We start from the raw sequence: 53,790 nt of genomic DNA on the forward strand, positions 1-53,790 counted from the left end.
AAGTCGCCCTGGGCTTCTGGGCCCCAGAGCAGAAGAAGAGAGTGGCCCATGGCATCAGCCGGGCTGCTCACCGCAGCGGTGAGGAAGTTGCAGCCCTCCAGATAGGAGCTGGCAATGCCGTGGGTGTACCAGGAGGTGACAAAGGTGGTGCCGGTCAGCCAGCCACCCAGTGCCAGATAGGCAGTGGGAAACAGGAGCAGACCCGACCACCCGACAAAAACGAAGCGGTCGCGCTTGAGCCAGTCATCGAGGACGTCGAACCATCCCCGCTGCGGCGCGCGCCCTACAGCGATCGTCATGAGAGCGGCTTCATGAAGCGTTACACGCGCACTGTACGGGTAACGCGCGGCTGGCGGCGAGCACTGGGGCAATTTCCAGCGCGACCAACGAACGAATGAGTAGATGTACTCAGGCAGGCAGCAGCCGGTGCGCCGGTTCGCCAGAGTGGGGCCTGCTTGAAACCCTGCTCCTGTGTTTGTAATTGAGCTCTCGTTGAAGCTGAGCCCGATGCCCGTCGCGGTCCAGCGCAAGGAGCAAAGCGCCGCGCAGGATCTCTACAAGCAGATCAAGCAGGCCATGGAGTCCGGTCAGCCCCTCCTGCTGGAGCTGACCTGCGAAAAAGAAGAGAGCAAGCGCATCAGCCTGCTGACCAGCGAGGTCGTGGCCGTTCAGACCTACGAAAAATCCAGCCTCGGTGGCGGCAGCAAGCGCCCTGGCTTCAGCTTCGATGGCTGAGGCAGGCGGAGGGCAGCCCGCTCTCCTGGCCGATCGACTGGGTTTCACCTGGCCGACCGGCCATCGCGCCCTCAACCACTGCAGCTTCTCCATTCCTCGCCCCGGCCTCTGGATGCTGGTGGGCGGCAATGGCTGCGGCAAAAGCACGCTGCTGCGCTTGATCGCCGGCCTGCTGGAGCCAAGCGAGGGCCAACTGCAGCGCCCCCTCAAGCCGGCCTTGGTGTTCCAAAACCCCGATCACCAGCTGCTGCTGCCCAGCTGCGGCAGCGATATCGAGCTCTCGCTCCCCAGCCATCTGCCGAGCAGCGAACGGCTGGAGCGCGTCACCCATGCCCTCCAGCAGGTGGGCCTTGGCGGCTTTCGCCAACGCCCCATCCACAGCCTCAGTGGGGGCCAGAAGCAACGCCTGGCGATCGCCGGAGCGCTGGCGAGCGATGCCCAGCTGCTGCTGCTCGACGAGCCCACCGCCCTACTCGACGAGACCAGCCAACAGGAAGTCATCAACCTGATCCATCAGCTCTGCCACCGCGCCGAGCAACCCATCACGGCCCTGTGGATCACCCACCGACTGGAGGAACTGAACTGGTGCGACGGTGCCGCGCTGATGGAACGGGGCAGCATCGGCCCCTGGCAAGCCGGCACAACCCTCCAGAACCAGCTCAGGCCCCTTGCGACGAGGAAGGGCTGAAAGGTATGTTCTTCGGGTCCCGACAGGGATCATTCCTCGGTAGCTCAGCGGTAGAGCGGTCGACTGTTAATCGATTGGTCGCAGGTTCGAATCCCGCCCGGGGAGTTTCTGAAAGCCCCAGCCCCATGGCTGGGGCTTTTTGCTGGTCATTGATCTCAAGCCAGCAATCGCTTCACAACAAACGACCCGGAATCGCAACCCGGAAGACGAAAGAAAAGCTGAAGATTCAAGCCCGGGCGATCCGAGGCGATTCGCCCAGATCCATCTCCAGCACTGAATCCAGCTGGCCGAGAGGCCAAAGCCAAGGCGAAGCAATGTTGTGCAGAAGCACAAAAAGCCGCGGAGAATACCGACGGTGAACTTCGGCCCTTCACTGCAACCGCGACCCCGTTTACCGAGGAGCCAGTCATGAAGCCCTGCATCCTGCTGATCGAAGACGACGGCGACATGCGCGAGCTTGTGGCCGGACACCTGGAGCACAGCGGCTTCGACGTGCAGCGGGCCGAGGACGGCATCAAAGGCCAAGCACTGGCCCTGCAATACACCCCCGATCTGGTCCTGCTGGATCTGATGCTGCCCAAGGTCGACGGGCTGACCCTCTGCCAGCGACTCCGGCGCGATGAGCGCACCTCCCGCATCCCGGTGCTGATGCTCACCGCCCTAGGGAGCACCAAAGACAAGGTCAGCGGCTTCAACTCCGGTGCAGACGACTACCTCGCGAAGCCGTTTGACCTCGAAGAGCTCCTGGTGCGGATCAAAGCGCTCCTGCGCCGCTCCGATCGCGCGCCGCTCTCGACCAAGCACAACGAAATCCTCAACTACGGCTGCCTGACACTCGTCCCCGAGCGCTTTGAGGCGATCTGGTTTGACGAGCCCGTGCGGCTGACGCACCTGGAGTTCGAACTGCTCCACTGCCTGCTGCAGCGCCATGGCCAGACCGTGGCCCCCTCACTGATTCTCAAAGAGGTCTGGGGCTACGAGCCCGACGACGACATCGAAACGATCCGCGTCCACGTGCGTCACCTGCGCACCAAGCTCGAGCCCGATCCCCGCAAACCTCGCTTCATCAAGACCGTCTACGGCGCGGGCTACTGCCTAGAGCTCCCCAGCGGAGACCATCAAGAGGAGCTGGCCCAACTGGTGCAGCAGGCCCGCGACAACCGGCGCACGGCTGCTTAAAGCGACAGCAACGCCACCTCCCAGGCCAAGCGCGGTTGCACGTAACTGCGCAGCTGCCCCCTGAGCTGCTCCAGGCGCTTCAGGGCGACTGAATCCTGGCGTTGACGCCAGAGACGCAGCTGCCACCAGTTCAACAACCAGAGCTGCTGCTCCACATCCAGAGCCTCACACAGGTCCCGGGCCAAGGAGAGGGCCACCAGCGGGGTCTGCGCTGCATCGCCGCCTGAAAAAGCGCTGCAACGCTCGGCCAAGCCCTCCGGCAAGGCCTGCCATTGGGCCCGTTGCTCCAGCAGGGCACCTGGGGAGCCGGCCGCGAGTTCCAGCAGCTCCGGCGGGTCACCGGCCTGGGCCATTCCCCCGTGGCCCAATTGCTGCAGCACCGCCTCCAGCAATTGGGGTTCAAGCCGCGCGAAGGAGATCGACTGGCAGCGGGAGCGAATCGTGCTGAGCAGCCGATCCGGAGAGGCCGTCAGCAGGATCAACATCCCGTCGCCGGGCTCCTCCAGGGTCTTCAGCAGGGCATTGGCCGCGCCCTCGGCCATCGCCTCCACGGTCTCCATCACCACCAGGCAACGGGGGGACTCCACCGGCCGGCGGGCCAAAAACTGCGACACGGCCCGGACCTGCTCCAGGCGCAACTGGGGGGGCGCCTTGCGGCTCACGCCGGCGGCCTCCGCCTGGGATGCCGGCACCAGCTGCCCCTTGTCGGAGTAGGTGGGCTCAACCCACAGCAAATCGGGATGGTTGCCGTCCTGCAGCCGACGCCTCACCGAGGGGGAGCCATCCAGCCCAGCGATCACTCCCTCCAGGAATCGCAATGCCGCCAGACGACGACCCACTCCGTCGGGACCGCAAAAGAGATAGGCCGGAGCCAGGCGCTGGTGCTGCAGTCCCGCAGTCAGTAGGGCCACCGCCTGGGGCTGCCCCAGCAGATCCTCAAACAGCTCAGCCATCGCTGGCGCAGGCGGCGTGGATGGCGGCCTGCAGGGCTGCGCTAACCGCCTCTGGCGATTGGCTGGCCTCAATGCGACACCAACCGTATTGCTGGGCCAAGGCCGTGAAGCCAGCACAGACGCGGGCCAGGAAGGCCTCGCCGCTGGCTTCGATGCGATCGGCCGGGCGATGGCCTCGGCGGCGCAGGGACTCCGCCAAGGGGATCTCCAGAAGGACCGTGAGATCGGGTTCCAGCCCGGCGGTCGCGATTCCAGCCAGCTGCTCAATCAACGCCAAAGAGAGGCCGCGGCCGTAGCCCTGATAGGCCGCCGTCGACCCCACAAAGCGATCGCTCAGCACCCAGTGGCCGGCCTCCAGAGCAGGAGCGATGCGCTGCTGAACGTGCTGGGCGCGATCGGCCGCATACAGGAGCAACTCCGCCGTGGACTCGGGGGCGGCGTCCCCAGGCGGATGCAGCAGCAGTTGGCGCAGGGCCTGGCCCAAGGCCGTTCCACCTGGCTCCCGGGTCACCAGCAACTGCGCCCCCTCGGGCATCAAGCCGCTGCTGGGCAACCACTGCTTCAGGGCTTCGATCTGGGTGGTCTTGCCACAGCCGTCGATGCCCTCCAGGACCAGAAAACGACCCCGCCTAGTCATGACGCCCCAACAACAGTGCGTTCACGACAACAGTGATTGAGCTCATCGCCATCAACAGAGCTGCCAGCGGTGGTGACAGCACGACGCCAAAGCCTGGCAGGAGCACCCCGGCGGCGATGGGCAACACCACCAGGTTGTAGCCAAAGGCCCAAATCAGGTTCTGCCGCACCTTGGCCATGGTCTGACGCGCGAGCCGTAGCGCCATCGGGATGGCCTCTAGGCGTTCGCCGAGCACCACCAAATCAGCGGTATCGATGGCGATCTGAGTTCCCGTTCCAACGGCAATACCCAGGTCCGCCGCGGCCAAGGCCGGTGCGTCATTAATGCCATCGCCCACCATCCCCACCGGTCCGCTCGAGGCCCCGCGCGCCTGATCGATCCGCTCCAGCTTCTGCTGCGGCAGCAGTTCCCAGGCCAACTCCTCTTGCGGCAAGCCCAACTGGCTGGCCAGGTGCCGCACAGGCGCCTGGCGGTCGCCGCTCAACAACCCCAACCGCAGTCCCATGGAGCGCAGCTGGGCCAGGGCCTCTGGAGCATCCCCACGCGGCTGGTCATCAATGGCGATCAGGCCCTGCAACTGGCTCGTGGCGACCGCCACGACCGTCGCGCCCTGCTCTTCCTGCGCGCTCCACCACTGCCGGTGCTCCTCGGCCATCTCCACTCCCTCCTGGAGCAACCAAGCCGGTCGTCCCACCCGAGCCAGGCCATGGCCCGTGACCTGGGCTTGCACGCCATTGCCAGCCAGGGTGCTGGCTTCACTCACCTCGAGCAGCGCGAGCTCCAGCTGCTGCGCCCGCTGCAACAGGGCATGGGCCAGAGGGTGACGGGTCTGTGCCTCCAGGCTGGCCGCCAGCTGAATCAGGGTCGATTCACTGCCGCCAGGGTCAGCCAGCATCACGGCCCGCACCGTGGGGCGACCAACCGTCAGGGTTCCCGTCTTGTCAAAGAAGAGCGTGCCCAGACGGGAGGCCGCCTCGATCACATCACCACCGCGAAACAGCACCCCGGAACGGGCGGCCCGGCCACTCCCCACGGTGATGGCCGTTGGCGTCGCCAGTCCCAAGGCGCAAGGGCAGGCCACCACCAGGACCGCGATGCTGAGCTGAAGTCCCAGGACAAACGGTGTTTCAGCCGCCAAGCCCAGGCTGCGGTGCCCGCCGTGCTGGTGGAGTGCCGGTGCAGCGCTCAAGACCTGGGGCCAGAGCTGGGCGCCAATCAACCACCAGAACAGAAACGTGCCCAGGGCCAACAGCATCACCACGACGCTGAAGCGCCCCGCCACCCGATCGGTGAGGGTTTGAATCGGCGCCTTGCGGGCCTGGGCGCTTTCCACCAAAGCAATGATTCGCGCCACGGCGCTCTCGCGGCCGGGGCGCAGCACCTCAAGCTCCAGGGTCGCCTGCAGATTCAAGGAACCGGCCGCGAGCTCCTGACCGACACCCGCCAGCAACGGCAGGGGTTCGCCGGTCAGGCTGGAGACATCCAAGCTCGACTGGCCCTCGAGCACGCGACTGTCCACCGGGACCCGATCCCCCGGCAGCAGCCGCAGGCGATCCCCAGGGCGCAGGGCGCCGACGCGCACCGGCTCGAGCCGCACCTGAGCGCCACTGCCCAAAACCAGCAGCGCCTGATCCGGTTGCAAACGGGCCAACTCCTGCAGCGCCCGTCCGGTGCGAAAGCGTGCCCGCTCCTCGAGGAAACGCCCCATCAAAACGAAGCCCAGCAGCATCACCGGCTCGTTGAAAAAGCACTGCCAGCCAACCGCCGGCCAGAGCAAGGCCACCAGGCTCGCGAGGTAGGCACTGCCCATCCCCAGACCCACCAGGGTGTCCATTCCCGGGGCACCGGCCCAGGCGGAACGCCAACCCTGAACCAAGATCGGGCGCCCCGGGAGCAGCAGAGCCGCGGTCGCCACCAACGCATGCAGGCGAATGTCCGCCAGGGGGGCAAGGGGCAGCTGACCGGCTTCCGCCAGGTGCCCGGAGACCGAGAACACGAGCAGCAGAAGCGCCACCATCAGCTGGCGCCAGCGCTGCCACCAACTGAACTGTTGCTGCCGCTGCGCCAGGCTCAAGGGGCGGTCCTCGTCATCGAGGCTCCGCAACGCGGCGGAGTAGCCCATCGCCGCCAGGGCCTCAATTAAGGGCTGGGCTGGTTCCTGGACGTCGGGGTCCAGTCCCACCCAGGCCGTCCGGTTGAGCAAATTCACGCTGGCCTGCCGCACTCCGGGTTGGGCCAGCAAGCGCTGTTCCACCGCGCGGACACAACCGCCGCACTTCATGCCCTCCACATCCAGCAAGAGCGGCGCCACCGGCTGGGCTGCTGGCTCGAGCTCTGGAGACACGAAGACACAGAGAGGAGCCCCAGGCTAGGGAGTTCTCACGGTTCTCCCCTGATCCGCAGGGCACAAGTCAGGATGGGGCGACGAAGCTCAGGTGCAAGCCGTGCCCCGCTCCCAGCGCAACGACAACTTCATCGACAAGAGCTTCACGGTGATGGCGGACCTGATCCTCAAGGTGCTGCCCACCAACCAACGGGCCAAAGAAGCGTTTGCGTACTACCGCGATGGCATGAGCGCCCAGGCGGACGGTGAATACGCCGAAGCGCTCGACAACTACGCCGAAGCGCTCAAGCTTGAGGAGGACCCCAACGACAAGGCCTTCATCCTCTACAACATGGCCCTGGTGTTTGCCAGCAATGGCGAGCACGAAAAGGCTCTCGAGCACTACGGCCAGGCCCTGGATCTCAACGGCAAGATGCCCCAGGCGCTGAACAACATGGCGGTGATTCACCACCACCTGGGCTCCATCGCCGAAGAGCAGGGCGAGAGGGATGAAGCCGATCGCCGCTTTGATCTGGCGGCGGACTTCTGGGGCAAAGCCATCCGCCTGGCGCCCAACAACTACATCGAAGCCCAGAACTGGCTCAAGACCAGCGGCCGCGGCAGCGTTGACGTCTACTTCTGAGTCGACGTTGGGGAATTAAGCCCTGTCATCGGCGGGGTTCACCCCCAGGGCCGCCACCAGGGCTTCAGCGACGCTCCCCGCCTCGTGAAGCTGCAGGTCCAAGCCGGCCGCCAGCCGGCCCAAGCCGGAGCCCTTGGGGACCACAGCCCGGTTAAAGCCCAAGCGAGCCGCCTCCTGCAGGCGCTGCTCCAGCTGCCCCACGGGACGCAACTGGCCGCCTAGACCCAGCTCGCCCACCAGGACCGTGCCCGGCGGCAGGGTCAGATCGCGGTAGCTCGCCACCACGGCGGCCGCCACGCCCAGATCAGCCGCGGGCTCCTCCACGTCCAAGCCCCCGGCCACGGCCAAGTAGCAGTCGAAGCGGGAGAGGGGGAGCCCCAGGTGCTTCTCCAGGACCGCCAGGATCTGGTGGAGCCGGTTGGTGCCGATGCCTGTGGCGGTGCGGCGGGGGCTGGCGTAACTGGTGGTGCTGACCAGGGACTGCAGTTCCACCACCAGTGGCCGGGTGCCCTCGCAGGCCACGATCGTCGCCGTTCCTGCGCTGGGTTCATCACTGCCCAAAAACAGCTCGCTGGGGTTGAGCACCTGGGCCAGGCCCTGGCCGCGCATCTCAAAGACCCCCAATTCATGGGTCGCGCCAAAGCGGTTTTTCACGGCCCGCAGCAAGCGATGGCTGGCGAAACGATCCCCTTCAAAGGTCAGGACCGCGTCCACCAGGTGCTCCAGCACCTTCGGCCCCGCCAACATGCCTTCTTTAGTGACATGGCCCACCAGCAACAGCGCCGTGTTCTGGCGCTTGGCGATCCGCGCTAGGGCGGCGGCACATTCCCGCACCTGGGCCACGGAGCCCGGGGCACTGCCCAGTTCGCCGTCGTGCAGGGCCTGGATGCTGTCGATCACCGCCACGGCCGGCCGCAGCGCCTCCAGCTCCTGCAGCACCAACTCCAGGTCTGTCTCCGCCAGGAGCTGCAGACCACCAGGCCCCTCCTGCGGGGGCGGGAGCTCCCCTTGCTCCTCCGCCAGCCGGCGCCAGCGGAGCTTTACCTGCTGGGCCGACTCCTCCGCACTCACATACAGAACGGAATGGCGGGCCGCCATCGCCTGGGCGCTCTGCAGCAGCAGCGTGCTCTTGCCGATGCCGGGGTCACCGCCCAACAGCACCAGGGAACCCGGCACCAACCCGCCACCGAGAACGCGGTCAAACTCGCTGTAGCCACTGGCCAGGCGCTGCAAGGGACGATCGCCAACGGCCGCGATGGGCTCGGAGCGGCGCGGCGCGGCGGGGATTGGAGCATCGGCCTCACTGGCCACCACCGGCCGGCGGCGACGGTTGTCGCTGGCGGGGGCGGACTGCTCCACCAGGCTGTTCCAGCTGCCGCAACTGGAGCAGCGGCCAAAAAACTGCCGGGTCTGGGCTCCGCAGCTCTGGCAGACGTAGGTGCTGGTGGTGCGTGCCAAAGGGCTGAATCGGGCAGAGGGATGAAGACGGTGTATGACGAATGTGGGGTTTCGTCGATCACGAACCCCGCCAGACCTCTTCAGTAGGTCTAATCACTTAGTAATGGCCACCCAGACTGGCGCAATGACGGCCTCCTCCGCTCCAGCCAAGGAAACGATTCTGGTCGTGGATGACGAGCCGAGCATCCGCCGCATCCTGGAAACACGCCTCTCGATGATTGGCTACCAGGTGGTCACCGCCTGCGACGGCCAAGAGGCACTGGAGGCCTTCCGCAACACCAACCCGGACCTAGTGGTGCTGGACGTGATGATGCCCAAGCTGGACGGCTACGGCGTCTGCCAGGAACTGCGCAAGGAATCCGACGTTCCGATCGTGATGTTGACGGCCCTCGGGGACGTGGCCGACCGCATCACCGGCCTCGAGCTCGGTGCCGACGACTACGTCGTCAAACCCTTCAGCCCCAAGGAGCTCGAAGCCCGCATCCGCTGCGTGCTGCGCCGAATCGGCAAGGAGGGGGCTGCCGGGATCCCCAATTCAGGCGTCATCCAGATCAACGAAATCCGGATTGACACCAATAAGCGTCAGGTGTTCCGCGGCGATGAGCGCATTCGCCTGACCGGCATGGAATTCAGCCTGCTGGAGCTGCTGGTGGGCCGCAGCGGCGAACCCTTCAGCCGCGGCGAAATCCTCAAGGAGGTCTGGGGCTATACCCCCGAGCGCCATGTCGATACCCGGGTGGTGGATGTTCATATCTCCCGGCTGCGCTCCAAACTGGAAGACGATCCGGCTAACCCCGAGCTGATCCTCACGGCTCGCGGCACCGGCTATCTGTTCCAACGCATCGTTGAAGCCGTTGCCCCAGAATCCAACTGACGCGACGGGCCAAGGCGCCTCAAACCGCCGAAACCGCCCGAAAGCCATACGGCGGCTGGTGATTTGGTATCGCCGCAATGCGGCCGTCACCAGCTTGGTGGGTTCAGCCTCCGCAGCCGGCACGGCAGCGGGCTCGATGGCGGGCTCCGTCGTCACCACGGCGGGAACGGCGGCTGGAGCGGCCGGTGCAGCCGCCAATACGGTGCTGCAGCCCCTGGTCTTTGACCCCCTCCGGCGCCTGCAGCAAGGCGTGGGTGGTGTGGATGGCGAAGCCATCAACGATGCCGATCGGCTCTGGGTAGCCGTCGATGGCATGGGCGGCGACTACGCCCCCGGTCCGATTCTCGAAGGCTGCCTGCGGGCTGTCCGCCTGCTGCCCGTACGGGTGAAGTTCGTGGCTGAAACCGCCGCTGTGGAGGCGGCCGTTGCCGAACTCGAGCTGGGCGAGGAACTGAGCGAAGCGCAACAAAAGGGCCTGCTTGAACTGGTGCCCAGTGGCCCTTCGGTGGGCATGAACGAAGAAGCCACGGTGGTGCGCAAGAAGCGTGACGCCAGCATCAACATGGCCATGGATCTAGTGAAGGCTGGAGAGGCCACGGCCGTCTACTCCGCCGGCAACTCCGGGGCGGTGATGGCCTCAGCCATCTTCCGGCTGGGACGGCTCAAGGGCATCGATCGCCCCGCCATTGGCGCCCTCTTCCCCACCAAAGATCCCGCTCAGCAGGTGCTGGTGCTCGATGTCGGCGCCAACATGGACGCCAAGCCCAGCTACCTGCACCAGTGGGCTCTCCTGGGGAACATCTACAGCCGCGATGTCCTGCAGGTCCAAGAGCCCCGCATCGGCCTGCTGAACATCGGCGAGGAGGAGTGCAAGGGCAACGACCAGGCCCTCAAGACCTATCCCCTAATGACGGCTGAAACCCGCTTCCGCTTTGCCGGTAACTGCGAGGGCCGCGACGTCCTCTCCGGTGACTTTGATGTGGTCGTCTGCGACGGCTTCACCGGCAACGTGCTGCTGAAGTTCCTGGAGAGCGTGGGCAGTGTTCTGTTGGATGTGCTCAAGGCCGAACTCCCCCGCGGCCGCCGCGGCAAGGTCGGCTCCGCCTTCTTGATGAGCAACCTGCGGCGGATCAAGAAACGCCTCGACCATGCTGAACACGGCGGCGCACTGCTCCTCGGGGTCAATGGGGTCTGCGTCATCGGCCACGGCAGCAGCAAAGCGCTCTCGGTGGTCAGCGCCCTGCGCATCGCCCATTCCGCTGCAAACCACGGCGTGATGGACGACCTGCACCGCCTCAGCGAAGCCGAAAACGAAACCATTGCCTGTGGTTGACTGACCCCCACCGTCTCGGGCCAGGCCATATGACCAGCGCTGCCAAAGCCGGGACCCCCTGGGGCATGGCCCTGGTGGGGTGCGGCAGTGCTGTGCCAGTGAACCGGGTTAGCAACGAACAACTCAGCACCCGAGTCGACACCAGCGACGAGTGGATCCGCACCCGCACGGGCATCGGTGCCCGGCGCATCTGCAATGCCGATGAACCCCTGACCGTCATTGCGACGCGCGCAGCTGAGGCCGCCCTGGAGCATGCCGGTTGGCAACCGGAGGAGCTGGACCTGATCCTGATGGCCACCTCCAGCCCCGACGATCTCTTTGGCACAGCCCCCCGAGTGCAAGGTGCCCTCGGCGCCAAAAACGCGGTGGCCTTTGACCTCACCGCCGCCTGCAGTGGCTTCCTCTTTGCCCTTATCACGGCCGGCCAATACCTGCGCAGCGGTGCCATGCGCCGGGCCCTGGTGATCGGCGCCGATCAGCTCAGCCGCTGGGTGGACTGGGACGACCGCACCACCTGCGTGCTCTTCGGTGATGCCGCCGCTGCCGTGGCCGTCGAAGCCTGCCCCGCCGACCAGGACGGCCTGCTGGGCTTCCAGATGCGCTCCGATGGCAGTCGCAATGGCTGCCTGACCCTCGCTCAGACCGACAGCCACCACCCGGTTCTCGACGGGGTCAGTGCCCAGCAGGGTGGCTTTGAGCCCCTGCGGATGAACGGCCAGGAGGTCTACAAGTTCGCCGTGCGCGAAGTCCCCGCCGTCCTGAAGGAGCTACTGGAGGACACCGGAACCAAAGCGGAGGAACTCAACTGGCTGCTGCTGCACCAGGCCAACCAGCGCATCCTCGATGCGGTGGCCGATCGCTTCAAAATTCCCCACGAGCGGGTGCTCAGCAACCTGAGCGACTACGGCAACACCTCTGCCGCCACCATTCCCCTGATGCTCGACGAGGCGGTCAAGGATGGCCGCGTTCAACCCGGTGACCTGATCGCCAGCAGTGGCTTTGGCGCTGGACTGAGCTGGGGCGGAGCCCTGTTGCGCTGGAAGGGCCCCGCGTAGGCTCCCCCGGTCACTTCAATGCGCGGCCATGGGTAACGCCTGGGTTTTCCCTGGACAGGGCTCTCAGAAGGTGGGCATGGCCGCGGGGGTCCTGGAACTCCCCGGAGCCAAGGAGCGTTTTGAGGCCGCATCCACCCTGCTGGGCCGCGACCTACTGGCGATCTGCAACGGCGAAGCCGAGGGCGAGCTCAGCGATCTAGGCGACACCCGCAACACCCAGCCCGCCCTGTTTGTGGTGGAAAGCCTGCTGGTGGATGGCCTGAAGGCCCAGGGCCGCAGCGCCAACCTGGTGGCTGGCCACAGCCTCGGCGAACTGGTGGCCCTCTATGCAGCCGGCGTGTTCGATGCCGCAACGGGTATCCAGCTGATGAAGACCCGCAGCGAGCTGATGGCCGCCGCCGGCGGCGGCGCGATGACCGCCGTCATGGGCTTTGACCGCGGCGAACTCGAAGCCCTGGTCAATGCCACCGAAGGCGTGGTGATTGCCAACGACAACAGCAGTGCCCAGGTGGTCCTCTCGGGCAGCCCTGAGGCCGTCAACAGCGTCAGCAGCCAGCTGAAGTGCAAGCGGGCGATTCCCCTCGCGGTCAGTGGCGCCTTCCACTCCCCCTTCATGGAGCAGGCCGCCTCGGCTTTCGCCGCCACCCTGGAGGAGGTCAGCTTCGCCGATGCCTCGATCCCGGTCCTGAGCAACACCGACCCCACCCCTGAGACCAGCGGTGCGGCGCTCAAGGCACGCCTGCGCAGCCAGATGACCACAGGGGTGCGCTGGCGCGAAACGATGGAGGCCATGACCGCCGCCGGCATCAGCACTGCCGTTGAAATCGGACCTGGAAACGTCCTCAGCGGCCTGATCAAACGCAGCACCGAAGGCATCATCAACGCGCAGATCGCCACCGCCGCCGACCTGGGGCTGTGAACCGCCCCGTCAAGGCGGTCAAACGCGTCCTCCGCCGCCGCAAACCCGCCGAACCACCGGCCCTGATTCGCACCCCGCGGCCGAGCCTCACCTACCGCCTGGTGAGCTATCTGCTGGTGTTCCCGATCTACCGGCTGCTCTTCCGCGGGCGCACCGCCGGCAACGCCCATGTGCCGATGGAAGGCGCCCTGGTGGTGGTGGCCAACCACGGCTCACACCTCGATCCGCCCCTGCTCGGACATGCCCTGGGGCGACCCGTGGCCTTCATGGCCAAGGCGGAACTGTTCAAGATTCCACTGCTGGGACCGATTATCCGCGCCTGCGGGGCCTATCCGGTCTCCCGCGGCGCCAGCGACCGCGAAGCCATCCGCACCGCCACCGATCGCCTCGATCAGGGCTGGGCCACCGGCGTTTTTATTGATGGCACCCGCCAGGCCGACGGCCGGGTGAACAACCCCCAGCCCGGTGCGGCCCTACTGGCCGCCCGCGCCGGCGTCCCCCTGCTGCCCGTCGCGATCATCAACAGTCACCGCGCCCTGGGCACCGGCTCGCGCACGGCGCGCCTGCTACCCGTCCACATCCGCATTGGCACGCCGATCCCGCCGCCGGCCAGCCGTAAGCGGGCGGATCTCGATCAAGCGACAGCCGCCTGCCAGGCCCAGATCAATGCCCTGCTGGATCAAGGCCTGATCAGCGACCCCGCACTTCCTCCAGCAGCGGACCAAAACGCTCTGCCGCCCAGTCCCTAAGGTCCCGGCCACTGACCACCCAGAGGGCCGCCCTGAGCCCATCACCCCAGACCTTGCGCCAGTCCTCGGGGACACAGCGCTCACCGCAGGGCACGGCCAACGGCGTCAGCCCGATCCCGCGGCTCCCCGCCACAACGCGTCCCACCATCAGGGCCCGGTCCATGTGATCACTGCTGGTCACCAGGACCACATGGCGGATCTTGGAGCGCTTGAGGTCATCCACCACAGAGGTGAAGTTGCTCAGGGTGTCGGTGGCCCGGTAATCCAGCAGGACTCGCGTGTCATCGAGGCCGCGACCGCGGAATAACCAGTGGGCGTACTCCGGGTTGCTGCCGCCGCTGACCATCACCGGCAGGCCATCGCGCTTGGCGACCTCGGCCCCAACCCGCTCCCGCTCCACATCGCCGCCGAGCACCAGCACCAACTGGGGTGGGGGCAGCGCCGGGAAGACCAGTCCTCGGCTACTCCAAGCAACCGCGCACAAGGCCGCCAGCAGCAACAGGCGCCGAGCCCTGCCGCGGCGACGGGGGCGACGGCGCCTCCTGCGGGGCCGGGATTCGGTCTGACGCTGGGCCTGGGTCATCCGCCCTCCACCGGGCTGGTGGGATAGAGCGGCAGCACCGTGCTCCAGGGCCCGGGCATTGCCGCTGCATGGGCCAGCCGCCCCAGGGTCAGCAGCTGCAGCACATCGGCCTCCGCCTCAACGTGGGCCTCGACGCCGCCCGGCCCGGCCTCATCGGGCTTAAACAGACGCGGTTCCACGCATTCGTCGATCCCCCCCAAGGCTGAGGCATCCAAGCGGTAGGCCCCCGCCACAATCCCCCGGCGCGGCAGGGTTTGCTGCAACCAGAACTGGGGCTGATCCGGCTGCAAGGCCCCGGACGCCGCCAGGCGACGTGCGATCAGCAAAAAGCTGCTGAAACCGTGCAGGGGAATCTGCAGCTGCTGGGCCAAGGTGCGCGCCAGGACCACAGTGAGGCGTGTTCCGGTAAAGCCTCCGGGACCGGTAGCGACCACAATCCGAGCCAACTGAGGCCAACGCTCGGCGGGCAGCAGCTCCTCCACGCAGGGGAGCAAGGCATTGGAGAGCTGACGCCCCAAAGGGAAGCTGGCGCATTGGGGAGGCGCGCCCTCCTGCTGGAGATCGCAGAGACCGACCCCCAGGGTTTCGCTTGAGCTGTGCAACGCCAGCAGCAAGGAGGGTTCGCTCATGTGGGCAGTAACTCCCCAGGACAGAGCCGCTGCCAGCGGCCCCGCTCGAGCTCAAAACTGCCGCAAGCGCGCACGTCCCACTCAACGCCCACGTCCGTGGAGCCCAGCTCCCTGACCTGAACGTGAATCTTGGGTTCGCTGGGGATGAACTGCGGCGCTGCGCAGAGATGGGCAGCGCCGTGCTGACGCTCCACTGCGTGGTAGGCCTGGCACTGGTCGACCCAGCGGCAGTCCACGCAGATGCACATCTCCAGCGTCAGCGCAGATGGGCTCATTGTGCCCGGCTCTGGCGGTTCTGCAGCGGCAGTGGCCTGGAGTGTCCTGCGCGCTGAGGACTGGCCGGTCCCCCTCTCCGCCTTTCCCGCCGATGCCGCCTTGGTGGGGGGAGCGGTCCGCGATGCCCTGCTGAACCGACTGGGGCCAGCCCCCGACCTCGACCTGGTGGTGGCGGACGGCGCCATCGCCCTCTGCAAGACGCTCAGCAAGCGCTTTGGCGGCAGTCCTGTGGTACTGGACGCCGAGCGTGACATCGGACGGCTGGTGATCCGCGGCTGGAGCGTGGATCTAGCGCGCCGCGAAGGCCAGAGCCTCGCTGACGACCTGCAGCGACGGGACTACAGCGTCAATGCCATGGCCCTGCCGCTGGCCCAACGGGACCAGCTGGTGGACCCCCATGGGGGCCTGGAGCATCTGCAGCGCCGTCGGCTGGTGGCCCTAGCGGAACGCAACCTGCTGGATGACCCCCTACGCCTGCTGCGGGGGGTCCGCCTGGCGAGCGAGCTGGAGTTTGAGCTGGATGAGACCACCGCGGGTTGGATTCAGCGGCACAGGGAGCGCCTCAGCAGCGTGGCCGGGGAGCGCGTCCTGGCGGAACTGGAGAAGCTCTGCCAAAGCCCCCAGGGGCAGCAGGGACTGCAGCGCTGCCTGGATTGGGGGCTGCTGGCCCCCTGCCCTGCCCTGGCTCCCCTGACGCCGCTCACGGCCGAGCAGGCCTCAAGCAGGGGCCTCAGCGACCAGGAGAGCCAAGAGGCCTTGCCGTTGGCTCGCATGGCCGCGGTTCTGGATGGCCCAGGCCTGCAGCAGCTCAAGAGCAGCCGCAAGCTGCAACAGCGGGTGCAGCGCCTGCGCCATTGGCAGCAGCGGCTGGGGGCCCAAAACCCCGCGGAACACGCCGAGGCCCTCGAGGAAGCGGAGCGACTGCAACTCCACCGCGACCTCAGCAGCGATCTGCCAGCCCTGCTGCTGCACTGGCCCGCCCCAGCGGCCACGGCCTGGCTGCGGCGCTGGCGGGACCCTGAGGACCGGCTTTTTCATCCAAGAGCGGCTATCAATGGCGATCAACTGCAGCAGGAATTAGGCCTGAAAGCCTCTCCCCAACTGGGATCCCTACTGCAGTTCTTGATGCTGGAGCAGGCCTTTGGCCGCCTTGATGGCACAGCGGAAGCCCTCGAACGTGCGCGCCAATGGCTGGAGAGGGACACCCGCCGTGATTAACTTCACAGTGAAAGGCGTTATCAACGACCTGAATTCAGCCAGTTAGGGCACAGCATTACGCCGTAGGTCGCCGATTGAACTCCGCTGTCGGGTTCAGTGCAGCCGCTTCGTGATTCACCCCCGACCAGCCAGAACCAAAACCTTTTTCTTCTCTCTCTCGTCCCATGAGCGTTCGTCTTTACGTTGGCAACCTGCCCCAGAGCTTCGATAACAAGGAGCTCGAGGCTCTGTTCTCCAGCGTTGGTGAAGGCGTCCGCTTCAAGGCTGTTCAGGACCGTGAAACCGGCGCTGGCCGCGGTTTCGGTTTCGCCAACGTCAATGACGAGAAGGTCGCTGACGCCGTGATCGAGCAGCTCAACGGCCGTGAGTTCGGCGGTAATGCCCTCCGCATCGAGCGCTCCGAGCGCCGCGACGACCGCCGTGGTGGCAACGATCGCCGTCCCGGCGGCGGCGCTGGCCCCGCCGTGGCCCGCAAGGCCGTCAACAAGGTCGTCCACCGCGACAACGTGGAAGAGGGTGCTCCCGACCCCCGCTGGGCTGGCGAACTGGCCAAGCTCAAGGGTCTGCTGGACAACCAAAAGGCTGCGGTCTGATTGAGATGGATGAGCTGATCTGGAGCTGGAAAGGCCATCAGATCAGCTACACCCGAATCCCCTCCCAGAACGGCTCAACCGCCTGCGGTCGAGCCGTTCTTTGTGTTCATGGGTTTGGCGCCTCCAAGGGGCATTGGCGGCACAACCTCAGCGCCCTCGCCGCAGACAGCCCCGTCTATGCGATTGATCTCCTGGGGTTTGGCGGCAGCAGCAAGCCCGTCTCGCGCCTGGAAAACGAGCCCGAAACTGACGGCAGTGTGCGCTATGGCTTCGATCTGTGGGCCCAGCAACTGGTGGATTTCTCGAGGGAGGTCATCGCTGCCGAGGGACCGGTCAGCCTGCAGCTGATCGGCAACTCCATCGGTGGTGTCGTCTGCCTCAATGCCGCCCGGATGCTCTCAGAGGGTGGTCAGCCCCCGTCCCAGGTGGTGCTGATCGACTGCGCCGAGCGAGAGCTCGACCTGAAACGTCTACCGGAACAACCCATCGGCGCTCAACTCTCCAGACCGCTGGTGATGGCGCTGGTCCGGCAGCGCTGGATCGTCAGCAACCTCTTCCGCTTCTTCGCTCGGGCAGGTGCGGTACGCGCGGTGCTGAAACAGGCCTATCCGAGCGGCGGCAACGTCGACGACGAGCTGGTCGAACTGCTGCTGAAACCCAGCCAGGAGCCAGGAGCCACGGAGAGCTTCAGGGGCTTCGTCAATCTGTTCGATGACTGGCTGGCGCCGCAGCTGCTCGAGCGACTCAACGTGCCGGTGCGGATGCTCTGGGGCGAGGCAGACCCCTGGGAGCCGTTAGAGGAAGCCCGGCGCTGGAAGCAGACGTTCGCCTGTGTGCAGGACCTCGAGGTCCTACCAGGACTCGGGCACTGCCCCCACGATGAAGCCCCCGAGCGGGTCAATCCAATCTTGTGCCGTTGGCTCAAGTTGGGCTGGGAAGACGCTCAGCGCGCCTGAGCAATCACAAACGATTTGGGCAGGTCCAGGAACTTGCCCGTGCGGGGCACATAGGCGCGGTGGTTGAAGACGTCGTAATCGAGCTCTTCGATGACATCCAAGATGCCGCGGTAGAGGCGCAACGAAGCCCAGACCGGCCAACGGGCATCTGGAGCGAGCCAACGCACACCGGCTTCTGAGCGGGCGAACCACTCACGGGCACGGTCCACCTGGAAGCGCATCAGCTCACGCCAACTGTCGTTGAGGGTTCCAGCCATCAACTCCTCCTCGCTGTAGCCAAAGCGCTGCAGATCCTCTTGGGGCAGGTAGATCCGACCGCGGCCCCGGTCTTCACCCACATCCCGAAGAATGTTCGTCAGCTGGTTGGCGATGCCCAAGGCAACGGCCGCATCACTGGTGTCCGGGGGATCACTCCAAGGCGCGGAGGTGTAGGCCGGATCAACGCCCATCACCTCCTGCGTCATCAGACCGACGGTGCCTGCAACGCGGTAGCAATAGAGCTTGAGGTCGTCGAAGGTCGCGTAGCGCGTCGTCGTCAGATCCATCCGCATCCCCTCGATCATGTCCAGATAGGGCTGGAGCGGCTGGGGATAGCGCTCGAGGGTGTCCACCATGACGCGATCGAGGCCATCCTGGATTTCGCCCTTGAAGAACGCCCGGGTGCGCTCCTCCCAACGATCCAGGCGTTCTGCCAACTCAGCGACCGGACGAGCCATGGCCTCAGGGCTGTCCATCAGCTCGTCGGTGCGCCGGCACCAGACGTAAATCGCCCAGATGGCCCGGCGCTTGGCCGGGGGCATCAGCAGGGTGCCCAAATAGAAGGTCTTGGCCCACTCCGCCGTTTCCTGGCGGCAGGCTTCAAAGGCTTCCTCGAGGGAAGGAATGGTGGAGAGATCAGCCGTTGCTGTCACTGCCGCCATCAAGCAGCCACTGCTGCTTTGGCCTGGCTGACCGCCTGGGCGCAGAGCTTCCCGCTCAGGACCGCACCTTCCATCGAAGCCAGGTAGCGCTGCATGGTGTAGTCACCGGCCAGGAAGAAGTTCGGGATCGGCGAGGTCTGATCCGGACGCAGTTTCTGGCAACCGGGAACGGTCTTGTAGACCGACAGCGGGGTCTTGACCACGATGGACTTGCGCAGCTTAGCCTGGTCGTCGCCGGTGAAGTGGATCGGGAAGAGACGCTTCAGCTCCTCCATGGTGGCCGCCACGATCTCCTCATCACTGCGGCCGATCCAATCCTTGGCCGGAGCAAACACCAGCTCGAGCATCGAGCGGTTGGGATCCTCGTACTCCTTACAGGTGTTGCTCATGTCGGCATAGACACTCAACAGAGGGCTACGGCTGAAGAGCAGGTGGTCGATGTCCGTGAGCTTGCGGTCAAACCAGAGGTGGATGTTGATCACCGGGACGCCATTGAGGCCATCCAGCTTCTGGAAGTAGGGCATCTGCTTCCAAGGCTCCGGCAGGAGCAGCTTGAAGGGATCGACCGACAGGGCACTGACATAGGCATCGGCCTCGAGGGTGAAGCCCTCCTTGCCCTTGATGCCACCGATGCGGAAGCCGCTGACGCTGCCATCGGCATTGAGTTCGATCTCCCGCAGGGGGGAATCGAGGTGCACCTCACCGCCCCGGGCCGTGACGTAATCGACGATCGGCTGACAGAGTCGCTGGGGAGGGTTGCCATCGAGGAAGGCCATCTTGGATCCGTCGCTTTCCTGCAGGAAGCGATTCAGAGCCGTCAGCACAACCGTGCTGGAGATCTCGTCGGGATCGATGAAGTTCAGCGCCTTCGCCATGGCGATGAAGACCTCATCGTTCACCCGCTCAGGGATGTTGTGGATCCGTAGCCACTCGGTCCAGGAGTACTGGTCGCACTCTTCGACGTACTGCTGCCCGCGCAACATCGCCGGCACCAGGCCCATGCCGAAGGAGATCTTCTCGGGCCAGGACAACATGTCGTTGTTGCCCAAGATGGCGGCCACGCCGTTGAGCGGAGCGGGGATATCCGGAAAATCGAAGCGGCTGTAGGTCCCCGGAGTCTCCTTTTGGTTGAAGATCATCGAGTGGCTCTTCCATTGGAGCCGGTCCTCGATGTTCAGCTCCTTGAAGAGCTGACGCATATTCCGGTAGGCACCAAAGAAGATGTGCAGACCGGTCTCATACCAATCACCCTCATCGTCCTGCCAGGCGGCCACCTTGCCGCCCAGGACATCGCGGGCTTCCACCACCACAGGGGTGTGTCCGGCGTCGCAGAGGTACTTGGCACAGGCCAACCCGGCCAAGCCAGCACCAGCAATGGCGACGCGCATGAAAAACAGGGAATCAGCACGCAACCTTAAAGGGCCCGTGCCCAGGGCTGAGTCCCTCCAGTCCCAAGCCGGCTTGACCAGACCCGCCAGGCGCTTCTTAAAGTCTTGACGCCGGCCTTCGGGTTCGCCGGTCAGCAGATTGCCTCGCCATGGCCGACACCCTGATCAAATCCACCACTCGCCACGTGCGCCTCTTCACGGCACGGGTGGAGAACGGTCAACTGGTCCCTGACGATCAGCAGCTCACCCTGGACCTGGATCCGGACAACGAATTTCTCTGGAACACGGCGGCCCAAGAGGTCGTGCAGCAGCGCTTCCAAGAACTCGTGCAGGCCAACGCCGGAAACGATCTCAACGACTACAACCTGCGCCGGATCGGATCGGAGCTCGAAGGAACCATCCGCACCCTGCTCCAGGCCGGTCAGCTCAGCTACAACCCCGACTGCCGAGTCCTGAACTACTCGATGGGTCTTCCCCAAAGCCCCGAGCAGCCATGACCCGCTCCCGCTACGGCCGCAGCAGCTACGACGAGGGTTACGGCCGTGAGAGCTATGGGGACCCGCGCCGCGGTGGCGGCCGGCCCCGGGGACCTGGCTCAGGTGGTGGTGGCGCCCCTGGTGGTGGCGGGGGCTTTCAGTTCAACGTGGGCACGGTGGCCGTGCTCGGTGGTGTCCTGGTGGTCGGCATCGGCATCGGGACTGGCATCTCCAGCAACACCCAAGGGGACCAGGGCAACATCGCCAGCTCCCAGCAGCTGGACATGGCCGTCCCCGATCCGGAGTTCTGCCGGCAGTGGGGCGCCAGTGCCTTCGTGATGGACATCGAGCTGTACACGACCATGAACCCCAGCTCGAGCTTCGTCACCCAACCGGCACTGCGGCCGGGCTGCGTGATTCGACGGGAGAACTGGAGCGTCCTGCAGAAGGAAGGGGCCGTCACCGCTGAGCAGATGCGCCAGTGCAAACAGCGGATGAACACCTTCGCCTACATCGGCTCGGTGAAAGACCAGCCGATCGTGCGCTGCGTCTATCAGACGGACATCACGGAGAACAAATTCATCACCAAGGGCGTTGCCGATGACGCCGCCGGCATCTCCCCTGAAGCCGACCAGTTCTGAGGCCGCTTAGGCCTCGACTGGTTCCGGCATGGGCCGGCGCAGGGGGCTATCGGGGCTGGCAAAGACCGGCAGGATTTCCTTGCGGAAGGCATCGGCGGCCCGCGAGCAGTAGCGCGCCGGATGGGTGATCAACTTGAGCTGCCGGCGCACGGAGAGATCCGCCAAGGCGGGACGGTGCAGGTTGCCCGCCGCCAGTTCCCGCTCGATCGAAACCACCGGCAGGAAGGCAGCACCCAGTCCGCTCTGCACGGCGTTCTTGATGGCCTCAAACGAGTTGAGCTCCATCTCAATCTTCAGGCGCGAGACATCCAAGCCCGAGCGCGCCAGCAGTTGGTCCACCATCTTGCGCGTGGTCGACTGGGCATCCAGGGAGACAAAGCCCAACCTGTACAGGTCGTCCTTACTGAGCTCCGGCAATCGGGCCAAGGGGTGCTTGGTGGGAAGCACCAGGGCCAGCTCATCGCTGGCATAGGGGATGACCTGCAGCAGTTCATTGAGCTCGCTGGGCAGCTCGCCGCCGATGATCGCCAGGTCGATCTGGCCGTTGGCCACGCTCCAGCCGGTGCGGCGGGTGCTGTGCACCTGCAACTGAACCGCCACCTCGGGGTATTTCTGGCGGAATAGACCGATCATCCGCGGCATCAAATAGGTGCCGGTGGTCTGGCTTGCACCAACAATCAAGGAGCCGCCCTTGAGGTTGTGGAGGTCATCCAGGGCGCGACAGGCCTCTTGGCACTGACTCAGGATCCGGTCGCAGTAGCTCAGCAGCAGATGACCGGCCTCGGTCAACTGGGCCTTGCGTCCCCCCCGGTCAAACAGGGAGACATTGAGCTGCTTCTCCAGGTTTTGGATTTGCAGGGAGACCGCCGGCTGGGTGACGTAGAGGCTGTCGGCGGCCTTTTTAAAGCTGCCCTCGCTGGCGATCGCCCGCAGGATGCGCAGCTGATCAAGAGTGAACGGCAGATCAGCCATGCAGGGCGCTGCGGTTCAGCGGGGGGATCAAAACTCTAGGTCGATCGAACAGCGGGTTCATGCGCTTGGCCAGAATCCGCTGGTTCTGAAGCAACCCCGAGCCTTGAGCAGCGCCAGCCACCTCCACCACAGCAGCCTGGTGATGCTGGCTCTACTCCTGGTCTTCGCTGTCATCCACAGCGGCGGGGCCTCTCTGCGGTACTGGGGGGCTGAGCGCATTGGTGAGCGGGCCTGGCGGCTGTTGTTTGCCGCCGTCAGCATTCCCTCTGCCGTGGTGGTGATCGGTTACTTCCTGGCCCACCGCTACGACGGGATCCGGCTTTGGAATCTCCAGGACCAGCCCTGGATCGTGCCCCTGGTCTGGGTCGGAACAGCCATCTCCTTTCTCTTCCTCTACCCAGCGACCTACAACCTGCTGGAGATCCCGGCGGTTCTCAAGCCCCAGGTGCGCATGTACGCCACCGGCATCATTCGCATCAGCCGCCACCCCCAGGCCATTGGCCAGATCCTCTGGTGCTGCACCCATCTGCTTTGGGTTGGCAGCAGCTTCATGGTCGCGACCTGCCTTGGCTTGATTGCCCACCATCTCTTTGCCGTTTGGAACGGTGATCGCCGTCTCAGCAACCGTTTTGGCGAAGCCTTTGAGGAGCTCAGGGCCAGCACCTCCATCGTTCCCTTCCGCGCGGTGCTGGATGGACGTCAACAGCTGGTGGCCGCTGAATTCCTCAGGCCCGCCCAACTGGGCATCGCCATCGCCGTTGGCGTCTTCTGGTGGGCCCACCGCTACATCGGGCTGGCCGCGACAGGCTTCAGTCGATTAGGGCTCGCGCACTGGCTGGGATAAGCGCCCGCGGGGCTGCCTACACTCGCCCTGATTCCCTGAGTGCCGGATGCCGTCGCCCGCCGAACTCGCCTGGCTCATCCCGGTGCTCCCGCTGATCGGGGCCGCGATCGTTGGCCTGGGGTTGATCAGCTTTAACCGCACGGTCAACCGCCTGCGCAAACCGGTAGCACTGCTGTTGATCAGCTGTGTCGGAGCCGCGGCGGTCTTGAGTTACGCCGTTCTCGCCCAGCAGCTGTCGGGCGCGGGCGCCACGGAGGTGCTCTTCGACTGGGCCAGCGCCGGGGCCTTCACCCTGGAGATGGGCTTCCGCGTCGACGCGCTCGGCGCCGTCATGCTCTCGCTGGTGACGACCATCGCCGTGCTGGTGATGATCTACTCCGATGGCTACATGGCCCACGACAAGGGCTATGTCCGCTTTTTCACCTACCTCGCCCTCTTCAGCAGCTCGATGCTGGGCCTGGTGATCAGTCCCAACCTGCTCCAGATCTATGTCTTCTGGGAGCTGGTGGGCATGTGCTCCTACTTGCTGGTGGGCTTCTGGTACGACCGCGATGGCGCCGCCAATGCCGCCCAGAAAGCCTTTGTGGTAAACCGCGTCGGTGACTTCGGCCTGCTGCTGGGCATCCTCGGCCTGTTCTGGGCCACCGGCAGCTTCGGCTTTGAAGAGATCGGGGTGCGCCTGCAAGAGGCCATCAGCGCCGGCAGCGTCTCCAACGGCATCGCGATCCTGCTGTGCCTGCTGGTCTTCATGGGTCCGATGGCCAAGTCGGCCCAGTTCCCACTGCACGTTTGGCTGCCGGACGCGATGGAGGGCCCAACCCCCATCTCAGCCCTGATCCATGCCGCCACGATGGTGGCGGCGGGTGTCTTCCTGGTGGCGCGCCTGCAACCGGTCTACGTGCCCTTCCCTGAGGTGCAGGTCGTAGTGGCCGTGATCGGCACGATCACCCTCTTCCTGGGGGCCTCGATCGCCCTGACCCAGATGGATCTGAAGAAGGGCCTGGCCTACAGCACCGTCAGCCAACTGGGCTACATGATGCTGGCCATGGGTTGTGGCGCCCCGGTGGCGGGCATGTTCCACCTGGTGACCCACGCCTTCTTTAAGGCCATGCTCTTCCTGGGCTCTGGCTCAGTGATCCACGCCATGGAAGAGGTGGTTGGCCACGAGGCGGTCCTGGCCCAGGACATGCGTTTGATGGGCGGGCTGCGCAAGTACATGCCCGTCACCAGCAGCACCTTCTTTATTGGCTGCCTGGCCATCAGCGGCATCCCGCCCCTGGCTGGTTTCTGGAGCAAGGACGAAATCCTCGGCCAAGCCTTTGGCAGCTTCCCGATCCTCTGGGCCGCGGGCTTTGTCACCGCCGGGATGACCGCCTTCTATATGTTCCGGCTCTACTTCCTGACCTTTGAAGGGGAGTTCCGCGGCAACGACAAGGCGATGCAAGCCCAGCTGATGGCCGCTGCCGGCAAAGGCGCGGACGAGCACGGTGAGGAGCATGGCGAACACCATGCCCACGCCGATCATCCCCATGAATCCGGCTGGCAGATGGCCATGCCCTTGGCCGTCCTGGCGGTCCCCTCGGTCTTGGTGGGTCTCTTGGGTGTGCCCTGGAACAGCCGGTTCGGCACCCTCCTCGATCCCCAGGAAGCCGCCGAGGTGGCAGAACACTTCAGCTGGTCTGAATTCCTGCCCTTAGCCGGAGCCTCCGTGACGATCTCGGTGATCGGCATCAGCGTGGCCGTCCTGGCATACGCCCTGCGCAAGCTGGACCTGGCGACTGCAGTGGCCGGTCGTTTCCCCAGCATCAATGCCTTCCTGGCGAACAAGTGGTACCTGGACGACATCAACGACAAGCTCTTCGTTCAGGGCAGCCGCAAACTGGCGCGCTCGGTGCTGGAGGTGGATTCCAAGGTGGTTGATGGGGTCGTGAACCTCACCGGCCTGGTCACCCTGGGCAGTGGAGAGGGTCTCAAATACTTCGAGACCGGCCGTGCGCAGTTCTATGCGCTGATCGTTTTCGGAGGGGTGATCGCCCTGGTGGTGCTCTTCGGAGCCCTGGGCTGAGGCCTTCGCACAACGCTCTGTGTGACATCGCCCACTCCCAGGGGCGCGTCACGGTGAGCATTTCTACACTCCGCCTAAAGCGATTCGCTTTCGGTGATCCTGGACTTCGTCTCAACCCTGGCCGTAGCGACGGAACAGGCGAGCAGCTCGGTATTCCCGTGGCTCAGCGCCTCGATCCTGTTCCCGATTGCAGCGGCCCTCTGCATTCCGTTTATCCCTGACAAGGGGGATGGCAAACAGGTCCGCTGGTTTGCCCTGGGCGTGGCCCTGATCACCTTTTTGATCACCGTTGGGGCGTATCTGACGGGGTACGACCCCAGCGACCCGAATCTGCAATTGGTGGAGCGGGTCAGCTGGCTCCCGCAAGTGGGGCTCTCCTGGTCGGTTGGAGCCGACGGGATCTCCATGCCGCTGATCCTGCTGACCAGCTTCATTACGGCCCTGGCCGTGCTGGCGGCCTGGCCCGTGAGCTTCAAGCCCCGCCTGTTCTATTTCCTGCTGCTGGCGATGGATGGCGGCCAGATCGCCGTCTTCGCTGTCCAGGACATGCTGCTGTTCTTCCTAGCCTGGGAGCTCGAGCTGCTGCCGGTCTATCTGCTCTTGGCGATCTGGGGTGGGAAAAAACGCCAGTACGCCGCCACCAAGTTCATCCTTTACACCGCTGGCAGTTCGCTGTTCATCCTCCTGGCGGGCCTGGCCATGGCCTTCTACGGCGGGACCACCAGCTTTGAATACAGCGACTTGATGGCCAAGGGCTTCTCCTTGAAGTTCCAACTCCTGGCCTATGCGGGCCTACTGATCGCCTTTGGCGTCAAGCTCCCCATCGTTCCGCTGCATACCTGGCTCCCGGATGCCCACGGCGAAGCGACGGCCCCGGTCCACATGCTGCTGGCCGGGATTCTGCTGAAGATGGGCGGCTACGCCCTGCTGCGTTTCAACTGCCAGATCCTTCCAGATGGGCATGCGGTCTTCGCGCCACTACTGGTCGTCCTGGGCGTGGTGAACATCATTTACGCCGCCCTGACCTCCTTCGCCCAACGCAACCTCAAACGCAAAATCGCCTACAGCTCGATCAGCCACATGGGCTTTGTGCTGATCGGCATCGGCAGTTTCAGTGCGCTGGGCTCCAGCGGGGCGATGCTGCAGATGATCAGCCACGGCCTGATCGGCGCCTCTCTGTTCTTCCTGGTGGGTGCCACCTACGACCGAACCCACACCCTCCAGCTCGACGAGATGGGTGGTGTGGGCCAGAAGATGCGCAAGATGTTTGCGCTCTGGACGGTCTGCTCCCTCGCTTCCTTGGCCCTGCCCGGGATGAGCGGCTTCGTCAGCGAGCTGATGGTCTTCGTCGGCTTTGCCACCGATGACGCCTACACCCTTCCCTTCCGGGTGGCCATGGATGGCCTGGCGGCCATCGGCGTGATCCTCACCCCGATCTACCTGCTCTCGATGTTGCGGGAGATCTTCTACGGCAAGGAAAAGGCCGAGCTCGTCGACCACACCAACCTGGTGGATGCCGAGCCGCGGGAGATCTACATCATCGGTTGCCTGCTGGTTCCGATCATCGGCATTGGCCTCTACCCACGCCTGATGACCGACAGCTACAAGGCCTCTATGGAACAGTTGGTGGCCCGAAACGAGAGTGCGATGAAGGCCCTGACCGCTCCTGCCGGAGCTGGCCTGATTCGCCAGGCCCCCCTGCAGGCACCAGCCCTGAGCTAGGGCCATTACGAAGCGCAGCCTCTCAGCGGCTGCGCTTGCAAGATCTTCGTAATCTCAAAACAGCTCAACAGCGGCCCCTCGCAGCCATGAAGCAGCTGAACTTCCTGCTGATCTTCAGTTTTGGTCTGGCCACGGTGATGTTCACCCTGGAGAACACCGCGCCCACCACCGTGCGCTTTCTGCCCGGGCTGACCACCACCATGCCCCTCGCCGCACTGCTGCTGGTGGTGGGCGGTGTCGGCGCAACCGCCGCCTGGGTCTTTGCCGTCTGGACCGGTGTGGTTAAGCGGGTCGAAAGCCAGACCGATCCTGGCGAGTACGAAGCACAACAGGTGCGCATTCGCGAGCTTGAGGAAGACGTGCAGCGCTACCGCGCCACCGTGGATGCCCAGCTGGGCCTGCTCCCAGCCGCTGGCGAAAGCTCCGCCCAGGGCGAGGCCGCTTAATTGCACGCCTAGGGGAGCAAGATTGACCAAGAAGCCCATGAAAAGAATGGGCTCAGATCGCTCTTGAGCACTGGCTTAACCCGCTTCAAGCCGGTACCTTCAGTCCAGTCCGCAAGAAACCGTGGCCGAAGGTGGCGCCAGGCTTGCGATCCGGCTGTTGCAAGACGCCGCCGAACGGGGTGATCTCGACCCCTGGGACGTCGATGTCATCGCTGTCGTCGACGGCTTTCTCGATCAGCTGCGGCAGCGCATTGAAGTGCCCAAGCTCGTGGCGGCCCTCAATAAGGGACGCGGCGGCAGCTACGAACAGGACCTCGCCGAAACCAGCGAAGCCTTCCTCGCCGCGTCGGTGCTGGTCAGCCTGAAGGCGGAAGTCCTCGAGGCCCAGACCTTCCCCCCTGAACCCGAACTGGACGAGGGGTATGACTTTGACTTCGATGCCGAGGGGCAGGGTTGGCTGCTCACCCCTGGGCTGGAGCTCCCCCGCAAACCGGAGCGCCATCTGCTGCGGCGCCCCGTAGCCCCGCCACCGCTGCAGCGCCCGGTGACCCTGGGCGAACTGATCCGGCAACTCGAGGACATCGCCGAGCGCCTCGAGCAAGAAGAGGGACAAGTCCGCAACCGCCAACGCAGCCGCCGCTACAGCGACCGGGCCGCCATCGAGCAGGTCGCCGCCCTCGCCCACCGCGAGAAACTGCCGGAAACCACCGCCGCCCTGAGCCAGTTCCTGCTGCAGTGGCCGCAATCCCTTGAGTGGACGGGTTTTGAGGGTCTCGTGGAGGCCTGGGCTGCCGTCGCACCCGAGGATCTGGACAGCGATCGGGTGGGGGTGTTTTGGGCGCTGCTGTTCCTCTGCTCCCAAGGAAAAGTGGAATTGGAGCAGCAGGGCGGCTTGTTCGGGCCCTTGCAACTCAAGCGGCTGCTCGATGAGCGGGAATCGGTGCAACTGCCGCTGCCCTCTGAACTGGGGTCAGCTCGGGGGCCGGCTCGAGAACCCATTGCGGCCTAAGTCTTTTGCGTAGGGTGGCGCGATGAAGGCGATGATCCTGGCCGCGGGCAAGGGAACCCGTGTGAGACCCATTACTCACACGATCCCGAAGCCGATGATCCCCATCCTTCAGAAACCCGTGATGGAGTTTCTGCTGGAGCTTTTGCGGGAGCACGGGTTCACCGAAATCATGGTGAATGTCTCCCACCTGGCTGAGGAGATCGAGAACTATTTCCGCGATGGTCAACGCTTTGGCGTTGAAATCGCCTACAGCTTTGAAGGACGGATTGAAGACGGCGAGCTGATTGGTGATGCCGTTGGCTCCGCCGGTGGCCTCAAAAAGATTCAGACCTTCCAGCACTTCTTTGATGACACCTTCGTGGTGCTCTGCGGAGACGCGCTGATCGACCTCGATCTCAGCGAAGCCGTGAAGCGCCACAAGGCCAAAGGGGCGATGGCGAGCTTGATCACCAAGCGCGTTCCCCGGGACCAGGTCAGCAGCTACGGCGTCGTGGTCACCGATGACGACGGCCGGGTGCGTTCCTTCCAAGAGAAGCCCTCTGTGGAAGAAGCCGCCAGCGACACGATCAACACCGGCATCTACATCTTCGAGCCGGAAGTTCTCGATTTTGTCCCCGAGGGTGTTCCCTTCGACATCGGCTCTGACCTCTTCCCCCAGCTGGTCGCCAACGGCGCACCGTTCTACGCCCTGCCGATGGACTTCGAGTGGGTCGATATCGGCAAAGTCCCCGACTACTGGCAGGCCATCCGCAGTGTTCTGCAGGGCGAAGTGCGCCAGGTTCAAATCCCCGGCAAGGAAATCCGTCCGGGCATCTATGCCGGCCTCAACGTGGCAGCCAACTGGGACAAGATCCATGTCGAGGGACCGATTTACGTCGGCGGCATGACCAAGATCGAAGACGGCGCCACAATCATTGGCCCCGCAATGATCGGACCGAGCTGCCACATCTGCGAAGGCGCCACGATCGATAACTCGATCATCTTTGACTACTCCCGCATCGGACCCGGCGTTCGTCTAGTCGAGAAGTTGGTCTTTGGTCGTTACTGCGTTGACCGCAATGGCGACCACTTCGATCTCCAAGAAGCAGCCCTGGACTGGTTGATCACCGACGCCCGCCGCCAGGACTACGCCAAGCCCTCTGCGCAACAGAAGGCCATGGCCGACCTGCTCGGCACCGACCTAGCGATCAGTAGCGCGAGCTAAATCCCGCGCGTTCCAGGATCAGGGGAATGCGCTCCTCTGCCTTCACGGCCATCAGGTGAACGCCCTGACAGGTTTGGGCGTAGCGACGGACCTGTTCCGCCGCGATGGTGATTCCCTCGTCCGCTGGATTACTCGCGGCGGCCAGTCGATCAATGATCGCTTGAGGAATACAGGCGCCGGGAACGACGCGGTTAATGAAGGCGGCGTTTTTCGCCGATTTCAGGAGAAACACCCCCGCCAGTACCGGCAGTCCTAAGGGGGCGGTGATCTCATCGACGAAACGCTTCAGGCAGTCCTCGTCCATCACCATCTGGGTCTGCACAAATCGCGCCCCCGCCTGCTGCTTCCGGCGGATTCGGCTGCTCAGACCGCTCCAACTGGGGCTTTGCGGATCGGCCGCTGCACCGGCGAACAGGTCCGTTGGACCATCCGGCAGGGGGCCATCCACCGGATCCTCACCGCGATTAAAGGCCGCCACCTGCTTGAGCAAGCGCACCGACTCCAACTCGTTAACCGGCCGGGCCTGCGGTTGATCTCCCGCACGAACCGGGTCCCCCGTCAGACAGAGGATGTTTCTGATCCCCAGGGCATGGGCCCCCAGCAGATCGGCCTGCAGACCAATGCGATTGCGGTCCCGGCAAGCCTGCTGCCAGACCGGCTCGACACCGGCGTCCAGCAATAGCCGACAGACCGCCAGGCTGCTCATCCGCATGACGGCGCGGCTGCCGTCGGTGACGTTCACGGCGTGCACCCAGTCCTTCAGCAACGCTGCGTGCTCAAGGGTCCGCTTGATCTCCCCGCCACGGGGGGGCATCACCTCTGCCGTCAGGGCAAACTGGCCCGCCTCAAGCGCCTGCTGTAGCCGCAAAACAACCTTGCTTAACAGGGCCCATCATTAACCACCGCTGCCATGCCCAGATGGGATCGGCTGCCTACAGTGACAAGGCGTCTCGGGGCATGGATGACTGATCGAAGCAGCCTCGGCCATTCCCCCATGGACCTCTCCGAGCGCGAACTGGAGATCATCCAACTCGTCGCCCAAGGCCTCACCAATCAGGAGATTGGCGAGAACCTGATGATCAGCAAACGCACCGTGGACAACCACGTCAGCAACGTCTTCACCAAAACGGGCGCCAAGAACCGCGTGGCGCTGCTGAATTGGGCGATGGATCACGGCAAGATCTGCCGCGACGGCTTCAATTGCTGCAACCTGCCTGGGGACGAGGACTAGCTCCCGACTCCCCTGCCGCGAACAGCGGTTCAATGCTGAAGGCACCCTCGCCCAGGGCAAAGAGCTCGGCGTAGGCGAGGCACTCGGCCTGATCCAGCCCACAGCAGCGGAGCACTCCGTCTTGGTCGTAAAGGCCGAGCAACGAACAACCTGGGCAATCCTTAAGCGAATCCTAAGGCAGCTCAGCTGTCCTCCAGCCAGGGGCTCCGCTCCGCCTCGCTCCAGCGGGCCCAGGGATGGCTTGCCAAGGCCGCATTGCTGAATTGGCCCAGCCCGGTGATCTCCCGCACGCACCAATCCGGGATCTCCACGGCCTGATCGACCCGCTCCAGTTCCACTTCGGTCAGCACCAAGGGGGCGTTCTCCCCTGCAAAGACATCCAGAACCCAGTCCCCACCCGGTAAATCCAAGCCGAAGCGACGCTTGATCAGCTGCGCTTCGCAGCGCTCGAGCAACGCCGAAGCATCGGCCGCCGGAATCGCGTACTCAAACTCCTGCCGGGCGATTCCGCCGGCGGGGAATTTGAGCGTCAGCCAAGCCTCATCCGCGCCGGCTAGGCGGACCCGCGCGGTCATCGCCTGGGAGGAGTTCGGCAGGTACCCCTGGGCAAAGTCCCGCTGCCAAGACACCACGGAGCGCCACTGCTGACCGGAGACCAGAAAGCGACGCTCAATCTCGAGGGCCATGGACTTGCTCTAGTTAGGAGACGGCTCGGCGGCCGTCAAACTGCCGGCCCAATGCAACTTATGGGTCAAGGTGCGGTAGTAGGAGGGGCTCTGCTCCAGCAGCACCATCAAGGCGTGATGGGGGGAGCGGCGCACATCACAGCGATCCCCGGGCTCCAGAACCGCCGCGAAGGCCCCGTCCTTCCAGAGGCGCACCCGACTGTTGGAGGGACCCAGCGGCCAGACCGCCAACTGCGCCCGGGGCGGAACCACCAACGGCCGGCTGGAGAGGCTCATCGGACAGATCGGGTTCACCACAATCGCCTCCACACCGGGATGCAAGATCGGGCCGCCGGCCGCCATCGAATACCCCGTTGAGCCGGTCGCGGTCGACATGATCAGGCCATCCCCCCGGAACTGATCGACCACCTCGCCATCAATCTCCAACTCCAGGACACAGGTGGGCGTGACCTCGTCGATCCCGGGCCTCAGGTAGAGGTCATTCAGGGCCGTATGCACCGTGTCGCTGCTGTCGGTGCGCGCCTCGAGCATCATGCGCCGCTCGAGGGCAAAGCGATCGTCCCGAAGTCGCTGCCAGAGATCGAAGGAACCCTCGGCCTCATGGCCATGGCCCAGCAGCTTGCGCTCCTGGGTCAAAAAGCCAAAATGACCGCCGACATTGAACGAGAGGATCGGCACATCCAGGGGCGCCAGGTGCCGCGCGGCCCCAAGCACCGTTCCGTCTCCCCCCAGCACCACGGCCAAATCGGGCGGACTCCCCTCATCCGCCAAGAGCCCGGGGAAGGGGTTCGCACTGGCCCCACTCATGGCCACGGCGACCTTGACGCCTTGATCGCGCAAGATCTGGGCACAACGCCGGGCTTGGCGCAGGGCAGCCTGGCTGGCCGCTCGATGGATCAACCAAACGGTCTCAAGGCGCATAAGCCAGAGCTGAGCTCGCGCCCAGCCTGGCTACCAACGCAGCAAGTTGAAACGCTCCATATCCACCGTTTCACGGTTCCGATACAGAGAGAGAAGGATCGCCAGGCCGACGGCAGCCTCAGCAGCCGCCACGGTGATGACGAAAATCGCAAAGACCTGTCCGCGAATCAGCTGGCCATCGAGGTAGCTGGAGAAGGCCATCAGGTTGATGTTCACCGCATTGAGCATCAGCTCGATGCTCATCAGAACCCGCACAGCGTTGCGGCTGTTGATCAATCCCCAGACACCCGTGCAAAACAAGATGGCGGCCAAGGCGAGATAGCCCTGGAGAGGAACGGTGGTCGGCAGCTCGATGGACATCAGTTGGTTTTCTCCAGGAGCAGGGGGGTGCGGGATTTCTCGATCAAACCCTGATCAGCGGGTTCGCCAGTGACCACATCGGTGCTGAAGACATCGCGGCGGGCCAGGACGATCGCGCCGATCATCGCCATCAACAGCAGGACTGACGCCAGCTCGAATGGCAGGAGGTAGTCGCTGAAGAGGTGCTCACCGATGCGAATGGTGGCCTCTTCGCCAATGGGGGTCGGGCCGGGCAGGGCCCAGGGAGTCGTGAAGGCCACCCGCAGCAGCAGGGCAAACAAACCAGCGCACACTGCACCGGAGAGGAAGCGACGTACGGCCAGGCCAGGGATCGCCGCCAGGTCTTCCTTCTTGTTCACGAGCATGATCGCGAACAGGATCAGGACGTTGACCGCACCGACATAGACGAGCACCTGGGCCGCCGCCACGAAACTGGCATTCAGCAGCAGGTAGAGACCGGCAACCGAGAGGAACACGCCGCCCAGCAGAAATGCGGAATAGACGATGCTCGGCAGCAGGACTACGCCAAGGGCGCCAATGGCGACCGCTGCTGAAAGACAGACAAAGCAGATGAACTGCGTGGAGGAAGCAATGGTCATCAGGCGTTCTCCTCCTTCGGCAGGGTCTTGAGGACGTCAGCGGGCAGTTTGCCGGCCCGCGGACGATTGGGATCCACGCCATGGGGATCCATCTCTCCTTTCGGCAGATAGGCCAGCTCCCGCAGGGGCACGACCGCCGGGTCGCTGGTGACGCTGGTGGGGAGACGGCCCAGGGCAACGTTGTCGTAGTTCAGGCTGTGGCGATCGAAGGCCGCCAGCTCGTACTCCTCGGTCATCGAGAGGCAGTTGGTCGGGCAGTACTCGACGCAGTTGCCGCAGAAGATGCACACCCCGAAGTCAATGGAGTAGTTGCGCAGTTCCTTTTTCTTGGTGGCTTTGTTCATCACCCAATCCACCACCGGCAGGTTGATCGGGCAGACGCGCACACACACCTCACAGGCGATGCACTTGTCGAACTCGTAGTGGATTCGGCCGCGGTAGCGCTCCGACGGAATCAGTTTTTCGTAGGGGTACTGAACCGTGATCGGCCTGCGCTGAAGGTGATCAAAGGTGACCGAAAGCCCCTGGGCGAGGTAGTTGGCCGCACCCACCGCATCGCGGGTGTAGTCACCGACTTTCTTGAGGAACCCGAACATGGAGTGGTGGGAAGGGGCGGTGGCGCCGGCACCATGATGGCCTGGCGACCTGGCAAAGGGGGTGGCGGTGGGGAATTAACCGCCGAAGAAGGCCGGGAACGCGAGCTTCAGACCAGCGGTCACCAGCAGGTTGACCAGGGCGACGGGCAACAGGAACTTCCAACCCAGGTCCAGCAGCTGGTCAATCCGCACCCGGGGAACGGTCCAACGCAGCAGGATCGCGAAGAACACCAGCAGGTAGGCCTTCAGCACCGTCATCACGATGCCGGTGGTAGCGGTAATCACCTGCACCAGGGGAGCGTCGATCGGCTGACCCGTCAGGTTCACCACCCACTCGACGGGAAGCGGGAAGCCCCAGCCACCCAGGTAGAGCACCGCCACCAGCAGGGCGGAGAGCACCAGGTTGATGTAGCTGCCCAGATAAAAGAGGGCGAACTTCATGCCGGCGTATTCGGTCTGGTAGCCAGCCACCAACTCCTCTTCAGCCTCCGGCAAGTCGAAGGGAAGGCGCTCACATTCGGCCAGGGCGCAGATCCAGAAGATCACGAAACCGACGGGTTGGCGCCAGATGTTCCAGCTGAGAATCCCGGCGCCGGTTTGCTGGTTGACGATGTCAACCGTGCTGAGGGAGTTGCTCATCATCACCACGGCCAGCACTGCCAAGGCGAGGGGGATCTCGTAGGAGATCGACTGGGCGGCGGCCCGCAGGCCACCGAGCAGGGAGTACTTGTTATTCGAGGCGTAGCCAGCCATCAGCAAGCCAATGGGCTGGATGCTGCTCAGGGAAATCCAGAGGAAAATCCCGACGCCGACATTGCTGATCAGCAGGTGCTGGCCGAAGGGCACGACCAACCAGCTGAGGATCACCGGCACCAGCACCAGCACCGGGCCCAGGGTGAAGAGCAGGCCGTCGGCTCGGGCCGGAATGATGTCCTCTTTGAACAGCAGCTTCAGGCCGTCCGCGAGGGGCTGAAGGATGCCCAGGGCACCGGCGTATTCGGGGCCGATTCGCTGCTGAACGGCAGCCGAGATCTTCCGCTCGAGCCAGACGTTGACCAACACGCCAACGACTGCAGCCACCAGGACCACCAGCATCGGCAGCGGCAGCCAGAGCAGGTGGGCCATCCCCGGCGACAAGCCGAAGCCCTGCAGCACGTCCGTGAAGCTGGCCTCAAGGTCGAGCCCGGCACTCACGACAGCGGGATTGGCGATCACCATGGGTGGTCTGTTGATGGGGGCAACTTAGGCCGGCGCAGCCCTTAACGGCCTTCGATCGACTGCCAATCGCGGCCGCTGGAGCCGGTGTAGATCTGCGTGGGCCGGTAGATGCGGTTGGCACCGAGCTGTTCTTTCCAGTGGGCCAGCCAGCCTGCGGTGCGCGCGATCGCAAAGATCGGGGTAAACAGGTCCTGGGGAATGCCCAGTTTTCGGTAGACCAAGCCGGAATAGAAGTCGACGTTCGGGTAGATCCCCTTCGGGCCCAGGCGCTCGGCTGCCGCGGCTTCCAATTCGCGGGCCAGGTCGTAGAGGGGGTCGTGGCCGAACTGATCGAAGAGCTCTTCCGCCAGTTTCTGCAGGATCACCGCCCGGGGGTCCTTGACCTTGTACTCGCGGTGACCGAAGCCCATGATCTTGCGCTTCTCGGCAATGGCCTGATCCAGCCAGGGCCTCACCTGATCGGCGGAGCCGATGGTTTCCAGCATCGCCAAGACATCTTCATTCGCGCCGCCATGGAGGGGGCCCGCCAGGGTCCCCACAGCCGAGGCCACCACGGCGTAGGGATCGGTCAAGGTGCTGGCCGTCACCCGCGCGCTGAAGGTGCTGGCGTTCAGGCTGTGCTCGGCGTGCAGGATCAAGCAGGCGTCAAAGATGCGCGCCGCCAGGGGATCCGGTTCACGCTCGGTGAGCATGTACAGGAAGTTGGCCGCATAGGGCAGGTCATCCCTGGGCTGAATGGGGTCCTGCCCTTTGCGAATCAGCTGGAATGCCGCGACCATCGTCGGGATCTTGGCGATCAGGCGCACCACCGCTGAATAGATGTATTCAGGGTTGTCGAGGGCGCGGCGGGAATAAAAGAGACCCAGGGAGGCCGCACTGCTCTGCAGGGCGTCCATCGGATGGCCGCTGGCCGGGAAGCACTTCATCATGTCCCGGATGCGGAAGCTCACCCGGCGGTGCATTTGCACCTCCTGCTCAAACGCCGCCAGCTGCTCAGCGTCGGGGAGCTCACCCCAGATCAGCAGATAGGCGGTCTCCAGGAAGGTGCTCTGCTGGGCCAGCTGATCCACCCGGTAGCCGCGGTAGGTCAGCAGCCCTTGCTGTCCATCGATGTCGCACACCGCCGACTGCGTGGCCGGCACCCCTTCCAGACCCGGGCGATACGCCGGAGTCGCTGCCGTTGGGGTTGCCTCCTCAGCCATGGAATCGGGGTTGCGTCAACCGCAACCTAAGGCCCGCCCTCGCTGCGGGACTGTCGCCGACCGAGCAGTACCCGCGGCGGCAGGAACATCTCCAAGCGGGCCGATCCGAGCAAGTCAGCGCCTGGGGCGATCGGCCACTGCAGCAGCAAGGCACCGGCTTTCTTGAGCCGGATCGCCTGGGGGGCTCGGGCCATCGGCACACCAATCAACAGAGCCGCCAAGGTGCTCAAGTCCGGCTCATGGCCCACCAAGGCCAGACGTTTCCAACCGGGCCGCGGGGAGAGGGGGCCGAGCCAGCGATCGAGCAGGGGCAGGGGGTCCGCCAGGGGGGCTAAGGCCGCCGCCAACTCCAGTTCTGGGGCTAGCCCTGCGCTCACGATCAATTCAGCGGTCTGGCGGGCCCGCACCAGCGGACTGCTGAGCACCAGATCACAATCCAACTCCAACTCCAGCAGGCGCTCCAGCTGCTGAGTGGTGCGCTCACGCCCCTCCGGCGTGAGGCTGCGCTGGGCGTCATCGACGCCCTCACTGCGCTCTTCAGCGATGCCGTGGCGCACCAACAGCAACTCAAGCTTGCGGCTGGCCATGGTCAGGCGTGCAGTTGCAGCAGCCCCCGCAGCCTCAAGCTGCGTTGGTCGGGGGCATCAGGCTCCAGGCTCAAGGCCACCCCGTCCACACGGGGGGTCAGGGAGGAGCTGGAGAGCGTGCCCACCAAGCGCCAGAGCTTCCAGCGACTGAGCAGACCCTGGGCAGCCTGGGCGTCCATCGACCACTGGAAGGGGGCCTGGGGTGAGCCCAAGAGCTCCAGCTGATCGAGGCGCTCCTGGGGTGCACGACGGCCTTCGTACTGCTGGTTGAGGATCGCCAGGCCTTGGCCCCACCAGGCGAAACCACCTTGGCTGGAGCGGGCACCTGCGAGCTGGGCCTGGAGCTGGTCGGGATTGCCCTTGACCGGCTTGGACTCGAGGCGCGTCCAGGCCTGAAGGGTTTGCCCGCGGCTCTCCAGCGGGGAGGCGCTGTATCCATCGGCCTCAAGGGCCGGCTGCAGGGTCTCGGCCGACGGACGATCCCCGCGGGTGCCCAGCAACCAACCTTCGCTCTGATGGGCCCAAAGCAAGGGCCCCGAATCCGCCGCGGCCACCAGGGCCGGCAGGTGACCTTGATCCCGCTTGAGGGCCTGGGTCAGGGACGGGCCAAGCAGGCTGCTCCAAACATTGGCGTCCTCGGCGGCGAGGAGCTCAGCGGGATTGGTCAAGAAGGCAAGGCTGTCGGCAGCGACCTGCACCTGGCGCAACAGCTCCGTGTTGACCGGACCCAGACTGGGGAGCGCATCGCGCAACTGGGCCAGGCCATCCACCTGAAGCCCCGACCCTTGGGGGGCCAAGGCCAGCACCAATTCCACCGCCGCCGACTCATCCCCAACGGGCAAGCCGAGCCACTGCTCCATAGCCTCGGGGCGGGCCGTCAGCAGCGCCACCCCCTCTCCAAGTCGCTGCAGGGCCTTTTGCAGAGGCGCACTGGCGGCCTGGTTCAGTTCATCGATTTGGGAGACATCGAGCGCCTGCTCGAGCACGCCCCGACCGGAGGCGATCAGCACCAAATCGTCGTTGATCAGGGCCGTCGCCAGGGGTTGCGGGTCCTGGCCCAAGAGGGCGCCGCGACCGCTGATCAGCCCCATGCCGCGATAGCTAGTGATCTGCAGATCGGTCCCAGCCAGGCTTCGGGTCTGCCAGAAGCGCTGCAGGAAGCGGCGGGCCCCTTCGTTGTCGCGACTGCGCAGCGCCAGCACCCAACCGGGTGCCTCCCCACTTCCAGGGGGGGTCAAGAGGGCAAAGCTGCTTTCATCCCCCAGCCAGGGGGAGAGCTCCGAGGCGTAGTCCAGGCCCGCAGCGGCAAAGGCCCCGTCCCGCAGTCGGTCAGCGGCCGCCGCGGCCTGACGGCGCTGACGGGGGGGAGCAACGGCCCGGGCGTAGGCAGCCGGCTCATCCGGGCCCACCAACCAGTGCAGGCTCAGGGGCGCCGTCCGCGGAACAAAGCGCGCCGCCAGCGGCATGGAGAGGGCCTGGTGTTGCAACGCAAGGGGACTGCGCTGCAGGAGCAGCCACCAACCCGCCAAGCCAAAGCTCAGCATCGCCAACGCCACCGCCAGCAGTGCCGCCAAGAAGGGGCGGGCCTTCATGCGTCGCTTACAGGATTGGCCTCATCTTTATGCATCAAGGCGATCTTTGGCACCCCCGTGACCGCCGGTAGGGTTCCGTGATGCCCAGTCCCGCAAGCATCAGCGCCACAGAACTGAAGCGTCGACTCGACGCCGGTGAGGCGCTGCAACTGGTGGATGTGCGAGAGGCCATGGAATTGGACCTGGCTCGACTGCAGCAACCGGTGATCCATCTCCCCCTGAGTCAATCGGAGACCTGGATTGAGCAGATCTCGAGCTTGATCAACCGGGATCAACCCGTGGTCGTGCTCTGTCACGCCGGGATCCGCAGCTGGCAATTCGCCTCTTGGCTGATGGAAGCCCAGGGCTACGAACAGGTGCTGAACCTGCAGGGCGGAATCGATGCCTGGAGCGTCTCAGCCGACCCAATGGTGCCGCGGTACTGAGGCAACCAGGCGGTCAAACGCGGCTGTGATTGCTATCGGTTGGCTGGATGAGCCGGCCGATGTTTCCGCTGCTGCTGCCCCTACGACTGTGGCGCTACTTCGGCAATCAACGGCTGAAGGCGGTCCTGGCGATCCTCACGGTGTTGCCCGATCCGCTGCTGATGGTGGGCATCCCGGTGCTGCTGCAGCTGGTGATCGACCAGGTGATTGGCAACCCCAGCGGCGGGCCACCGGTGGCGGTGCTGGTGCTGCTGCCCTGCGCCTGGCTCCTGCTGGCGGTGGTCTGCAACGGCTTCTCGATCAAGTTGTTTGCCGCCCTCGGTAGCCAACTGGGCACGAGCTTTCGCCAGCGGCTCTTCGGCCATCTGCTGGAGCAACCAAACCCCACCGATGGCCGCGCCGAAGGGGGGGAGCAGGGCTTGCTGGCGCTGCAGATTCCAACCCTGGAAAACGCGGTCGTCAGCCAGCTCCCCCTCTTCACCTGGACGGTGGCGCAGCTCTTGCTTGGGGTGCTGCTGCTGTTCACCAGCGATTGGCGGCTCGCCCTGGTCGCCGTGGTGCTCACGCCGCTGCTGCTCGTGAGCCAGGTGGCCTTCACCCCGGCCCTGGCCAGGCGGGAAGAGGCTCGGGTCGAGCAGGCCGGACGGCTGCTGAGCTACGCCGGCGAACGGCTGCGCAGCCGGGAGTTGGTGGACCTATTCGGTTTGCGCAGCACCACCCGCTCGGAATTCAACCGTCGCAACCGGGACCTGATGCGCTGGGCCCAGCGGGTCGGAGCGATGTCGGGCCTGCAACAGGCCGCCCTGACCGCTTCCGCCATGCTCACGCTGGTGAGCGTCTTTGCCCTGGGCACCTGGTTGGTGCTTCAAGGGCAACTCACGGTGGGCCAGCTGGTCTCCGCCCTGGGGATCGCCACGGCCATGGTCAGCGGCATGTGGCAGCTGGGCGCCTCCCTTCTCCCACTCCAGGCCGCCACGACGGCCCTGAACCTGCTGGAGCAGCAGCTGCCCGCCGCCAAGCGCTCCGAGCAACGGCCGGCGCTGGCCCGGGGGATCGAACCCAGCCCCCCGGCCTTGCGGAAGGAGCTGAGGATCGAGCAGGTGCAGTTCCGCTACCCGGGTGGTGGCGGCCTGGACGGACTCAACCTGACGATCCCCGCCAACAGCTCCCTTGCCCTGGTGGGCCCCAGCGGCGGCGGGAAAAGCACCGTGCTTCGACTGCTGCTGCGGCAAATCGAGCCCCAGCGCGGTGGCCTGCGGGTCGATGGCGTGCCCTTGAGCACCACCGACCGGGGCGCCTGGCTTGAGCAGGTGGCGTTGGTCCCGCAGGAGACCGTCCTGTTCGATCTCTCGATCGCGGACAACATCCGCCTGGGCCGGCTCGATGCGTCCGATCAGGAGGTCCTCGATGCAGCCCTAGCCGCCGAGCTCGGGGAACTGATTCAGTCCCTACCCAACGGCCTCCAGACCCCGGTCGGCTCCGGTGGCGGGCGCCTCTCCGGTGGCCAGAAACAACGGATCGCCATTGCCCGGGCGATCGTGCGCAACCCCCAGCTGCTGCTGCTGGATGAAGCCACCAGCGCCCTCGATCCCAGCACCGAAGAAGCAATCAACACCACACTGCGTCGCTTGAGCGAGGGCCGCACGGTGGTCTCCGTGCTGCACAGGCTGCGGGCCGCTGCGGCCATGGACCAGATCGCCGTGATCGATCAAGGCCAAGTGGTGGAGCTCGGCCACCACAACGATCTGTTGGCCGCTGGCGGGCTCTATGCCTCCTTCTGGCACCGGCAGATGAGCGGCTTCAACCTGGAGCTGGGGCAACGGGTCCGGATCACGCCCGAGCGCCTGGCCACCATCCCCCTGTTCCACGGCGTCGATCCCAAGCTGCTGCGTTGGCTGGCCTCGGAATTCGTCAGCGATCGGATCCGCCATGGCGAGGAGGTCTTCCGCGAAGGGGACGCCCCGGACGCCTTCTATGTGGTGGTGGCCGGCACCTTGGAGGTGCTGCAGAACGATCTCTGGGGCGGGACTCCGATCAAACAGGGGCTGGTGGAGGAGGGGGACTTCTTCGGCGACGCAGGCCTGATCGAGGACCACCCCCGGGCCGTCACCGTGCGGGCGCGGGGAGACGGACTGCTGCTGCGGCTCGACCGGGATCGCTTCCTGGATTTGCTCGATCAGGACCCGGACTACCGCCGCTTTTTCCTGCATTCAGCCCGCGCTAGCGTGTAGGCCCCGTAGCATCCGCAAAGCGGCATCAGTGCACCGTTTTGCAGCCCCTGCCCCGACGGCAACAGCAGGTGCTTCAGGCGACGGTGCAGCACTACGTCGACACCACGGAGCCCGTGGGCAGCCAAACCCTGGTGCGGCGCTTTGACCTCCAGGCCAGCCCAGCCACGGTGCGCTCCGCCATGGGAGCCCTGGAGCAGCGGGGCCTGCTCACCCAACCGCACACCTCCGCCGGCCGCGTTCCGAGCCAACTGGGGTATCGCCACTACGTGGACTGCCTCCTGCCCGCCCCCGGTGCCGCCGCCAATCAACTCAACCGTGAGCTCACGGGGTTGAGCCTGCAATGGGCCGCCTTGGATGACCTGCTGCTGCAGCTCGCCCGCCGCCTGGCCGACCTCACGGGCCTGATGAGCCTGATCACCCGGCCCCAGGAGATGGGGGGACGCCTCGAGACGGTCCGGCTGGTCCCAAGCGACGACCGGTTACTGGTGCTGCTCGTGGAAAAGGGGGCCGCCGCCAGTTGTCTCAACCTGCGGATGCCCGAGGAACTGGGTGCCCAGGTGCCAGCCCTGGAGCGCTGGGCCAGCGATCAACTCCAGGGGGGTACTGGTCGCCTGAACTGGAAGGCACTCCCCAGCCAACTGGGAAGCAGCGGCGAATTGCTGCGGCAGGGCCTCAGCAGCCACAACCTGGCCCGGGGCAACAGCAGCGAAGGCGCCGTCAGCCTCGGGGTGGCGGGACTGCTTGGCCAACCGGAATTCCAACGCAGCTCCAGCCTGAAACCGCTGCTGCAACTTGTGGAGCTGGAGCCCCAACAGGTTCTGCGCAGCAAGGCCGCCAGCGGCAGGGGCGGGGTCTGGATTGGCTCAGAGCACCCCCATCCCGCCCTGCAGGACTGCGCAGTGGTGCAAGCCAGCTACGGCAACGACGGCCACGTCGCCCTGATCGGCCCCATGCGCATGGCCTACTCCACCGCTCGTTCAGCGGTGGAGAGCGTCGCGGGCTACCTCGATCGGCTGCTCAGCTGAGGGCGCTGCCCAGGCGGTCGGCAACCGTGTTGACGTCCTTGTCGCCGCGGCCGGAGAGGTTGAGCACCACCTCGCTCCCTGGGGCCAGGGTGGGGCAGAGCTTGTCGAGCCAGGCAAAGGCGTGGGCGGTCTCCAAGGCCGGGATGATGCCCTCCAGCTGGCAGAGCAGCTGCAGAGCATCGAGGGCCTCCGCATCCGTAACGGCGCCGTACTCAGCCCGGCCGATGGTCTTGAGATAGCTGTGCTCAGGGCCCACACCGGGGTAATCCAGGCCGGCACTGATGGAGTGCGCCTCCTGCACCTGCCCCTCCTCGTCCTGGAGCAGCAGGCTCATCGCCCCGTGCAACACACCTACGCGACCCTCGGTAATGGTGGCGGCATGGCGACCGGTGGGAACGCCATCGCCGGCCGCTTCCACGCCGATCAAGCGGACGTCGGTGTCCTGGACAAAGGGGTGGAACAGACCCATGGCATTGGAGCCCCCACCAACGCAGGCCACCAGGACATCGGGGTTACGGCCAAAGGCCTCATGGCACTGGCGCTTGGTCTCCTCGCCGATCACGGCATGGAAATCGCGCACCAGCATCGGGAAGGGATGGGGGCCTGCGACGGAACCCAGGATGTAGTGGGTCGTCTCAACGTTGGTGACCCAATCGCGGATCGCCTCACTGGTGGCGTCCTTCAAGGTGGCGGTGCCAGCGGTGACGGGCTGAACCGTTGCCCCCAGCAGACGCATCCGGAAGACGTTCAGGGCCTGACGGCGCATGTCCTCGGCTCCCATATAGACGACGCACTCGAGGCCAAAGCGCGCACAGACCGTGGCGGTAGCCACACCGTGCTGGCCCGCACCGGTTTCGGCAATGATCCGCTTTTTGCCCATCCGCAGGGCCAGGAGTGCCTGGCCCAGGGCGTTGTTGATCTTGTGGGCGCCGGTGTGATTGAGGTCTTCGCGCTTCAACCAAATGCGCGGGCCGCCCTCGGCGCGGCGGTAGTGCTCGCTCAGCCGTTCCGCTTCGTAGAGGGGGGTCGGCCGGCCGACGTAGTTGCGCAGCAGGTGATTGAGCCGCTCCGTGAACGCGGGATCCTTCCAGGCTTCTGCAGCGGCCCGCTCCAGTTCCGCCAGGGCGGGGATCAGGGTCTCGGGAACGTACTGACCGCCAAATTGGCCGTAGCGACCCAGGCTGTTGGGCCGTGACTCCAGCGCCAATGCCGACGTCATCGAAGGAACGGTGCTGGTCACCAGGTGCGCGCGGAGTCAGTCAAGGTTAGGAACTGGCGGGGGCGGCAGGACTGGCCAGCCGGCGGGCTGATCGATACGGATGCGCTGACCCCCTGCAGTGCAGGGATCACTGCCGCTCACGGAGGTGGACAAGGCAGCGCCACTTGGGCCAGGACGGCAGACCTCTACCTGAACGGCCGGCAAATCCATCGCGGACCTCCGTTGCGCTGAACTGGAACCAAGACACATCCAAAGCGATGCCGAAGGGAGGCTGGCAAGAATTCACACGGCCTGAAAGCCTGCAACGGGCCAGCAGTGCCCCTGCGGAATCGACGGCCAAGGCCCAACAGCGCGTGCGGGTGCAGCGCACCAAGGCCGGCAAGGGCGGAAAGATGGTGACGGCCATCACGGGGCTGGAGGCCGCCGAAAGCGATCTCAAGGCCCTGCTGAAACAGCTCAAGGCCGCCGCCGGAACGGGCGGGACGGTGAAGGACGGAGTGATCGAACTGCAGGGCGACCAGGTGAGCGCCGCCCTGGCGGCCCTGGAGAAAGCGGGCTACCGGCCCAAGCAAGCGGGCGGCTGAGCCGGAGCGGTCGGCGGCGACAATGGCCCGACATTGCTCCAAGGCCCGCCATGACCGCATCTCCCACCTACGGAGAGCTCACCAACAAGGGCGCCTCCACCAACATCGCCTGGCACCACGCGTCGGTGGATCGCGCCGCCCGGGCTGAGCAGCGCGGCCATCGCAGCGCCATCCTCTGGTTCACCGGCCTGAGTGGTTCCGGCAAGAGCACCCTCGCCAACGCGGTCAACCAGGCGCTGTTTGAGCGCGGCCTGGCCTGCTACGTGCTGGACGGCGACAACATCCGCCACGGGCTCTGCAAGGACCTGGGCTTCTCCGATGCCGATCGCGAGGAGAACATTCGCCGGATTGGCGAGGTCAGCAAGCTGTTCCTGGACGCCGGCGTGGTGGTGCTGACGGCCTTTGTCTCCCCCTTCAAGGCCGACCGAGACCGCGCCCGCTCCCTGGTGGAGAACGGCGACTTTGTCGAGATCCACTGCGCCGCCGACCTGAGCGTTTGCGAAGAGCGCGACACCAAGGGGCTCTACGCCAAAGCCCGCGCGGGTGAAATCAAGGAATTCACAGGCATCTCCAGCCCATACGAGGCCCCTGAGACGCCGGAACTGCGGGTGGACACCGGCAGCCAGAGCCTCGAGGCCTGCGTGGAGCTGGTGATCAACCACCTGCGGGAAGCGGGCGTCATTCCCCAGTGATCACGTCGGGGGCAGGCTGCTGCCCCCAGGCATCCAAAAAGGTTTTCAAGCAGCTGGCGACCGGAACCGCCAGCAACAGGCCCAGCAGGTCGCCGAAGCCCATCAAGCTGCCCACGCGGGCGCCAACGGGCAGGGAGACCAGGAGCCAAGCGGGCTGCAGACCAACGATGCTGCCCATCAAGCGGGGCTGGATCACCTGATCCACAACCTGACCGACGCTGATGGCCGCCACCAGCACCTCGATGCCGGTGCGGGGGTCATCCAAGGCCAGCAGCACACTCACCAAGACAATCGTCAGGGCGCTGGCATAGGGCACCAGGGTGGTGAAGCCGATCGCCACCGCGAACAGCACCCCATAGGGAATCCCCAGCAGGGTGAACACCACGATCTGCAGGGCGCTGAGGATCAAGGCCAGCAGCACCTGCCCGGCGAAGTACCCCCGGAAGGTGCGGTTCAAGGTGCCGGTGACCAACGTCCGCGTTCCCTCGGGAAGCCAGCGGGCCAAGCCCGCCACGATCGGGTCGCCGCCCAGCAACAGGAACAGGGCCAGGACCGCCACGATCACCACGTTGACCGTCAGGCCGACGGTGGCCCCCAGGATCCCGAGAGCCCGTTGGCTGAGCTGGCTGGCCAGCTGACTAGCCCGGGCGAACAGGGTGCTGCTGAGGTCCGTGAATTCGGTGGGCAGTCCCCGATCGGCAGCCCAGACCTCCAGGCGATCCAGCACGCCCTCCGCCTCCACCAACCAAGAGGGCAGGGAATTGATCAGCTCACCCAGCTGCTCAATCAGGCGGGGCACCAACCAGAGGGCAGCCAAGACCAACAGGGTCAGGGACAGGCCGACCACCAGCAACACCGCCAAACCCCGGGGGAGGCCACGGCGAGCCAACCAACGGGTGGGGAGATCCAGCAGGAACGCAATCAGCGCAGCCCCGACGAACAGGGCAGGGAAGGGGGCCAGCGGCAGAAGCAGTTGCCGCAGAACCCACAGGTTCAAGGCCAACAGCGGCAGCGCCAGGCTCAGGCGCAACCAGGGCGGCAGAACCAGACGTTCAAGCATGGGTCACCCCAACAACACCGCCCCAACCGATCACATCTGTGCCAAGTAAGCGGCACTGCCCAGCTCCAGCAAGCGGGCGTCCTTGGCCACCACCTGATCGTGGAGGGACTGGCGGTACTCCGCCAGGCGAGCGGAGAGGGCCCCATCGGCCGTCGCCAAAATTTGCGCGGCGAGCAGGCCAGCGTTCGCCCCGTTGCCGATCGCCACGGTGGCCACGGGAATACCAGCGGGCATCTGCACGATCGAATGCAGGGAATCCACCCCGGAGAGGGCCCGGGTCTGAACCGGAACGCCAATCACCGGCAAGACCGTGAGGGACGCCACCATCCCGGGCAGGTGAGCCGCCCCGCCAGCCCCGGCGATGATCACCTTGAAACCGCGGCCGGCGGCGGCTTGGGCGAACTCCACCATCTCCATGGGCGTGCGGTGCGCCGAGAGCACGCGGACCTCCACGGGCACCCCGAGGCGGTTGAGCATCTCCACGGCGGGCTGCATGGTGGGCAGATCAGAGTCGCTCCCCATCACCACGGCCACCAGCGCAGCGTCAGACATCGGCACGTTTCAGCGTTCGCAGCGAGGATGACATGGTTCCGTTCTCGCATCGAATGCGCTGGCTGAGCCACGTTCGCCTGCCTGGAGAGCCGGGGCTCTGGCGCATTGGCCTCGCCCAGGAGCAGATCGCCGCCATCCAGCCGCTGCCCCAGGGAAGCGCCGCCGCCGGTGAGAACTGGTCTGGCGACTGGCTCAGTCCCGCCGGCATCGATCTGCAAATCAACGGTGGCCTCGGACTGGCCTTCCCCGAATTGCAACCCAGCGATCTGCCCAAATTGCTGGAGCTGCTGGAGCTGCTCTGGCGCGATGGGGTGGAAGCCATCAGTCCCACGCTGGTCACCTGCGGGGTCGCCCCCCTGCGCCAAGCCCTGGGGGTGCTGAGGGACGCGCGCGCAGAGCACCAACGCGGCCGCTGCCGGCTGCTGGGGGCACACCTGGAGGGCCCCTTTCTCGCCCATGGCAAACGCGGAGCCCACCCGGCCGAGCACCTCGCAAGCCCCAGCCTGGAGGCCCTCGAGGCCCGCATCGGCGGCTTCGAAGAGGACATCGCCCTGGTAACCCTGGCGCCGGAATTACCGGGTGCCGATGCGGTGATCGCCGCCCTGCGCAGCCGAGGGATTGTGGTCAGCCTCGGGCACAGCGAGGCCACGGCGGAGCAGGCCTCCCATGCCTTCGAGCAGGGGGTGGGGATGCTCACCCACAGCTTCAATGCGATGGCAGGACTGCAACACCGCAGTCCTGGACCGATTGGCGCCGCCGTCCGACGCGGGGACGTAGCCCTGGGCTTAATCGCCGATGGCGTCCATGTGGATCCGACCATGGCGGTCCTGCTGCAGCGGCTGGCACCCGAGCAGGTCGTGCTGGTGAGCGATGCCCTCGCTCCCTATGGCCTGGCCGACGGGCTGCACCGCTGGGATGAGCGCACCCTGATCGTCGAACAGGGGAGCTGCCGGCTCGAAGACGGCACCTTGGCCGGGGTCACCCTGCCCCTGCTCGAGGCGGTCAGGCGCCTGGCCAGGTGGAGTGGCGATGCCGATCGCGCCATCGCCGCGGCCACCGTCCTGCCCCGGCGCCTGCTGGGTGCGCCAACCCGTGTGCGGGAGCAACTGCAGGGCCTGCCCCTCGGCGAAACCCTGCGCTGGAGCGGGACCAGTGCTGAGCTGCGCTGGAGCCGGGCCGCCTGAATAGGATCCGCCCCATCTTCCCCCTGCGCCGAATGCCCGCCGATCAGCTGCTCAACGACAAGGCCGCCGAGAAGCAGGCCGAGAAGCAAGAGGTGAAGGGCTACTTCGAAACAACCGGTTTCGATCGCTGGAACCGCATCTACAGCGAGTCCAGTGACGTCAACAAGGTGCAGCGGAACATCCGCATCGGCCACCAGAAGACCGTCGACAACGTGCTGGCCTGGCTCCAGGAGCAGGGGAATCTGGGCGGCCGCAGCTTCTGTGATGCCGGCTGTGGCGTCGGCAGCCTGACCTTGCCGCTGGCGCAGCTGGGCGCCGGCTCGATTGCCGCCTCCGACCTCTCGGGGGCCATGGTCCAGGAAGCCGAGCGCCGGGCCAATGAAGCCGGCATCGCCCCAGGGCGCGTCAGCTACCTGGCCTCCGATCTGGAGAGCCTGAGCGGCAGCTACGACACCGTGGTCTGCCTGGATGTCTTCATCCACTACCCCCAGGAACCCGCCGAGGACATGGTGCGCTACCTCGCCTCCATGGCTGAGAAGCACCTGATCGTCAGCTTTGCCCCCTACACACCGGTGTTGGCGGTGCTCAAGAAGATCGGCCAGCTCTTCCCTGGACCCAGCAAAACCACCCGCGCCTACACCCTGCGCGAGAAGGGAATTGTCCAGGCCGCTGAAGCGGCGGGCTTCGTGCTCAAGCGCCGCAGCCTGAACAAAGCCCCCTTCTACTTCTCACGGCTGCTGGCATTCGAGAAGGCCTGAGGGCAGGGGCGCCTCCAGCGCCAAACCCCTCGGCTCCAAACGCAGGCGATGGGCATGGAGCTGGTAGCCACCGGCTCCGGGCAGCACCTCAGGGCGCGCTACTCCGCCCGGCAGATACAGGGGATCCCCCAGCAGTGGGGAGCCCAAGGCGGCGGTGTGAATCCGGATCTGATGCGGCCGTCCCGTCGCAATCTCCATCTCCACCAAACAGCGCTCCGGCCGGCGCTCGAGCAGGGTCAAGGCACTACGGGACTCCAGGGCTGAGGAATCGCCGGGGAGGGCCGCGCACCACAACTGCCCCAGCAGCGCATGGGGCCGCCGGCCAATGGGAACCGTGATCGCTCGGCTCTCGCCGCAGCGCCAGTCGGCCGCCAAGGGCTCGGTCAGGGCGCGGTAGACCTTCAGACAGCCCCGGCTGGCGGCTGATGCTGCGGTGCTCTCCCGCAGCTGGGCACTGAGCTGCCCCCGGGTCTCCCGCTGCCGCGCGCAGACCAGCAGGCCCGAAGTGAATCGCCCCAGGCGATGCACGGGCCGGGCCTCGGGCGCCCAAGTCTGGAGCTGCGTCAGCAGGGTGTGCTCCAGGAATCCACCGGCGGGCAACACCGGCAGGCCGCTGGGTTTGTTCAGCACCAGCAGATCACCGTCATCGAAGACGACCGCGCGCTGACTCAGCACCGGCACGGCGGCCTCCTCCCAGGGGGGCCGATGCCAGATCAGCTGATCCCCGGCTGCCAACGCTGCATCGGCCCGGAGCTGCTGGCCGTTGCACCAGATCTCACCGGCGGCCAGGCGCTCCCTCCACACCGACGGATCGGAATGGCCATAGCGCTCGGCGTAGTAGCCAACCGTGCTCTGGGCGGCCGCCTGGACCCGGTCCCGGTAGCGGTGACCGCGGTTGAGGGCCGCCGGCAGCCAGGCGCTACTCAACCAGTCCGTTTTCGAGGGCGTAGCGCACCAGCTCCGTGCGGCTGGCGGTGCCGGTCTTGGTGAACAGCCGGCTGACGTACTTCTCGACGTTGCGAATCGAGGTTTCCAGGCGGCGGGCGATCTCCTTGTTCATCATTCCCTCCGCCACCAGCTGCAGCACCGAGGCCTCCCGGGGGGTGAACTCGTGCTTGACCGCCGCGGTGGGCTGCTTGCTGCCACCGGTGGCCAGCAGGGAGCGGATCTCGGTGATCTGCTTGGCCATCTGGCCGATGTCGGCATCGGCGAAGCGGGCGGCCTCGGTCAACAGGCGCTCCTGGCGCTTGACCACGTTGTGCACCCGCGCCACCAGCTCGTCGGGGTCAAACGGCTTGGGGATGTAGTCATCGCAGCCGGCCTGGAAGCCCTCGATGCGATCGGCCGTCATGCCCTTGGCCGTCAAGAAAATGACGGGGGTGCCGCCCAGGCGCTCGTCCTCCCGCAGCTTGCGCAGCAGGCCGTAGCCATCCAGGCGGGGCATCATCACGTCGCTGATCACCACGTCGGGCAGCAGCTCCTGGGCCTTAGCCCAACCGTCCTCTCCATCGACGGCCGTCGTGACGACAAAGCCCTCGTCTTCGAGGTAGGCCTGCACGGCCGTGCGCAACCCCGGTTCGTCATCCACCAACAGCAAACGGGCTGGTGCCGCTGGCGTGAGGTCTTGTTGGGTATCAGGTTCGAGGCTCATCGCCGCAATCTATCGAGGGTTTCCAGGCAGGACCTGCTGCTGCTCGATCAGCTGGCCGGAGTAGCCCAACTGCTTGGCCAGGGCCGTGAGGGTGGCGGGATCCTTGCCGGCCTGCTCGGGGAAACAGGCGGCCCACCAGATCTTGTGATCTAAGCGGTTGGCCTCGGTGACCTGACCGCCGGGGTTGAGCTCCTTGATCAAGAGTTCGTTGCGGCGCTTGGTCAGACGCATCGGCGCATTGGCACTGCAGCGCAGGTTGTCCACGGCCAGCTCCACCCCAGTCGGGGATTCCACCCAGACGACGATGGTTCGCGCCGTGGGGTCATTGGGATCGGGCTTCACGCCGTGCACCCCAATCAGGTGCACCCCCTCGATCGTGCCCCATTCACGCAGCACCACCAGATCGGCCGGGCGCTGCTCCGAGGGCTTGAAGAAAACGCCATCGCGCACCTCCTGGGCCTGGGCGCCTAGCCCTGCAGCGGCGGCGGCGCCCAGCAGCAACGACAGCAGTGCAATACGACGGCCCATGGCGCCCGAGTTCGGCAGCATGGTTGCCAGCATGGGCGTCCATGGCCTCCGGCGTCACCTATCTCGACTATCAATCCACCACCCCCTGCGATCCGGCGGTGGTGGAAGCGATGGCGCCCTGGTGGAGCGACGCGTTCGCCAACCCCGCCAGCCGCCTGCATCGACCCGGGCTGTCCGCCGCTGCGGTGGTCCAGCAGTCCAGGGCCGCCATCGCCGGCGCCCTGGGTCTGACGGCTGAGGAGCTGATCTTCTGCAGCGGTGCCAGCGAAGCCAACAACCTGGCAATCAAGGGGGTGGCAGAGGCGGAGTTACGTCGCGGCGGCCCCCGCCGGCGCCTGATCTGCCTGGCGACCGAGCACCGGGCCGTGCTCGATCCAATGCGATATCTGGCGGGGCATGGCTTTGAGCTGGTCTGCCTGGCGCCCCAGGCCAATGGACTGATCGACCTGCAGCAGCTCGAGGCCGCCCTGAGCCCGGAGACACTGCTCGTCAGCGTCATGGCCGCCAATAACGAGATCGGCGTTCTCCAACCGCTCGAGGCCATCGGCCAGCTCTGCCGCCAGCAGCAGGTGCTGTTCCACTGCGATGGCGCCCAGGCGGTCGGCCATCTGCCCCTGCAGCCGCTCACGCTTGGCATCGACCTGCTCAGCTTCAGTGGTCACAAGCTCTATGGCCCCAAGGGCATCGGCGCCCTGGCCATCGCCCCTGGGGTCGATCTCGCGCCGCAACAGCACGGGGGCAGCCAAGAGCGGGGCCTGCGGGCGGGCACCCTGCCGGTGCCCTTAATCGTCGGCCTCGCCAAGGCCGTGGAGCTGGCCGAGGCGGATCGCGAGGCGCGGGGCCTGCGACTCGCCGGGCTGAGGGATGCCCTCTGGCAGCGCTGCCAGGCCCTGGGCGGCATCCAGCGCAACGGCGCCGAAGCCCCCTGCCTGCCCCACAACCTCAACATCAGCATCAAGGGCGTCGAGGGCACCGCCCTGCATCAAGCCCTGCGCCGCAGCCTGGCGGTCAGCAGCGGCTCCGCCTGCGCCGCGGGCGAACCCTCCCACGTGCTCCAAGCCCTAGGCCGCAGCCGCCTGGAGGCCGCAGCCTCGGTGCGCTTCAGCCTGGGGCGCTCGAGCAGCGTCGCCGATGTGGAGCGGGCGGGGGACGTCCTGGAGGAAACGCTCAAGACCCTTCGCCGGGCCTAGCGCTTCAAAAGCTCAACATTGGTAGGCAGGCGCTGTCGCGGTCGCTACTTTCCGGCCAAACACCTGCTTTTTCGATGGGATTGCCCACCCCAGGCACCAACAAGCTCTCGATCCTGCGAGCGATTGAGGATGGCTGGCAGGCCTTCTGCCGCGCCCCCTGGCCCTTCGTGCTCTTCCAGGTGCTGGTGCTGGTGATCATGGCCCCCTTCATCGGCCTGATCACCAGCGGCCTGCTGCACCTGGCCCTGGGCGCTCCGGCCCTGCTTCATCCCGTCGCCACCAAGATCGGCCTGGTGGTCGGAATCATCGGCTACATCATCGTGGCCCTCTGGGCCGCCGTGGGGCTGACCCGCGGTGCCTGGACCAGCCTCGAAGGCCAGAAACCCAGCTTCAGCAGCTTCACCCGCTGGGATAGCGATGCCAGCGGCCGCCTCTTCGGCTCCAGCCTGCTGCTGGTGATCGTGCTGGCCGTCGTGGGCGCCGTCGCCTGGGGCATCGGCTTCGGTCTCGGCAAGGTCAACACCGTGCTGTTCTGGATCCCCGTGATCGCCTTCGCGATCTTCAAGATCTGGCTGGTGGTGACCCAGCAGTTCCTGGTGCCGATGTCCCTCTATGGCACCAAGCGTCCTGTGGAGACCCTGCAGGCCGGCATCGACGGGGTCAACCCCAGCTGGTGGACCGTGCTCTGGTTCGTGATCGTCGAGAGCGTCGTCGCTGGCGTCGCCTACCTGTTCAACGCCGGCGGCCTGCTGGTGCTGGCTCCGGTGCTGATCTGCGTGAGCACCGCGGCCTACCGCCAGCTCTTCGGCAGCCAGGACCACACCAGGATCATGAGCAACAACTGATCAGCTCAGATCGCGCCGCCTAGCGACGCGCCATTTCGCGGAACGGCTGCGAGGGTTGGAGCTCTGCTCCTCCTCTCCAGCCGTTTCTGGTTTTCGGGTCACCCGTTGCAGCCGCTCATCACTGCTGAAGGCGGTTTTGACGCGGCGATCCTCAAGGGAGTGGAAACTGATCACCCCCATCAGGCCGCCGGGCTCTAACCAGTCGGGGGCTTGCTGGAGCAGGCGATCCAGGACCCCGAGTTCATCGTTGACGGCGATGCGCAGGGCCTGGAAGGTGCGGGTCGCGGGATGGATCCGTCCGCGGCGCGCCTTGGGGGCGTAGCAACCCGCCACCAGGTAGGCCAGGGCATCGGTGCCGGCGAAAGGCCCCTGTTCAGCGAGGTGCTGCTTGATCTTGCGGGCGATGCGGCGGGAGAGCCGCTCCTCTCCATAGGCGTAGATCAAATCCGCCAGTTCCGTCTCCTCCAGGCGCTCGATGAGCTCCGCCGCGGTCTCCCCGGCCTGAGGGTTCATGCGCATGTCCAGGGGACCGTCGTGGCGAAAGCTGAAGCCCCGCTCCGCCACATCCAACTGGGGACTACTGACCCCCAGATCCGCCATCACCGCCAGAGCTGGCTCCTGGGGCTGGTAGTCCGCAAAGTTGGTCGCGACGATGCTGACCCGATCGCCAAAGGGCTCCAGGCGCTCCGCCGCGGCCTGGCGGGCCGTGGGGTCCTGGTCCAAGCCCACGAGCTTCAGGCCTGGGTGTGCCTCGAGCAACAGGGCGCTGTGGCCGCCCCCACCGAGGGTGCAATCGATCAGCAGGCCACCGCCCCGCTCCTGCAAAAGGGGTTCCAGCGCAGTGAAACTGGCCAAGACCTGCGCCGCCAGCACAGGCACGTGATCAAAGGCCTGTGCCAGCGGAGGTGTAAGCAACGGGCCCTTCCTTCCTAAGATCCCGCCAGCGAGCCCTCTTCCTCGGCCCCATGACGCAGCTGGAAACGCGCACGGAGCCGATGGTGGTCAACTTCGGGCCCCACCACCCCTCGATGCACGGGGTGCTGCGGCTTGTGGTGACCCTGGACGGTGAGGACGTGGTTGATTGCGAGCCGGTCATCGGCTACCTCCACCGCGGCATGGAAAAAATTGCCGAGAACCGCACGAACGTGATGTTCGTGCCCTACGTCAGCCGCATGGACTATGCGGCTGGGATGTTCTACGAGGCGATCGTGGTCAACGCCCCGGAGCGCCTGGCCGACGTGCCGGTGCCCAAGCGGGCCAGCTACATCCGCGTGTTGATGCTTGAGCTCAACCGCATCGCCAACCACCTGCTCTGGCTTGGCCCCTTCCTGGCGGACGTGGGCGCCCAGACGCCGTTCTTCTACAT

Annotated in this window: 58 protein-coding genes, 1 tRNA gene and 1 pseudogene (1 of these 60 only partly in view); 32 read left to right on the forward strand and 28 right to left on the reverse strand. The window is 65.6% G+C overall.

The window, feature by feature from the left end:
- Nucleotides 1-299: pseudogene (locus tag CB0205_RS14080) on the reverse strand (photosystem II D2 protein (photosystem q(a) protein)); the annotation flags it as partial.
- 208 nt (nt 300-507) lie between these two features.
- Here CB0205_RS14080 and CB0205_RS0100995 point away from each other — a divergent pair.
- From CB0205_RS0100995 to CB0205_RS0101010, 4 genes are all read left to right on the forward strand, one after another.
- On the forward strand, nt 508-735 hold the full coding sequence (locus tag CB0205_RS0100995; protein ID WP_232197208.1) for a hypothetical protein: 228 nt from the start codon (nt 508-510) through the stop codon (nt 733-735).
- Nucleotides 728-1,423, forward strand: a complete 696-nt coding sequence (locus tag CB0205_RS0101000; protein WP_010313289.1) for an ABC transporter ATP-binding protein — start codon at nt 728-730, stop codon at nt 1,421-1,423. The genes CB0205_RS0100995 and CB0205_RS0101000 overlap by 8 nt, the downstream gene beginning before the upstream one ends.
- A 33-nt stretch (nt 1,424-1,456) precedes the next feature.
- Nucleotides 1,457-1,528, forward strand: a tRNA-Asn gene (locus CB0205_RS0101005).
- 303 nt (nt 1,529-1,831) lie between these two features.
- Complete coding sequence (locus CB0205_RS0101010; protein ID WP_010313292.1) at nt 1,832-2,602, forward strand: response regulator transcription factor; 771 nt, start codon at nt 1,832-1,834, stop codon at nt 2,600-2,602.
- Here CB0205_RS0101010 and CB0205_RS0101015 read toward each other — a convergent pair.
- Genes CB0205_RS0101015 through CB0205_RS0101025 form a run of 3 tightly spaced genes read right to left on the reverse strand, consistent with a single transcriptional unit; the run spans nt 2,599 to nt 6,536 of the window.
- Nucleotides 2,599-3,555, reverse strand: coding sequence for a DNA polymerase III subunit delta' (locus CB0205_RS0101015; RefSeq protein WP_010313294.1), 957 nt, complete (start codon nt 3,553-3,555; stop codon nt 2,599-2,601). The genes CB0205_RS0101010 and CB0205_RS0101015 overlap by 4 nt on opposite strands.
- Nucleotides 3,548-4,192: a dTMP kinase gene (gene tmk, locus CB0205_RS0101020; protein ID WP_010313296.1), complete on the reverse strand. Its 645-nt coding sequence runs from the start codon at nt 4,190-4,192 to the stop codon at nt 3,548-3,550. Before tmk ends, CB0205_RS0101015 begins: the two co-directional genes overlap by 8 nt.
- On the reverse strand, nt 4,185-6,536 hold the full coding sequence (locus tag CB0205_RS0101025) for a cation-translocating P-type ATPase (protein WP_255344639.1): 2,352 nt from the start codon (nt 6,534-6,536) through the stop codon (nt 4,185-4,187). Before CB0205_RS0101025 ends, tmk begins: the two co-directional genes overlap by 8 nt.
- A gap of 100 nt (nt 6,537-6,636) precedes the next feature.
- Between CB0205_RS0101025 and CB0205_RS0101030 the strand changes: the two genes are divergently transcribed.
- Nucleotides 6,637-7,158: a photosystem I assembly protein Ycf3 gene (locus CB0205_RS0101030; RefSeq protein WP_010313302.1), complete on the forward strand. Its 522-nt coding sequence runs from the start codon at nt 6,637-6,639 to the stop codon at nt 7,156-7,158.
- A gap of 15 nt (nt 7,159-7,173) precedes the next feature.
- Here the strand turns inward: CB0205_RS0101030 and radA are convergent, their stop codons facing one another.
- A complete protein-coding gene (gene radA, locus CB0205_RS0101035) occupies nt 7,174-8,616 on the reverse strand; it encodes a DNA repair protein RadA (protein WP_010313304.1) in 1,443 nt (480 codons plus the stop codon).
- 124 nt (nt 8,617-8,740) lie between these two features.
- On the opposite strand from radA, the gene rpaB reads away from it, so the two are divergent.
- The 5 genes from rpaB to CB0205_RS0101060 are packed head-to-tail and all read left to right on the forward strand — an operon-like array spanning nt 8,741 to nt 13,546.
- Nucleotides 8,741-9,490, forward strand: a complete 750-nt coding sequence (rpaB, locus tag CB0205_RS0101040) for a response regulator transcription factor RpaB (RefSeq protein ID WP_010313305.1) — start codon at nt 8,741-8,743, stop codon at nt 9,488-9,490.
- On the forward strand, nt 9,471-10,823 hold the full coding sequence (gene plsX / locus CB0205_RS0101045) for a phosphate acyltransferase PlsX (protein ID WP_029626012.1): 1,353 nt from the start codon (nt 9,471-9,473) through the stop codon (nt 10,821-10,823). Before rpaB ends, plsX begins: the two co-directional genes overlap by 20 nt.
- 29 nt (nt 10,824-10,852) lie before the next feature.
- Entirely contained in the window at nt 10,853-11,878 is a 1,026-nt protein-coding gene (locus CB0205_RS0101050; RefSeq protein ID WP_010313310.1) for a beta-ketoacyl-ACP synthase 3, read from the forward strand.
- 28 nt (nt 11,879-11,906) lie between these two features.
- Entirely contained in the window at nt 11,907-12,797 is an 891-nt protein-coding gene (gene fabD / locus CB0205_RS0101055) for an ACP S-malonyltransferase (RefSeq protein ID WP_010313313.1), read from the forward strand.
- Nucleotides 12,794-13,546, forward strand: coding sequence for a 1-acyl-sn-glycerol-3-phosphate acyltransferase (locus CB0205_RS0101060; RefSeq protein ID WP_010313314.1), 753 nt, complete (start codon nt 12,794-12,796; stop codon nt 13,544-13,546). Before fabD ends, CB0205_RS0101060 begins: the two co-directional genes overlap by 4 nt.
- Here the strand turns inward: CB0205_RS0101060 and CB0205_RS0101065 are convergent.
- Genes CB0205_RS0101065 through CB0205_RS0101075 form a run of 3 tightly spaced genes read right to left on the reverse strand, consistent with a single transcriptional unit; the run spans nt 13,488 to nt 15,006 of the window.
- The gene (locus CB0205_RS0101065) at nt 13,488-14,129 is read right to left on the reverse strand and encodes a YdcF family protein (RefSeq protein ID WP_010313315.1); all 642 of its coding nucleotides are present in this window, start codon (nt 14,127-14,129) and stop codon (nt 13,488-13,490) included. The genes CB0205_RS0101060 and CB0205_RS0101065 overlap by 59 nt on opposite strands.
- Nucleotides 14,126-14,758 carry a tRNA (adenosine(37)-N6)-threonylcarbamoyltransferase complex dimerization subunit type 1 TsaB gene (tsaB, locus tag CB0205_RS0101070; protein ID WP_010313317.1) on the reverse strand — a complete coding sequence of 211 codons (633 nt, stop codon included), beginning with the start codon at nt 14,756-14,758 and terminating at the stop codon, nt 14,126-14,128. Before tsaB ends, CB0205_RS0101065 begins: the two co-directional genes overlap by 4 nt.
- Nucleotides 14,755-15,006 (reverse strand): Ycf34 family protein, encoded by a 252-nt coding sequence (locus CB0205_RS0101075; RefSeq protein ID WP_029626020.1) that lies wholly within the window; start codon nt 15,004-15,006, stop codon nt 14,755-14,757. The genes tsaB and CB0205_RS0101075 overlap by 4 nt, the downstream gene beginning before the upstream one ends.
- A 28-nt stretch (nt 15,007-15,034) precedes the next feature.
- Here CB0205_RS0101075 and CB0205_RS0101080 point away from each other — a divergent pair, with 28 nt between their 5' ends.
- From CB0205_RS0101080 to CB0205_RS0101090, 3 genes are all read left to right on the forward strand, one after another.
- Nucleotides 15,035-16,252, forward strand: coding sequence for a CCA tRNA nucleotidyltransferase (locus tag CB0205_RS0101080; RefSeq protein WP_232197209.1), 1,218 nt, complete (start codon nt 15,035-15,037; stop codon nt 16,250-16,252).
- 164 nt (nt 16,253-16,416) lie between these two features.
- Entirely contained in the window at nt 16,417-16,845 is a 429-nt protein-coding gene (locus tag CB0205_RS0101085; RefSeq protein WP_010313322.1) for an RNA-binding protein, read from the forward strand.
- A gap of 5 nt (nt 16,846-16,850) precedes the next feature.
- Nucleotides 16,851-17,801 carry an alpha/beta fold hydrolase gene (locus CB0205_RS0101090; RefSeq protein WP_010313324.1) on the forward strand — a complete coding sequence of 317 codons (951 nt, stop codon included), beginning with the start codon at nt 16,851-16,853 and terminating at the stop codon, nt 17,799-17,801.
- Here the strand turns inward: CB0205_RS0101090 and CB0205_RS0101095 are convergent.
- Together CB0205_RS0101095 and pds are read right to left on the reverse strand one after the other, a co-directional pair.
- Nucleotides 17,789-18,721: a phytoene synthase gene (locus tag CB0205_RS0101095; protein ID WP_010313325.1), complete on the reverse strand. Its 933-nt coding sequence runs from the start codon at nt 18,719-18,721 to the stop codon at nt 17,789-17,791. The genes CB0205_RS0101090 and CB0205_RS0101095 overlap by 13 nt on opposite strands.
- A complete protein-coding gene (pds, locus tag CB0205_RS0101100) occupies nt 18,721-20,109 on the reverse strand; it encodes a 15-cis-phytoene desaturase (RefSeq protein ID WP_010313328.1) in 1,389 nt (462 codons plus the stop codon). Before pds ends, CB0205_RS0101095 begins: the two co-directional genes overlap by 1 nt.
- A gap of 149 nt (nt 20,110-20,258) precedes the next feature.
- Here pds and ndhM point away from each other — a divergent pair, with 149 nt between their 5' ends.
- A complete protein-coding gene (gene ndhM / locus CB0205_RS0101105; RefSeq protein ID WP_010313331.1) occupies nt 20,259-20,606 on the forward strand; it encodes an NAD(P)H-quinone oxidoreductase subunit M in 348 nt (115 codons plus the stop codon).
- Nucleotides 20,603-21,226 carry a DUF3172 domain-containing protein gene (locus CB0205_RS0101110; protein ID WP_010313333.1) on the forward strand — a complete coding sequence of 208 codons (624 nt, stop codon included), beginning with the start codon at nt 20,603-20,605 and terminating at the stop codon, nt 21,224-21,226. Before ndhM ends, CB0205_RS0101110 begins: the two co-directional genes overlap by 4 nt.
- A 6-nt stretch (nt 21,227-21,232) precedes the next feature.
- On the opposite strand, the gene CB0205_RS0101115 is transcribed toward CB0205_RS0101110, so the two are convergent.
- Nucleotides 21,233-22,198, reverse strand: coding sequence for a LysR family transcriptional regulator (locus CB0205_RS0101115; protein WP_010313335.1), 966 nt, complete (start codon nt 22,196-22,198; stop codon nt 21,233-21,235).
- A gap of 142 nt (nt 22,199-22,340) precedes the next feature.
- Between CB0205_RS0101115 and CB0205_RS0101120 the strand changes: the two genes are divergently transcribed.
- The 6 genes from CB0205_RS0101120 to CB0205_RS0101145 all read left to right on the forward strand — a co-directional run bounded on the left by CB0205_RS0101120 (nt 22,341) and on the right by CB0205_RS0101145 (nt 29,488).
- Nucleotides 22,341-23,042, forward strand: coding sequence for an NnrU family protein (locus CB0205_RS0101120; protein WP_043705163.1), 702 nt, complete (start codon nt 22,341-22,343; stop codon nt 23,040-23,042).
- 46 nt (nt 23,043-23,088) lie between these two features.
- Nucleotides 23,089-25,107: an NAD(P)H-quinone oxidoreductase subunit 5 gene (locus tag CB0205_RS0101125; RefSeq protein ID WP_010313338.1), complete on the forward strand. Its 2,019-nt coding sequence runs from the start codon at nt 23,089-23,091 to the stop codon at nt 25,105-25,107.
- 117 nt (nt 25,108-25,224) lie between these two features.
- The gene (locus tag CB0205_RS0101130) at nt 25,225-26,829 is read left to right on the forward strand and encodes an NAD(P)H-quinone oxidoreductase subunit 4 (protein ID WP_198001892.1); all 1,605 of its coding nucleotides are present in this window, start codon (nt 25,225-25,227) and stop codon (nt 26,827-26,829) included.
- Between the two features lie 86 nt (nt 26,830-26,915).
- Nucleotides 26,916-27,275 carry a LapA family protein gene (locus CB0205_RS0101135; RefSeq protein ID WP_010313342.1) on the forward strand — a complete coding sequence of 120 codons (360 nt, stop codon included), beginning with the start codon at nt 26,916-26,918 and terminating at the stop codon, nt 27,273-27,275.
- Between the two features lie 121 nt (nt 27,276-27,396).
- A complete protein-coding gene (locus CB0205_RS0101140) occupies nt 27,397-28,284 on the forward strand; it encodes a segregation/condensation protein A (protein WP_010313344.1) in 888 nt (295 codons plus the stop codon).
- 22 nt (nt 28,285-28,306) lie between these two features.
- Nucleotides 28,307-29,488 (forward strand): NDP-sugar synthase, encoded by a 1,182-nt coding sequence (locus CB0205_RS0101145; protein WP_010313346.1) that lies wholly within the window; start codon nt 28,307-28,309, stop codon nt 29,486-29,488.
- Here CB0205_RS0101145 and CB0205_RS0101150 read toward each other — a convergent pair.
- Nucleotides 29,472-30,356, reverse strand: coding sequence for a methylenetetrahydrofolate reductase (locus CB0205_RS0101150; protein WP_010313349.1), 885 nt, complete (start codon nt 30,354-30,356; stop codon nt 29,472-29,474). The two genes, CB0205_RS0101145 and CB0205_RS0101150, sit on opposite strands and share 17 nt — an antisense overlap.
- A 93-nt stretch (nt 30,357-30,449) precedes the next feature.
- Between CB0205_RS0101150 and CB0205_RS0101155 the strand changes: the two genes are divergently transcribed.
- A complete protein-coding gene (locus CB0205_RS0101155; RefSeq protein WP_010313351.1) occupies nt 30,450-30,719 on the forward strand; it encodes a response regulator transcription factor in 270 nt (89 codons plus the stop codon).
- A 182-nt stretch (nt 30,720-30,901) separates the two neighbouring features.
- Here the strand turns inward: CB0205_RS0101155 and CB0205_RS0101160 are convergent, their stop codons facing one another.
- From CB0205_RS0101160 to CB0205_RS0101200, 9 genes are all read right to left on the reverse strand, one after another.
- The gene (locus CB0205_RS0101160) at nt 30,902-31,405 is read right to left on the reverse strand and encodes a CYTH domain-containing protein (protein ID WP_010313355.1); all 504 of its coding nucleotides are present in this window, start codon (nt 31,403-31,405) and stop codon (nt 30,902-30,904) included.
- 9 nt (nt 31,406-31,414) lie between these two features.
- On the reverse strand, nt 31,415-32,326 hold the full coding sequence (locus CB0205_RS0101165) for an NAD(+) kinase (RefSeq protein WP_010313357.1): 912 nt from the start codon (nt 32,324-32,326) through the stop codon (nt 31,415-31,417).
- Nucleotides 32,327-32,356: 30 nt separating this feature from the next.
- A complete protein-coding gene (gene nuoK, locus CB0205_RS0101170) occupies nt 32,357-32,686 on the reverse strand; it encodes an NADH-quinone oxidoreductase subunit NuoK (RefSeq protein ID WP_010313359.1) in 330 nt (109 codons plus the stop codon).
- Nucleotides 32,686-33,285 carry an NADH-quinone oxidoreductase subunit J gene (locus tag CB0205_RS0101175; protein ID WP_010313362.1) on the reverse strand — a complete coding sequence of 200 codons (600 nt, stop codon included), beginning with the start codon at nt 33,283-33,285 and terminating at the stop codon, nt 32,686-32,688. Before CB0205_RS0101175 ends, nuoK begins: the two co-directional genes overlap by 1 nt.
- Entirely contained in the window at nt 33,285-33,881 is a 597-nt protein-coding gene (gene ndhI, locus CB0205_RS14085; protein ID WP_010313364.1) for an NAD(P)H-quinone oxidoreductase subunit I, read from the reverse strand. Before ndhI ends, CB0205_RS0101175 begins: the two co-directional genes overlap by 1 nt.
- Nucleotides 33,882-33,956: 75 nt before the next feature.
- Nucleotides 33,957-35,075 (reverse strand): NADH-quinone oxidoreductase subunit NuoH, encoded by a 1,119-nt coding sequence (gene nuoH, locus CB0205_RS0101185; protein WP_010313366.1) that lies wholly within the window; start codon nt 35,073-35,075, stop codon nt 33,957-33,959.
- Nucleotides 35,076-35,140: 65 nt separating this feature from the next.
- Nucleotides 35,141-36,301 (reverse strand): citrate synthase, encoded by a 1,161-nt coding sequence (locus tag CB0205_RS0101190; RefSeq protein ID WP_010313368.1) that lies wholly within the window; start codon nt 36,299-36,301, stop codon nt 35,141-35,143.
- A 26-nt stretch (nt 36,302-36,327) separates the two neighbouring features.
- The gene (gene sixA, locus CB0205_RS0101195) at nt 36,328-36,888 is read right to left on the reverse strand and encodes a phosphohistidine phosphatase SixA (protein ID WP_010313370.1); all 561 of its coding nucleotides are present in this window, start codon (nt 36,886-36,888) and stop codon (nt 36,328-36,330) included.
- A gap of 2 nt (nt 36,889-36,890) precedes the next feature.
- Nucleotides 36,891-38,480 (reverse strand): DUF3352 domain-containing protein, encoded by a 1,590-nt coding sequence (locus CB0205_RS0101200; protein WP_010313374.1) that lies wholly within the window; start codon nt 38,478-38,480, stop codon nt 36,891-36,893.
- Nucleotides 38,481-38,560: 80 nt separating this feature from the next.
- On the opposite strand from CB0205_RS0101200, the gene CB0205_RS0101205 reads away from it, so the two are divergent.
- The 3 genes from CB0205_RS0101205 to CB0205_RS0101215 are packed head-to-tail and all read left to right on the forward strand — an operon-like array spanning nt 38,561 to nt 42,161.
- Nucleotides 38,561-38,905, forward strand: a complete 345-nt coding sequence (locus tag CB0205_RS0101205; RefSeq protein WP_010313376.1) for a rhodanese-like domain-containing protein — start codon at nt 38,561-38,563, stop codon at nt 38,903-38,905.
- A 47-nt stretch (nt 38,906-38,952) separates the two neighbouring features.
- Nucleotides 38,953-41,136: an ABC transporter transmembrane domain-containing protein gene (locus CB0205_RS0101210; RefSeq protein ID WP_232197210.1), complete on the forward strand. Its 2,184-nt coding sequence runs from the start codon at nt 38,953-38,955 to the stop codon at nt 41,134-41,136.
- A gap of 38 nt (nt 41,137-41,174) precedes the next feature.
- The gene (locus CB0205_RS0101215) at nt 41,175-42,161 is read left to right on the forward strand and encodes a heat-inducible transcriptional repressor HrcA (RefSeq protein ID WP_010313379.1); all 987 of its coding nucleotides are present in this window, start codon (nt 41,175-41,177) and stop codon (nt 42,159-42,161) included.
- Here the strand turns inward: CB0205_RS0101215 and trpB are convergent.
- Nucleotides 42,154-43,401 carry a tryptophan synthase subunit beta gene (gene trpB / locus CB0205_RS0101220; RefSeq protein WP_029626016.1) on the reverse strand — a complete coding sequence of 416 codons (1,248 nt, stop codon included), beginning with the start codon at nt 43,399-43,401 and terminating at the stop codon, nt 42,154-42,156. The two genes, CB0205_RS0101215 and trpB, sit on opposite strands and share 8 nt — an antisense overlap.
- A 236-nt stretch (nt 43,402-43,637) precedes the next feature.
- Between trpB and CB0205_RS0101225 the strand changes: the two genes are divergently transcribed.
- Both CB0205_RS0101225 and cysC read left to right on the forward strand, forming a co-directional pair.
- Nucleotides 43,638-43,964, forward strand: a complete 327-nt coding sequence (locus CB0205_RS0101225; protein WP_010313383.1) for a translation initiation factor — start codon at nt 43,638-43,640, stop codon at nt 43,962-43,964.
- Between the two features lie 50 nt (nt 43,965-44,014).
- A complete protein-coding gene (gene cysC / locus CB0205_RS0101230; protein ID WP_010313385.1) occupies nt 44,015-44,656 on the forward strand; it encodes an adenylyl-sulfate kinase in 642 nt (213 codons plus the stop codon).
- Here cysC and CB0205_RS0101235 read toward each other — a convergent pair.
- Together CB0205_RS0101235 and purE are read right to left on the reverse strand one after the other, a co-directional pair.
- Nucleotides 44,643-45,716 carry an AI-2E family transporter gene (locus CB0205_RS0101235; protein WP_010313387.1) on the reverse strand — a complete coding sequence of 358 codons (1,074 nt, stop codon included), beginning with the start codon at nt 45,714-45,716 and terminating at the stop codon, nt 44,643-44,645. The genes cysC and CB0205_RS0101235 overlap by 14 nt on opposite strands.
- Before the next feature lie 30 nt (nt 45,717-45,746).
- Nucleotides 45,747-46,268: a 5-(carboxyamino)imidazole ribonucleotide mutase gene (gene purE / locus CB0205_RS0101240; protein ID WP_010313389.1), complete on the reverse strand. Its 522-nt coding sequence runs from the start codon at nt 46,266-46,268 to the stop codon at nt 45,747-45,749.
- 32 nt (nt 46,269-46,300) lie between these two features.
- Between purE and CB0205_RS0101245 the strand changes: the two genes are divergently transcribed.
- Both CB0205_RS0101245 and bchM read left to right on the forward strand, forming a co-directional pair.
- A complete protein-coding gene (locus tag CB0205_RS0101245; protein WP_010313391.1) occupies nt 46,301-47,452 on the forward strand; it encodes a hypothetical protein in 1,152 nt (383 codons plus the stop codon).
- Nucleotides 47,453-47,484: 32 nt separating this feature from the next.
- Nucleotides 47,485-48,210: a magnesium protoporphyrin IX methyltransferase gene (gene bchM / locus CB0205_RS0101250; protein WP_010313393.1), complete on the forward strand. Its 726-nt coding sequence runs from the start codon at nt 47,485-47,487 to the stop codon at nt 48,208-48,210.
- Here bchM and CB0205_RS0101255 read toward each other — a convergent pair.
- From CB0205_RS0101255 to CB0205_RS0101265, 3 genes are read right to left on the reverse strand one after another with little or no spacing between them, the layout of a single operon-like run.
- Nucleotides 48,181-49,137 carry an RluA family pseudouridine synthase gene (locus CB0205_RS0101255; protein ID WP_010313395.1) on the reverse strand — a complete coding sequence of 319 codons (957 nt, stop codon included), beginning with the start codon at nt 49,135-49,137 and terminating at the stop codon, nt 48,181-48,183. The two genes, bchM and CB0205_RS0101255, sit on opposite strands and share 30 nt — an antisense overlap.
- Nucleotides 49,130-49,861: a response regulator transcription factor gene (locus tag CB0205_RS0101260; RefSeq protein ID WP_010313397.1), complete on the reverse strand. Its 732-nt coding sequence runs from the start codon at nt 49,859-49,861 to the stop codon at nt 49,130-49,132. Before CB0205_RS0101260 ends, CB0205_RS0101255 begins: the two co-directional genes overlap by 8 nt.
- A 9-nt stretch (nt 49,862-49,870) precedes the next feature.
- Nucleotides 49,871-50,410: a hypothetical protein gene (locus tag CB0205_RS0101265; RefSeq protein WP_043705165.1), complete on the reverse strand. Its 540-nt coding sequence runs from the start codon at nt 50,408-50,410 to the stop codon at nt 49,871-49,873.
- 20 nt (nt 50,411-50,430) lie between these two features.
- On the opposite strand from CB0205_RS0101265, the gene CB0205_RS0101270 reads away from it, so the two are divergent.
- Both CB0205_RS0101270 and CB0205_RS0101275 read left to right on the forward strand, forming a co-directional pair.
- A complete protein-coding gene (locus tag CB0205_RS0101270; protein WP_010313401.1) occupies nt 50,431-51,579 on the forward strand; it encodes a cysteine desulfurase family protein in 1,149 nt (382 codons plus the stop codon).
- A 74-nt stretch (nt 51,580-51,653) separates the two neighbouring features.
- Nucleotides 51,654-52,424: a hypothetical protein gene (locus CB0205_RS0101275; protein WP_010313403.1), complete on the forward strand. Its 771-nt coding sequence runs from the start codon at nt 51,654-51,656 to the stop codon at nt 52,422-52,424.
- Here CB0205_RS0101275 and rsmH read toward each other — a convergent pair whose 3' ends face one another.
- The gene (gene rsmH / locus CB0205_RS0101280; RefSeq protein WP_071777917.1) at nt 52,425-53,339 is read right to left on the reverse strand and encodes a 16S rRNA (cytosine(1402)-N(4))-methyltransferase RsmH; all 915 of its coding nucleotides are present in this window, start codon (nt 53,337-53,339) and stop codon (nt 52,425-52,427) included.
- Between the two features lie 50 nt (nt 53,340-53,389).
- Between rsmH and CB0205_RS0101285 the strand changes: the two genes are divergently transcribed.
- Nucleotides 53,390-53,790, forward strand: the start of a protein-coding gene (locus tag CB0205_RS0101285; protein WP_010313409.1) for an NAD(P)H-quinone oxidoreductase subunit H. Its footprint extends 784 nt past the window's final position; only the first 401 of its 1,185 coding nucleotides appear in the window; the start codon lies at nt 53,390-53,392; its stop codon lies beyond the right edge, outside the window.

This window comes from Synechococcus sp. CB0205, from assembly GCF_000179255.1.
GTDB lineage: Bacteria > Cyanobacteriota > Cyanobacteriia > PCC-6307 > Cyanobiaceae > Vulcanococcus.

What these genes read in the sequence shown, in the direction of transcription:
- CB0205_RS0101090 (WP_010313324.1), top strand. Translation starts at nt 16,851, where the DNA reads ATGGATGAGCTGATCTGGAGCTGGAAAGGCCATCAGATCAGCTACACC.
- CB0205_RS0101200 (WP_010313374.1), bottom strand. Translation starts at nt 38,480, where the DNA reads ATGAAGGCCCGCCCCTTCTTGGCGGCACTGCTGGCGGTGGCGTTGGCG.
- CB0205_RS0101125 (WP_010313338.1), top strand. Translation starts at nt 23,089, where the DNA reads ATGCCGTCGCCCGCCGAACTCGCCTGGCTCATCCCGGTGCTCCCGCTG.
- purE (WP_010313389.1), bottom strand. Translation starts at nt 46,268, where the DNA reads ATGTCTGACGCTGCGCTGGTGGCCGTGGTGATGGGGAGCGACTCTGAT.
- CB0205_RS0101165 (WP_010313357.1), bottom strand. Translation starts at nt 32,326, where the DNA reads ATGCGCCTTGAGACCGTTTGGTTGATCCATCGAGCGGCCAGCCAGGCT.
- CB0205_RS0101190 (WP_010313368.1), bottom strand. Translation starts at nt 36,301, where the DNA reads ATGGCTGAGGAGGCAACCCCAACGGCAGCGACTCCGGCGTATCGCCCG.
- rpaB (WP_010313305.1), top strand. Translation starts at nt 8,741, where the DNA reads ATGACGGCCTCCTCCGCTCCAGCCAAGGAAACGATTCTGGTCGTGGAT.
- CB0205_RS0101050 (WP_010313310.1), top strand. Translation starts at nt 10,853, where the DNA reads ATGACCAGCGCTGCCAAAGCCGGGACCCCCTGGGGCATGGCCCTGGTG.
- CB0205_RS0101065 (WP_010313315.1), bottom strand. Translation starts at nt 14,129, where the DNA reads ATGACCCAGGCCCAGCGTCAGACCGAATCCCGGCCCCGCAGGAGGCGC.
- CB0205_RS0101160 (WP_010313355.1), bottom strand. Translation starts at nt 31,405, where the DNA reads ATGGCCCTCGAGATTGAGCGTCGCTTTCTGGTCTCCGGTCAGCAGTGG.
- bchM (WP_010313393.1), top strand. Translation starts at nt 47,485, where the DNA reads ATGCCCGCCGATCAGCTGCTCAACGACAAGGCCGCCGAGAAGCAGGCC.
- CB0205_RS0101095 (WP_010313325.1), bottom strand. Translation starts at nt 18,721, where the DNA reads ATGGCGGCAGTGACAGCAACGGCTGATCTCTCCACCATTCCTTCCCTC.
- CB0205_RS0101015 (WP_010313294.1), bottom strand. Translation starts at nt 3,555, where the DNA reads ATGGCTGAGCTGTTTGAGGATCTGCTGGGGCAGCCCCAGGCGGTGGCC.
- CB0205_RS0101235 (WP_010313387.1), bottom strand. Translation starts at nt 45,716, where the DNA reads ATGCTTGAACGTCTGGTTCTGCCGCCCTGGTTGCGCCTGAGCCTGGCG.
- CB0205_RS0101245 (WP_010313391.1), top strand. Translation starts at nt 46,301, where the DNA reads ATGGTTCCGTTCTCGCATCGAATGCGCTGGCTGAGCCACGTTCGCCTG.
- CB0205_RS0101145 (WP_010313346.1), top strand. Translation starts at nt 28,307, where the DNA reads ATGAAGGCGATGATCCTGGCCGCGGGCAAGGGAACCCGTGTGAGACCC.
- ndhM (WP_010313331.1), top strand. Translation starts at nt 20,259, where the DNA reads ATGGCCGACACCCTGATCAAATCCACCACTCGCCACGTGCGCCTCTTC.
- CB0205_RS0101205 (WP_010313376.1), top strand. Translation starts at nt 38,561, where the DNA reads ATGCCCAGTCCCGCAAGCATCAGCGCCACAGAACTGAAGCGTCGACTC.
- cysC (WP_010313385.1), top strand. Translation starts at nt 44,015, where the DNA reads ATGACCGCATCTCCCACCTACGGAGAGCTCACCAACAAGGGCGCCTCC.
- fabD (WP_010313313.1), top strand. Translation starts at nt 11,907, where the DNA reads ATGGGTAACGCCTGGGTTTTCCCTGGACAGGGCTCTCAGAAGGTGGGC.
- CB0205_RS0101225 (WP_010313383.1), top strand. Translation starts at nt 43,638, where the DNA reads ATGCCGAAGGGAGGCTGGCAAGAATTCACACGGCCTGAAAGCCTGCAA.
- CB0205_RS0101085 (WP_010313322.1), top strand. Translation starts at nt 16,417, where the DNA reads ATGAGCGTTCGTCTTTACGTTGGCAACCTGCCCCAGAGCTTCGATAAC.
- CB0205_RS0101265 (WP_043705165.1), bottom strand. Translation starts at nt 50,410, where the DNA reads ATGCTGCCGAACTCGGGCGCCATGGGCCGTCGTATTGCACTGCTGTCG.
- CB0205_RS0101210 (WP_232197210.1), top strand. Translation starts at nt 38,953, where the DNA reads ATGAGCCGGCCGATGTTTCCGCTGCTGCTGCCCCTACGACTGTGGCGC.
- ndhI (WP_010313364.1), bottom strand. Translation starts at nt 33,881, where the DNA reads ATGTTCGGGTTCCTCAAGAAAGTCGGTGACTACACCCGCGATGCGGTG.
- nuoK (WP_010313359.1), bottom strand. Translation starts at nt 32,686, where the DNA reads ATGTCCATCGAGCTGCCGACCACCGTTCCTCTCCAGGGCTATCTCGCC.
- tsaB (WP_010313317.1), bottom strand. Translation starts at nt 14,758, where the DNA reads ATGAGCGAACCCTCCTTGCTGCTGGCGTTGCACAGCTCAAGCGAAACC.
- CB0205_RS0101155 (WP_010313351.1), top strand. Translation starts at nt 30,450, where the DNA reads ATGACTGATCGAAGCAGCCTCGGCCATTCCCCCATGGACCTCTCCGAG.
- CB0205_RS0101260 (WP_010313397.1), bottom strand. Translation starts at nt 49,861, where the DNA reads ATGAGCCTCGAACCTGATACCCAACAAGACCTCACGCCAGCGGCACCA.
- CB0205_RS0101275 (WP_010313403.1), top strand. Translation starts at nt 51,654, where the DNA reads ATGGGATTGCCCACCCCAGGCACCAACAAGCTCTCGATCCTGCGAGCG.
- CB0205_RS0101270 (WP_010313401.1), top strand. Translation starts at nt 50,431, where the DNA reads ATGGCCTCCGGCGTCACCTATCTCGACTATCAATCCACCACCCCCTGC.
- CB0205_RS0101175 (WP_010313362.1), bottom strand. Translation starts at nt 33,285, where the DNA reads ATGACCATTGCTTCCTCCACGCAGTTCATCTGCTTTGTCTGTCTTTCA.
- CB0205_RS0100995 (WP_232197208.1), top strand. Translation starts at nt 508, where the DNA reads ATGCCCGTCGCGGTCCAGCGCAAGGAGCAAAGCGCCGCGCAGGATCTC.
- CB0205_RS0101135 (WP_010313342.1), top strand. Translation starts at nt 26,916, where the DNA reads ATGAAGCAGCTGAACTTCCTGCTGATCTTCAGTTTTGGTCTGGCCACG.
- CB0205_RS0101120 (WP_043705163.1), top strand. Translation starts at nt 22,341, where the DNA reads ATGCTGGCTCTACTCCTGGTCTTCGCTGTCATCCACAGCGGCGGGGCC.
- CB0205_RS0101075 (WP_029626020.1), bottom strand. Translation starts at nt 15,006, where the DNA reads ATGTGCATCTGCGTGGACTGCCGCTGGGTCGACCAGTGCCAGGCCTAC.
- CB0205_RS0101010 (WP_010313292.1), top strand. Translation starts at nt 1,832, where the DNA reads ATGAAGCCCTGCATCCTGCTGATCGAAGACGACGGCGACATGCGCGAG.
- tmk (WP_010313296.1), bottom strand. Translation starts at nt 4,192, where the DNA reads ATGACTAGGCGGGGTCGTTTTCTGGTCCTGGAGGGCATCGACGGCTGT.
- CB0205_RS0101115 (WP_010313335.1), bottom strand. Translation starts at nt 22,198, where the DNA reads ATGGCTGATCTGCCGTTCACTCTTGATCAGCTGCGCATCCTGCGGGCG.
- CB0205_RS0101110 (WP_010313333.1), top strand. Translation starts at nt 20,603, where the DNA reads ATGACCCGCTCCCGCTACGGCCGCAGCAGCTACGACGAGGGTTACGGC.
- CB0205_RS0101000 (WP_010313289.1), top strand. Translation starts at nt 728, where the DNA reads ATGGCTGAGGCAGGCGGAGGGCAGCCCGCTCTCCTGGCCGATCGACTG.
- sixA (WP_010313370.1), bottom strand. Translation starts at nt 36,888, where the DNA reads ATGGCCAGCCGCAAGCTTGAGTTGCTGTTGGTGCGCCACGGCATCGCT.
- pds (WP_010313328.1), bottom strand. Translation starts at nt 20,109, where the DNA reads ATGCGCGTCGCCATTGCTGGTGCTGGCTTGGCCGGGTTGGCCTGTGCC.